Annotated in this window: 48 protein-coding genes (2 of these 48 running past the window's edge); 15 read left to right on the top strand and 33 right to left on the bottom strand. The window is 67.1% G+C overall.

Annotated features, from left to right (window positions below; genetic code table 11):
• From AC5P8C_RS13465 to yeiP, 5 genes are all read left to right on the top strand, one after another.
• Positions 1-697, top strand: partial view of an enoyl-CoA hydratase-related protein gene (locus AC5P8C_RS13465; protein WP_019661454.1) — the 3' portion only. The gene continues 92 nt to the left of window position 1, outside the view; only the last 697 of its 789 coding nucleotides appear in the window; its start codon lies beyond the left edge, outside the window; it ends in the stop codon at positions 695-697.
• A 2-nt stretch (positions 698-699) separates the two neighbouring features.
• On the top strand, positions 700-1101 hold the full coding sequence (locus AC5P8C_RS13460; RefSeq protein ID WP_019661453.1) for a VOC family protein: 402 nt from the start codon (positions 700-702) through the stop codon (positions 1099-1101).
• Entirely contained in the window at positions 1098-1994 is an 897-nt protein-coding gene (locus AC5P8C_RS13455) for a hydroxymethylglutaryl-CoA lyase (protein ID WP_495218914.1), read from the top strand. The genes AC5P8C_RS13460 and AC5P8C_RS13455 overlap by 4 nt, the downstream gene beginning before the upstream one ends.
• A gap of 101 nt (positions 1995-2095) precedes the next feature.
• On the top strand, positions 2096-2866 hold the full coding sequence (locus AC5P8C_RS13450; RefSeq protein ID WP_014646983.1) for an SDR family oxidoreductase: 771 nt from the start codon (positions 2096-2098) through the stop codon (positions 2864-2866).
• Positions 2867-2915: 49 nt separating this feature from the next.
• On the top strand, positions 2916-3482 hold the full coding sequence (gene yeiP, locus AC5P8C_RS13445) for an elongation factor P-like protein YeiP (RefSeq protein WP_005409468.1): 567 nt from the start codon (positions 2916-2918) through the stop codon (positions 3480-3482).
• An 80-nt stretch (positions 3483-3562) separates the two neighbouring features.
• Here yeiP and AC5P8C_RS13440 read toward each other — a convergent pair whose 3' ends face one another.
• The 4 genes from AC5P8C_RS13440 to AC5P8C_RS13425 all read right to left on the bottom strand — a co-directional run bounded on the left by AC5P8C_RS13440 (position 3563) and on the right by AC5P8C_RS13425 (position 9043).
• A complete protein-coding gene (locus tag AC5P8C_RS13440) occupies positions 3563-4255 on the bottom strand; it encodes a COG3650 family protein (protein WP_233652901.1) in 693 nt (230 codons plus the stop codon).
• 83 nt (positions 4256-4338) lie between these two features.
• On the bottom strand, positions 4339-4731 hold the full coding sequence (locus AC5P8C_RS13435; protein ID WP_019661450.1) for a nuclear transport factor 2 family protein: 393 nt from the start codon (positions 4729-4731) through the stop codon (positions 4339-4341).
• Positions 4712-7861, bottom strand: a complete 3150-nt coding sequence (locus AC5P8C_RS13430) for a multidrug efflux RND transporter permease subunit (RefSeq protein ID WP_019661449.1) — start codon at positions 7859-7861, stop codon at positions 4712-4714. The genes AC5P8C_RS13435 and AC5P8C_RS13430 overlap by 20 nt, the downstream gene beginning before the upstream one ends.
• 36 nt (positions 7862-7897) lie before the next feature.
• Entirely contained in the window at positions 7898-9043 is a 1146-nt protein-coding gene (locus AC5P8C_RS13425) for an efflux RND transporter periplasmic adaptor subunit (RefSeq protein WP_019661448.1), read from the bottom strand.
• A 129-nt stretch (positions 9044-9172) separates the two neighbouring features.
• Here AC5P8C_RS13425 and AC5P8C_RS13420 point away from each other — a divergent pair, with 129 nt between their 5' ends.
• On the top strand, positions 9173-9889 hold the full coding sequence (locus AC5P8C_RS13420) for a response regulator (protein ID WP_010482545.1): 717 nt from the start codon (positions 9173-9175) through the stop codon (positions 9887-9889).
• Positions 9889-10965, top strand: a complete 1077-nt coding sequence (locus AC5P8C_RS13415; protein WP_010482547.1) for an ATP-binding protein — start codon at positions 9889-9891, stop codon at positions 10963-10965. The genes AC5P8C_RS13420 and AC5P8C_RS13415 overlap by 1 nt, the downstream gene beginning before the upstream one ends.
• Here AC5P8C_RS13415 and AC5P8C_RS13410 read toward each other — a convergent pair.
• The 3 genes from AC5P8C_RS13410 to AC5P8C_RS13400 all read right to left on the bottom strand — a co-directional run bounded on the left by AC5P8C_RS13410 (position 10943) and on the right by AC5P8C_RS13400 (position 14596).
• Positions 10943-12835 carry a DUF7844 domain-containing protein gene (locus AC5P8C_RS13410; protein ID WP_495218912.1) on the bottom strand — a complete coding sequence of 631 codons (1893 nt, stop codon included), beginning with the start codon at positions 12833-12835 and terminating at the stop codon, positions 10943-10945. The genes AC5P8C_RS13415 and AC5P8C_RS13410 overlap by 23 nt on opposite strands.
• Before the next feature lie 10 nt (positions 12836-12845).
• A complete protein-coding gene (locus AC5P8C_RS13405; RefSeq protein ID WP_010482550.1) occupies positions 12846-13145 on the bottom strand; it encodes a DUF2388 domain-containing protein in 300 nt (99 codons plus the stop codon).
• A gap of 62 nt (positions 13146-13207) precedes the next feature.
• The gene (locus tag AC5P8C_RS13400) at positions 13208-14596 is read right to left on the bottom strand and encodes an FAD-binding oxidoreductase (RefSeq protein WP_019661445.1); all 1389 of its coding nucleotides are present in this window, start codon (positions 14594-14596) and stop codon (positions 13208-13210) included.
• A 169-nt stretch (positions 14597-14765) separates the two neighbouring features.
• Here AC5P8C_RS13400 and serA point away from each other — a divergent pair, with 169 nt between their 5' ends.
• Complete coding sequence (serA, locus tag AC5P8C_RS13395; RefSeq protein ID WP_019661444.1) at positions 14766-16007, top strand: phosphoglycerate dehydrogenase; 1242 nt, start codon at positions 14766-14768, stop codon at positions 16005-16007.
• A 94-nt stretch (positions 16008-16101) separates the two neighbouring features.
• Here the strand turns inward: serA and AC5P8C_RS13390 are convergent, their stop codons facing one another.
• On the bottom strand, positions 16102-16716 hold the full coding sequence (locus tag AC5P8C_RS13390) for an NUDIX hydrolase (RefSeq protein ID WP_019661443.1): 615 nt from the start codon (positions 16714-16716) through the stop codon (positions 16102-16104).
• A gap of 133 nt (positions 16717-16849) precedes the next feature.
• Here AC5P8C_RS13390 and AC5P8C_RS13385 point away from each other — a divergent pair, with 133 nt between their 5' ends.
• The 5 genes from AC5P8C_RS13385 to mtnC all read left to right on the top strand — a co-directional run bounded on the left by AC5P8C_RS13385 (position 16850) and on the right by mtnC (position 22378).
• On the top strand, positions 16850-18325 hold the full coding sequence (locus AC5P8C_RS13385; RefSeq protein WP_019661442.1) for an amino acid permease: 1476 nt from the start codon (positions 16850-16852) through the stop codon (positions 18323-18325).
• Between the two features lie 82 nt (positions 18326-18407).
• Positions 18408-19835, top strand: a complete 1428-nt coding sequence (locus tag AC5P8C_RS13380; RefSeq protein WP_019661441.1) for an amino acid permease — start codon at positions 18408-18410, stop codon at positions 19833-19835.
• Between the two features lie 553 nt (positions 19836-20388).
• On the top strand, positions 20389-21030 hold the full coding sequence (locus AC5P8C_RS13375; protein WP_495218910.1) for a methylthioribulose 1-phosphate dehydratase: 642 nt from the start codon (positions 20389-20391) through the stop codon (positions 21028-21030).
• Positions 21031-21121: 91 nt separating this feature from the next.
• Positions 21122-21679 (top strand): 1,2-dihydroxy-3-keto-5-methylthiopentene dioxygenase, encoded by a 558-nt coding sequence (locus AC5P8C_RS13370; RefSeq protein WP_005409451.1) that lies wholly within the window; start codon positions 21122-21124, stop codon positions 21677-21679.
• 3 nt (positions 21680-21682) lie between these two features.
• Positions 21683-22378, top strand: a complete 696-nt coding sequence (gene mtnC, locus AC5P8C_RS13365) for an acireductone synthase (RefSeq protein ID WP_019661439.1) — start codon at positions 21683-21685, stop codon at positions 22376-22378.
• Between the two features lie 129 nt (positions 22379-22507).
• Here the strand turns inward: mtnC and AC5P8C_RS13360 are convergent, their stop codons facing one another.
• From AC5P8C_RS13360 to AC5P8C_RS13335, 6 genes are all read right to left on the bottom strand, one after another.
• Positions 22508-25126 (bottom strand): beta-mannosidase, encoded by a 2619-nt coding sequence (locus AC5P8C_RS13360; RefSeq protein WP_019661438.1) that lies wholly within the window; start codon positions 25124-25126, stop codon positions 22508-22510.
• Positions 25127-25216: 90 nt separating this feature from the next.
• The gene (locus tag AC5P8C_RS13355; protein ID WP_019661437.1) at positions 25217-26443 is read right to left on the bottom strand and encodes an AGE family epimerase/isomerase; all 1227 of its coding nucleotides are present in this window, start codon (positions 26441-26443) and stop codon (positions 25217-25219) included.
• On the bottom strand, positions 26440-27435 hold the full coding sequence (locus tag AC5P8C_RS13350) for a carbohydrate kinase family protein (RefSeq protein ID WP_019661436.1): 996 nt from the start codon (positions 27433-27435) through the stop codon (positions 26440-26442). Before AC5P8C_RS13350 ends, AC5P8C_RS13355 begins: the two co-directional genes overlap by 4 nt.
• 7 nt (positions 27436-27442) lie before the next feature.
• Entirely contained in the window at positions 27443-28756 is a 1314-nt protein-coding gene (fucP, locus tag AC5P8C_RS13345) for an L-fucose:H+ symporter permease (RefSeq protein WP_019661435.1), read from the bottom strand.
• 60 nt (positions 28757-28816) lie between these two features.
• Positions 28817-29866 (bottom strand): LacI family DNA-binding transcriptional regulator, encoded by a 1050-nt coding sequence (locus tag AC5P8C_RS13340; protein WP_019661434.1) that lies wholly within the window; start codon positions 29864-29866, stop codon positions 28817-28819.
• Positions 29867-29962: 96 nt separating this feature from the next.
• The gene (locus AC5P8C_RS13335; RefSeq protein WP_019661433.1) at positions 29963-32428 is read right to left on the bottom strand and encodes a GH92 family glycosyl hydrolase; all 2466 of its coding nucleotides are present in this window, start codon (positions 32426-32428) and stop codon (positions 29963-29965) included.
• Positions 32429-33472: 1044 nt separating this feature from the next.
• Between AC5P8C_RS13335 and AC5P8C_RS13330 the strand changes: the two genes are divergently transcribed.
• On the top strand, positions 33473-36550 hold the full coding sequence (locus tag AC5P8C_RS13330) for a TonB-dependent receptor (RefSeq protein ID WP_019661431.1): 3078 nt from the start codon (positions 33473-33475) through the stop codon (positions 36548-36550).
• A 199-nt stretch (positions 36551-36749) separates the two neighbouring features.
• Positions 36750-36944 carry a heavy-metal-associated domain-containing protein gene (locus AC5P8C_RS13325; protein WP_019661430.1) on the top strand — a complete coding sequence of 65 codons (195 nt, stop codon included), beginning with the start codon at positions 36750-36752 and terminating at the stop codon, positions 36942-36944.
• Positions 36945-37023: 79 nt separating this feature from the next.
• Here the strand turns inward: AC5P8C_RS13325 and cueR are convergent, their stop codons facing one another.
• The 19 genes from cueR to hisS form a co-directional block, all read right to left on the bottom strand.
• Positions 37024-37479: a Cu(I)-responsive transcriptional regulator gene (gene cueR / locus AC5P8C_RS13320; protein WP_019661429.1), complete on the bottom strand. Its 456-nt coding sequence runs from the start codon at positions 37477-37479 to the stop codon at positions 37024-37026.
• Between the two features lie 11 nt (positions 37480-37490).
• Positions 37491-39992, bottom strand: a complete 2502-nt coding sequence (locus AC5P8C_RS13315; protein WP_019661428.1) for a heavy metal translocating P-type ATPase — start codon at positions 39990-39992, stop codon at positions 37491-37493.
• A gap of 160 nt (positions 39993-40152) precedes the next feature.
• Positions 40153-43110 (bottom strand): TonB-dependent receptor plug domain-containing protein, encoded by a 2958-nt coding sequence (locus tag AC5P8C_RS13310; protein ID WP_019661427.1) that lies wholly within the window; start codon positions 43108-43110, stop codon positions 40153-40155.
• Positions 43111-43405: 295 nt separating this feature from the next.
• A complete protein-coding gene (locus AC5P8C_RS13305) occupies positions 43406-44035 on the bottom strand; it encodes a hypothetical protein (RefSeq protein ID WP_195670309.1) in 630 nt (209 codons plus the stop codon).
• Positions 44036-44200: 165 nt separating this feature from the next.
• Complete coding sequence (locus AC5P8C_RS13300) at positions 44201-44938, bottom strand: copper homeostasis protein CutC (protein ID WP_019661425.1); 738 nt, start codon at positions 44936-44938, stop codon at positions 44201-44203.
• Positions 44935-45933: a glycosylasparaginase gene (locus AC5P8C_RS13295; RefSeq protein WP_019661424.1), complete on the bottom strand. Its 999-nt coding sequence runs from the start codon at positions 45931-45933 to the stop codon at positions 44935-44937. The genes AC5P8C_RS13300 and AC5P8C_RS13295 overlap by 4 nt, the downstream gene beginning before the upstream one ends.
• A gap of 51 nt (positions 45934-45984) precedes the next feature.
• Entirely contained in the window at positions 45985-47007 is a 1023-nt protein-coding gene (locus AC5P8C_RS13290) for a glucokinase (protein ID WP_019661423.1), read from the bottom strand.
• Positions 47008-47096: 89 nt separating this feature from the next.
• Positions 47097-47381, bottom strand: a complete 285-nt coding sequence (locus AC5P8C_RS13285) for a hypothetical protein (RefSeq protein WP_019661422.1) — start codon at positions 47379-47381, stop codon at positions 47097-47099.
• 35 nt (positions 47382-47416) lie between these two features.
• A complete protein-coding gene (locus AC5P8C_RS13280; RefSeq protein WP_019661421.1) occupies positions 47417-49006 on the bottom strand; it encodes a calcineurin-like phosphoesterase C-terminal domain-containing protein in 1590 nt (529 codons plus the stop codon).
• 150 nt (positions 49007-49156) lie between these two features.
• Positions 49157-49777, bottom strand: a complete 621-nt coding sequence (gene hisIE, locus AC5P8C_RS13275; RefSeq protein ID WP_019661420.1) for a bifunctional phosphoribosyl-AMP cyclohydrolase/phosphoribosyl-ATP diphosphatase HisIE — start codon at positions 49775-49777, stop codon at positions 49157-49159.
• Positions 49767-50543, bottom strand: coding sequence for an imidazole glycerol phosphate synthase subunit HisF (gene hisF, locus AC5P8C_RS13270; protein ID WP_019661419.1), 777 nt, complete (start codon positions 50541-50543; stop codon positions 49767-49769). The genes hisIE and hisF overlap by 11 nt, the downstream gene beginning before the upstream one ends.
• Positions 50537-51271 (bottom strand): 1-(5-phosphoribosyl)-5-[(5-phosphoribosylamino)methylideneamino]imidazole-4-carboxamide isomerase, encoded by a 735-nt coding sequence (gene hisA, locus AC5P8C_RS13265; protein WP_019661418.1) that lies wholly within the window; start codon positions 51269-51271, stop codon positions 50537-50539. Before hisA ends, hisF begins: the two co-directional genes overlap by 7 nt.
• Positions 51268-51870 (bottom strand): imidazole glycerol phosphate synthase subunit HisH, encoded by a 603-nt coding sequence (gene hisH / locus AC5P8C_RS13260; protein ID WP_019661417.1) that lies wholly within the window; start codon positions 51868-51870, stop codon positions 51268-51270. Before hisH ends, hisA begins: the two co-directional genes overlap by 4 nt.
• Positions 51867-52940 carry a bifunctional histidinol-phosphatase/imidazoleglycerol-phosphate dehydratase HisB gene (hisB, locus tag AC5P8C_RS13255; RefSeq protein ID WP_197576579.1) on the bottom strand — a complete coding sequence of 358 codons (1074 nt, stop codon included), beginning with the start codon at positions 52938-52940 and terminating at the stop codon, positions 51867-51869. The genes hisH and hisB overlap by 4 nt, the downstream gene beginning before the upstream one ends.
• A complete protein-coding gene (gene hisC, locus AC5P8C_RS13250; RefSeq protein ID WP_019661415.1) occupies positions 52937-54031 on the bottom strand; it encodes a histidinol-phosphate transaminase in 1095 nt (364 codons plus the stop codon). The genes hisB and hisC overlap by 4 nt, the downstream gene beginning before the upstream one ends.
• Positions 54028-55323: a histidinol dehydrogenase gene (gene hisD / locus AC5P8C_RS13245; protein ID WP_019661414.1), complete on the bottom strand. Its 1296-nt coding sequence runs from the start codon at positions 55321-55323 to the stop codon at positions 54028-54030. Before hisD ends, hisC begins: the two co-directional genes overlap by 4 nt.
• Complete coding sequence (hisG, locus tag AC5P8C_RS13240) at positions 55320-56231, bottom strand: ATP phosphoribosyltransferase (protein ID WP_019661413.1); 912 nt, start codon at positions 56229-56231, stop codon at positions 55320-55322. The genes hisD and hisG overlap by 4 nt, the downstream gene beginning before the upstream one ends.
• A 33-nt stretch (positions 56232-56264) precedes the next feature.
• Positions 56265-56573, bottom strand: a complete 309-nt coding sequence (locus tag AC5P8C_RS13235; protein WP_195670308.1) for a YerC/YecD family TrpR-related protein — start codon at positions 56571-56573, stop codon at positions 56265-56267.
• Between the two features lie 259 nt (positions 56574-56832).
• On the bottom strand, positions 56833-57671 hold the 3' portion of the coding sequence (gene hisS, locus AC5P8C_RS13230) for a histidine--tRNA ligase (protein ID WP_019661411.1). Its footprint extends 556 nt past the window's final position; 839 of the gene's 1395 nt are visible here — the last part of the coding sequence; its start codon lies off the right edge, out of view; its stop codon occupies positions 56833-56835.

The raw sequence follows: 57671 nt of genomic DNA, 5'->3' as shown, positions 1-57671 counted from the left end.
GATCGCCCGGCTGACCGCCGCGCTGGAGGCCGCCGGACGGGACGATTCGATCCGGGCCGTGGTGGTGGCCGGCCATGGCGCCTCCTTCTCGGCCGGCGCCGACATGCAGTGGATGCGCGGCATGGCTGCGGCCAGCGAAGCCGATAACCGCGAGGACTCGCTGGCCCTGGCCCGGCTGATGCGCACCCTGGACGAGCTGCCCAAGCCGACCCTGGCACGGGTCCACGGCGCGGCCTTCGGCGGCGGTGTCGGCCTGGTCGCCTGCTGCGACATCGCCATCGCCAGCACCGCGGCCCGCTTCGGCCTGACCGAAAGCCGCCTGGGCCTGCTGCCGGCGGTGATCTCCCCCTATGTGATCGAGGCCATCGGCCCACGCCAGGCCCGTCGATGGTTCGCCACCGGCGAGCACTTCGATGCCGAGACCGCACTGCGGATCGGCCTGGTCCACCAGCTGGTCGAACCCGAGCGCCTGGACGAGGCGTTGGAACGCCAGCTGGCCCTGCTCGACAAGGCAGGCCCGATCGCCTCGTCCACCGCCAAGCAGCTGGTGCGGCAGGTCCGGGACAGCCATGACCGCGACACCCTGGATCGCGATAATGCCGCCCTGATCGCGCGCCTGCGGGTGTCCGCCGAGGGCCAGGAGGGCCTGGGCGCCTTCCTCGACAAGCGCGCCCCCCATTGGGTCACGGAAGCCTGAACATGCTCGATCATCTTGGTTTGACCAGCGCCGACCTGGCGCGCAGCAAGGCCTTCTTCCTGCAGGCACTGGCGCCACTGCAGATCGGCGTGGTGATGGAAGTGAGCGCCGAACTGACCGGCGACCACGACCACGTCGGCTTCGGCAGCGACGGCAAGCCGTTCTTCTGGCTCGGCAATGGCGGCACCGCCAGCCACGGCGTGCACGTGGCCTTCGCCTGCGCCAGCCGCGCGCAGGTGGACGCCTTCCACGCCGCCGCCCTCACCGCGGGTGGCCGCGACAACGGCGCGCCGGGCCTGCGCCCGTGGTACCACCCGGATTACTACGCCGCCTTCGTGCTCGACCCGGACGGCAACAACATCGAAGCGGTCTGCCATCGCCCCGTCGGCGAGGTGGCTGCATGAGCGACTACGTCCGCATCGTCGAGGTCGGCCCGCGTGACGGCCTGCAGAACGAAAAGCAGTCGGTGTGCACCGCCGACAAGATCGAACTGATCAACCGCCTGTCCGGCACCGGCCTGCGCAGCATCGAGGCGACCAGCTTCGTCAGCCCGAAGTGGATTCCGCAGCTGGCCGACGCCGCCGAGGTCTACGCCGGCATCCAGCGCCGCCCCGGCATCCACTACCCTGTACTGGTGCCGAACGAACAGGGCTACGACCGCGCCCGCGCGGTGGGCGTGGAGGAAGTGGCGGTGTTCACTGCCGCGTCCGAGGCGTTCAACCGAACCAACACCAATGCCGGCATCGACGAGTCGCTGGCCCGCTTCGAGCCGATCCTCCGCCGCGCCGCCGCCGATGGCGTGCGCGTGCGTGGCTACGTCTCCACCGTGCTCGGTTGCCCCTACCAGGGCGAGGTGCCGCTGGCCGACGTGGTGCGCGTGGCGCGCGCGCTGCACCAGATGGGCTGTTACGAAATCTCGCTGGGCGACACCATTGGCGTCGGCACCCCCCGCAAGGCACGGGCGATGCTGCAGGCGGTGGCGGCCGAGATTCCGATGGAAGCATTGGCCGTGCACTTCCACGACACGTACGGCCAGGCCATCGCCAACATCGCCTCCTGCCTGGAAGAAGGCGTGCGCGTGGTCGACAGTGCCGTCTCCGGGGCCGGTGGCTGCCCGTATGCCAAGGGTGCCAGCGGCAACGTCGCCAGCGAAGACGTGGTCTACCTGCTGCGGGGCCTGGGCCTGGAGAGCGGCGTGGACCTGCCGGCACTGGCCGAGGCCGGCCGCTGGCTGGCCGGCCTGCTCGGCCGCGCCACCGCCAGCCGCACCGGCCAGGCGCTCGCAGCGACCGGCTGAGCACCCCGCTGCGCCGCTCCCGCTCGGGCGGCGCAGCGCACAACGGCGACGGTCGCCGCTTCCGTTAGAATCGGCGGTTCTCGAACCTGCAGGACCGTGCAATGCAGCTGTCTTCCGTACGTGCCGTGATCACTGGCGGCGTCTCCGGCCTCGGCCTGGCCGTGGCCCAGCACCTCGTCGCCCAGGGCGGCAAGGTGGCTCTGTTCGACCTCAACGACGACAAGGGTGCAGCTGCCGTTGCCGGGCTGGGTGCCGACAAGGCCCGCTATTTCAATGTCAACGTCAGCGATGAGGCGGCCGTGGCTGCAGCCATCGACCAGGCCCACGATTTCCTCGGCGGCCTGAACGTGGCGATGAACTGCGCCGGCATCCTCGGCGCCGGTCGCGTGCTCGGCAAGGAAGGCCCGATGCCGCTGGCCGGCTTCCAGGGCACGGTGATGGTCAACCTGGTCGGCAGCTTCAACGTCGCCAAGGCCGCGGCCAACCGCATGCAGCACAACGACGCCGGCGAAGACGGCGAGCGCGGCGTGATCATCAACACCGCCAGCATCGCTGCCTATGAAGGACAGATCGGCCAGGCCGCGTATGCGGCCAGCAAGGGCGGCGTGGTGTCGATGACGCTGCCGATGGCGCGCGAACTGTCGCGCTTCGGCATCCGCGTCAATACGATTGCTCCTGGCGTGTTCTGGACGCCGATGGTCGATGGCATGCCCGAAGCCGTGCAGCAGTCGCTGGCCGCCTCGATCCCGTTCCCGTCGCGCCTGGGCAAGCCGGAAGACTTCGCCAGTCTGGTCGGCTTCATTCTCGGCAACACCTACCTCAACGGCGAGACCATCCGCCTGGACGGCGCTACCCGCCTCGCTCCGAAGTGATTCCCCCCGGGCGCCGGGACGGCGCCCTCCCCCAACGACCTAGATCACCATGAAAGCCAACGACATCAAGAAGGGCAACGTCGTCGAGTACAACAACGGCGTGTACCAGATCCGCGACATCGAGCGCAGCTCGCCGCAGGGTCGCGGCGGCAACGTCCGCTTCCGCTTCATCATGTACAGCGTGCCGGGCGGCAACAAGCTCGACGCCAGCTTCGATGCCGACGACAACCTGGTCGAGGTCGAACTGCTGCGCCGCCAGTCCACCTATTCGTACAAGGACGGCGATGCCTTCGTCTTCCTCGATGACGAGGACTACACCCCGTACACCCTGGATGCGGACGTGATCGGCGACGACGCCGGTTACATCACCGACGGCCTGACCGGCATCTACGTGCAGGTGATCGACGAGCAGCCGGTGGCGATCCAGCTGCCGGCCTCCGTGGTGCTGGAGGTGATCGAGACGCCGCCGGAACTGAAGGGTGGCACCGCCACCAAGCGCCCGAAGCCGGCCAAGCTCAACACCGGCATCGAAATCATGGTGCCCGAGTACATCGTCAATGGCGAACGCGTGCTGGTGAACACCGCCACCGGCGAATTCGCCGGCCGTGCCGACTAAGCGCCTCGCGCTGATCGGCTGCCTGTTCCTGCCTGCGGCGTGTTCGCCGCAGGCAGCGGACGGATCATCGGTGGCAGCGGTTACGGCTGTTTCGCACCGAAGTTGCCGCAGCCATGGTACTGGCGGGTACCGACAGTCAGCATCGCCTTGGCCTCGAACGCCTCGCCGCTCATGTCATCCTGGCAGGTGGTGCGCTGGAAGCTGAGCTTGACGTCGGTGCCGTCGGACGCCTTTCCGCTCCATCCATCAGCGCCCTGGGTGGGTTTGGCCACGTCGAAGCGGCGCTCGCCATAATCGACCTCCACCTGCAGGCCCGGCGCATCGCCGTCGACGACTGCAAGCCAGCCGGGTTCATTGCCGGTGGCACGGAATGCCGCATTGCCGGCGCTGCCATCGCCTTCGGTAGCTTCCACCGCATGGCACTCGCGATCCGGTTCGCCCTTCAGGCTCAGCAGGCCATCATCGCTGCCCTTGGTCCAGAAGCTGTTGCCGAGACCATCGCTGTACTTGGCGCCGGATGCCGCGCGCTCGGAGGTCATGGCGAAGCTACGCTCGCCGATCACCAGCGTGGCAGCATCCTCGCCATTGAATGTCGCGCCCACACTCAGATCACCACACTGGTAGGTGGTCTCGCTGCCACCTTCCGTGTTGGCGCTCGGCTGCGGCGTGGCAGGCGGGGCGTCATTGCTGCCCGCCGCGGGTGCCTGGGCCGGCTGGCACGCGACCAGCACCAACCCCAGGGAGGCTGCCAACAGACTGGGAACTACACGCATGGCTCGACTCCTTGTCGACACTACAGGAATGCTCGACCCTACCACCTCGCGGTGAGCGGGGCCTGAAAGCGCCCTGACCGCGCTCATGCGGCCAGTACCGCCATCGACAGCAGCTGCGCGCCGCTTTCGCCGGAACTGCAGGTCCACACCCGCAGCAGGCGCAGTTTCAGCTCGCGCTCCTGGCCCTGCCCGCGCACCGACAAGCGCACGTCGCTGGACAACAATGCCAGGCGTCCGCACAGCAACGTTTCCACCGCGTACGACTGCAGGCTGCGCACCTGCAGGTTTCCGGTCAGCCAGTCGCCCAGCCACGGCAGGTCGAGCATGCGGCCGCCGTGGCCATCCATCATGAACAAGGCCGGCGATACCAGCGCGGTCAGCGCATCGTGGTCGTCATCCAGCAATGCCTGCCGCAGGCGCTGTTCCAGCGCTGCCAACTGCCGCTCATGCAGATCTTCAACGATGTTCCGTTCCATCCACGGTTCCTCCCGGCATCGGCCGGCGTCTGCGCAGGCGCTGCGCGATCCACTGCCGCGCGCCCTGCACCACTACATAGAAGACCGGCACGAAGAACACGGCCAGCACGGTCGCACTGACCATGCCGCCGAACACACCGGTTCCAATCGCCTGCTGGGTTTCCTTCGACGCGCCCTGCGCCAGCATCAGCGGCACCACGCCCAGCGCGAATGCCAGCGAGGTCATCACGATCGGCCGCAGTCGCAGCCGCGCTGCCTCCAGCGCTGCTTCAACCAGGCCGCGACCCTGCTGCTGCAGCTGGCGCGCGAACTCGACGATGAGGATCGCGTTCTTCGCCGACAGCCCGATCACGGTGATCATGCCGACCTTGAAGAACACGTCGTTGGGCATGCCCCGCAACAGCACCGCAGCAACCGCACCAAGCAGGCCCAGCGGCACCACCAGCATCACCGCCAGCGGGATCGACCAGCTCTCGTACAGTGCCGCCAGCACCAGGAACACCACCAGCATCGACAACAGCAGCAACCACGGCGCCTGCGCACCGGACTCCCGCTCCTGCAGCGACTGGCTGGTCCACTGCAGGGCAAAACCGGACGGCAGCTTCTCCGCCAACCGCTCCATCTCCGCCATGGCCTGGCCGGTCGACACGCCGGAGGCCGGTGCGCCGGACAGATTCAGCGCCGGGAAGCCGAGATAGCGCTGCAGCTGCAGCGGCGCCTCGGTCCAGTGCGGCGTCACCAGTTCCGACAACGCCACCATGCCGCCTTCGCTGTTGCGAACGTACAGCTTCAGCACATCCTCCAGCTCCATCCGGTGCGGTGCATCGGCCTGCAGGATCACCTGCTGCAGCCGGCCCTTGTTGGGGAAGTCGTTGACGTACTGCGAGCCCATCGCCGCCGACAGCGTGCTGCTGATCTGCTCGAACCCCACGCCCATCGCCTCGGCCTTGGCGCGGTCGATGTCCAGCCGCACGCTGGTACCTGCTGGCAGGCCATCGGCATGCACCTCCGACAGCAGCGGGCTGGCCTCGGCCAGCTTCAGCAGCTGCTGCAGGGCCGCACGCAGTTCGGCCTGGCTCTGCCCGGTACGCGCCTGCAGGGCCAGCGAGAAGCCGGACGAACGGCCCAGGCTGTCGATCGCCGGGGGCATCACACTCATCACCTCGCCCTCGGCAATCGTGGCCATCGCCTGCTGCGCGGCCTCCACTTCGCCGGCCGCGGTGGCCCCTGCACGCTCGCCCCAATCCTTCAGCATCGTGTAGGTCAGCGCCGCGCTCGGGCCGGAACCGGAGAAGCTGTACCCGAGGATCGACTGGTTGGAGCCGATGCCCGGGCGTGACGCCACGTGCCGTTCGTAGGCTTCGACCACGGCCAGCGTGCGTTCGGCGGTGGCTTCAGCCGGCAGCTGGATCGAGGTCATGAAGTAGCCCTGGTCCTCTTCCGGCAGGAAGGCGCCCGGCAGCCAGTGCAGGCCCAGCAGCAGCGCCGCCACCAGCGCCGCGAACACGCCCATGACCCGCCCGCTCCGCTGCAGCACGGAGGCCACGCCGCGCTGGTAGCGCCCAGTCAACGCCTCGAAGCCACGATTGAAGGCACCGAACAGCCCGCCACGGCCATGATGGCCATGGGTGTTCGGGCGCAGCAGGGTCGCGCACAGCGCCGGTGTCAGGCTCAGGGCCAGCAGCGCCGAGAACAGGATCGACACCGCCATCGCCACGGTGAACTGGCGGTAGATCGCGCCCACCGAGCCGCTGGCCAAGGCCATCGGAATGAACACTGCGGTCAGCACCAGGGTGATGCCGATCACCGCGCTGGTCAGCTCGCGCATCGCCTTGATGGTCGCCTCGCGCGGCGGCAGGCCCTCCTCGGCCATGATCCGCTCCACCCCCTCGACCACCACGATCGCGTCGTCGACGATGATGCCGATCGCCAGCACCATGCCGAACATGGTCAGCACGTTGATCGAGAAGCCCAGCGCCAGCATCACCGCGAAGGTACCGAGCAGCGCGATCGGTGCGACCAGCGCCGGAATCAGCGTGTAGCGCCAGTTCTGCAGGAACAGGTACATCACCGCGAACACCAGCAGCATCGCCTCCAGCAGCGTCTGCACCACCTTCTGGATCGAGATCTTCACGAACGGCGCGGTGTCGAACGGGATGCTCGCCTCCACGCCGCGCGGCAACAGCGGCGCCAGCTCGGCCATGCGCTCACGGACCGCCGACGCCGTGCGCACCGCATTCGCGCCCGGCCGCAGCTGCACCCCGGCAGCGGTGGCCGGATGGCCGTCCTCGCGGGTGCCCCAGGCATAGCTCTGCGCGCCCAGTTCGACGCGGGCGACATCACCCAGCACCACCCGTGAACCGTCGGCCCCGGCGCGCAGTACGATCGCCGCGAACTGTTCCGGCGTGGACAACTGGCCGTCGGCGCTGAGCGGCACGGTGATGCGCTGGCCTGGAACACCCGGCGAATCACCGATGCGCCCCGGCGAGATCTCCAGGTTCTGCTGCTCGATGGCAGCGGCCACGTCACCCATGGTCAGCCCATAGCCGGTCAGCCGGGTCGGGTCCAGCCACACGCGCATCGCCTGCTCCGCACCGAACAGCTGCACGCGGCCGACGCCATCGATGCGGCGCAGCTCCTCGATGATGTTGCGCGCCATGAAGTCGCCCAGTGCGGCCTCGCTGACGCTGGCATCGGGCGAACGCAGGCCGACCAGCATCAGGAAGCCGGAATCGGCTGCTTCCACGAACAGGCCGTTCTGGCGCACGCTGCGCGGCAGGCGCGGCTCGATCGCCTTGATCCGGTTCTGCACGTCCACCTGCGCCAGCTCCGGATTGGTACCCGGCTTGAAGGTCGCGGTGATCGAGGCTTCGCCGGAGGTGTCCACCGACGACTCGAAATACAGCAGGTGCTTGACGCTGGACAGCTCGCGCTCGATCAGGCCGACCACCGCGTCGTTCAGCGTCTGCGGGCTGGCACCCGGGTAGCTGGCATAGATGCTGACGCTGGGCGGCGCTACTGCCGGATAGCGCTCCACCGCCAGCCGCGGGATCGCCAGCACACCGGCCAGGATGATGAAGATCGCCAGCACCCAGGCGAACACCGGGCGATCGATGAAGAAACGTGCCATGTTGGATTTTCCTGGAGGGACCGGCCCGGTAGAGGCTCAGCCCTTGCTGCCGGCCTGCACCGCGCCGGCGCTGGCGACCGGCATCTGCCAGTCGCGCGCATCGACCACCACGCCTTCCTGCAGGCGTTCCTGGCCTTCGACCACCACCTTTTCGCCCGCCTTCAGGCCCGTGCGCACCAGCCATTGGCGATCGACACTACCGTCCACTTCCAGCGTGCGGATCACCGCCTTGCCATCGCCACCGATCACCCAGGCATAGGCCTGGCCACCGGCACTGCGCAGCACGGCCTGCTGCGGCACGGTCAGTGCGCTGGCCGGCGCACCCCGCGGCACCTTCGCGCGCACGTACATGCCGGGCAGCAGCTGGCGCTGCGGGTTGTCGACCAGGATGCGCAGGATCACATCACCGGTGCGCGCATCGACATTGATGCCGGAGAACAGCATCTGGCCACGTTCGGGCAGCGGCCTGCCGGCCGCACCGATGATCGTCACCGGCAGCTCGCCGCCACCGGCACTGCGTTGCAGCGACTCGAGCTGCGCCGCTGGCTGGCGCACATCGACGTAGACCTGGTCGATCTGCTGCACCACCGCCATCGGCTCGGCATCGGCCACGCCGACCAGTGCACCTTCGGTCACCAGCGCCTGGTCGATGCGGCCGGCAATCGGTGCACTGACCGTGGCATAGCGCAGGTCGAGCTGGCGGCGGGCCAGGATCGCGCGCGCCTCGTTCACCGCGGCACGGGCCTGTTCGTACTCGGCACTGGCATCGTCGCGGTGCTGCTGGCTGACCGCCTGCGCGGCCGCCAGCGCATGCAGGCGCTGCGACTGCACGCGGCTGCGGCCCAGGGCTGCCTCACTGCGCTGCAGCGCTGCCAGTGCCGAGTCGACATCGGCACGGAACGCCGCCGGATCAATCTGGAACAGGGCCTGGCCGGCGCGCACTTCGGCGCCCTGTTCGAACAGGCGGCGCTGCACGATGCCGCCGACCTGCGCACGGATCTGTGCGGTGCGAACGGCGGCGACACGGCCGGGCAGTTCATCGTCGCGCTGCACGACCTGCGGGCCGACAGTGACCACGCTGACGCGCGGTGCCACTTCGGGCGTGGCTTCGGGGGCGGAGCAGGCCGTCACGGCCAGGGCGAGGGCCGCGATCAACGCGACCGGAGTCCTGAAGGTTCTCATTGCTGTGCACAATGCCGCGCAGGCGGCTGATAGGTTCTGAAGCGTGAAGTGTGCGTGGCGATGATGGGGTTTCGATGGAGGAACTGTGGAGATACGATGGAGGCAAGCACCTTAAGGCCCCGCCCCTGCATGCATGCCGCCCCTGCCCTCGCCGCCCTCGTCCTGATCGTCGAGGATGAGGCCGAGATCGCCGATATTCTCACCGCCTATCTGGAACGCGAAGGACTGCGTACGCTGCGCGCCGCCGACGGCCACAGCGCGCTGGACCTGCACCGCAGCGCCCGCCCCGACCTGGTCCTGCTTGATGTGCAGCTGCCGCGCCTGGATGGCTGGAGCGTGCTGACCCAGCTGCGCCAGCGCGGTGAAACGCCGGTGATCATGCTGACCGCACTGGACCAGGACCTGGACAAGCTCACCGCGCTGCGCATGGGCGCCGACGACTACGTGGTCAAGCCGTTCAATCCGGCCGAAGTGGCAGCACGCGTGCGCGCCGTGCTGCGGCGTACGTTGCGCGCCTCGCGCATGGACGCACCGACCGCGCTGCGGGCGGGCCCGCTGCTGATCGACTCGGCTACCCATGCCGTGCATGTGGAGGGCGAAGGCTACAGCCACGAAGTGCTGCTCACGCTCACCGAGTTCAAGCTGCTGCACTGCATGGCGCTGGCGCCGACCCGCATCTTCAGCCGCAGCGAACTGATGCACGAATGCCTGCCGGAAAGCGAAGCGCTGGAACGCACCGTCGACAGCCATGTCAGCAAGCTGCGCCGCAAACTCGATGACGTGGGCATGGTCAACGTCCCGGCCAGCGTGCGCGGTGTCGGCTACCGGTTGATGGCCGACCGCTGATGGCGCGCCTGCGCCGTTCCGGGCTCAGCCGCCACATCATCATCTCGATGTCGCTGATGGTGATCGGCGTCATCGTGATGATGATCCTGTCGTCGTGGCTGCTGTACGCGGTGCTGGTCGAGTTCTTCCCCGGCAGCACCGAGGAGCCGGAAAGCTGGCTGCCGACCGGGCCGGAACTGGCATGGATGGTGGGCGTGATCCTGACCGGACTGGCGCTGGCCATCGCCGCTTCGTTCCGTCTTGCGCACCGGATCCTGTCGCCACTGAATTCACTGGTGGACAGTGTGCGTGCGCTTGCCGGCGGCGACCTCGGGGCGCGCGCGAGCGTCGAGGAGAATTCGCCGGGTGAAGTGGCGACCCTGGTCGAGGACTTCAATGCAATGGCCCGCCGCCTGCAGCACATGGAGAGCGAGCGCGCGATGTGGCACGCGGCCATCGCCCATGAGCTGCGCACGCCGGTGACGATCCTGCGCGGTCGCCTGCAAGGGCTCGCCGAGGGCGTGTTCCAGCCGGACGAGTCACAGTTCCGCAGCCTGCTGGCGCAGGTCGAGGGCCTCTCGCGCCTGATCGAGGATCTGCGCGTGCTGAGCCTGTCCGACAACGCGCGGCTGGACGTACGCCGCGCGCGCACCGATGTGGTGGCCGAAGTGCATTCGGTGATGACCCTGGTCGATCCGCAGTTCCGCGCCGCCGGCTTCGTGCTGGAGCTGGAAACCAGCCGCGAGGAACACAACGCGCACTGCGACCCGACCCGCCTCCGCCAGGCGCTGCTGGCGCTGCTGGAGAACGCACGCCGCTATGCCAGCCCGGGAAAGGTGCGGATTGCCGTGCATGACACACCGGGACATGTGCAAGTGGCAATCGAGGATGAGGGCCCGGGCATCGATCCGGAGCTGCACGCCGACATCTTCAGCCCGTTCATGCGTGCCGACGGCTCACGTTCACGCCAGGGCGGCGGCAGTGGCCTCGGCCTGGCGGTGGTCAAGGCCATCGCCGACGCGCACGGCGGCCGCGTCTACTGCACGGCGGGCGACGCCGGCGGCAGCCGTTTCGTCATCGAACTGCCGCGCCAGTAGCGGGCGTGGCTGCCTGTTCCCGCAGGCGCGCGCCAAGTGCGGCGAGGTTGGCATCGATCGCATCCATCTCGTTGCGCTGGCCCACCGGCAACTGCTGGCGCAGTTGCACGCGCAGCGCCTGCCAGGCCGGCACCGCCTCTGCGCTGGCAGTGGCAACCGTTTCGGCCAGCACCGCCTGCTCATCGGCCAGCGGCAACCCGTAGCCGCCCTGCAGCAGCGTCCCCGGGCGCAACCACTGCCCGCTCTGCGCCAGCAGGCTGCGCAGGCTGCGGGTTTCCGCGCTGTCCGCAGCAGCCAGTAGCTGCCGCTTGAGCACATCGCGTGCGCGCAGTTCGGCACGCCGCTGTGCCGCCTGTTCCAGCAGCAGCAGGCCGGCACTGGCGCGCAGGTTGCCCTTCAGCAGCCACGGTGCCCGTTGTTCTGCCGGCAGCTTCAACCAGCCGCGCACATCGCGCGCGGGCAAGGCCAGCTGGGTCGCCGCCACTGTGAACAACTGCTGGTAGTGGTCGCGCGCGGAAGCGAAGTAATAGCCCTGTGCCTGCGCTGCGTTGCGGTCCGTGAGTACCCGCTCGTCGAGCATGCCCAGCCGCGCCAGCCGCCGCTTGAGACCGCGCGGACTCAGCTGGGCCAGCCCGTCCTCGCCCAGCCGGGGCACTCCGGCCTGCAGCAGCCTGGCGGTCTCCACCGCACAGTTGTTGCTGACGAAGTAATAGCGCCCGTCATAGCTCCAGTGCACCTGCGCGGTGCGCTCGAGCAGGCTGGCAATCTCGTCGCGTTGCAGCTGCAAGGGCAACGACTGCAGGCCCCGCAGTTCCACCTTGGTGTACTCGTCCACCACCTGCTGTAGCGGCAGCACGAATAGCCGCGACGGGTAGCCACCGGTCAGGCCGCGCCAGTTGGAAATCTGCACATCGCCGACGAACGCGCGGAACGACAGCACGCGGTGGTACTCCAGGTCCAGGCGGCAGTCCGGACCCGGTGCACGGCCCGGCCGGCAGATCACCAGCCGCAGCATGCTGTGCCCCCAGCGGCTCATCGGCTGCGCACTGCCCTCGGCGAACAGGTAGTCCACGGCGTAGACACGCGCCGGGTCGAGCTGCAGCAGCGATGCCGCCCCCTCTTCCGATTCGGCCTGCAGCAATGGCAACGCGTTCGCGCAGTGCGACTGTGGCAGCGATGGCGGGGTTCCGAAATGGACCTGGAACCACTGCGCCAGTGCCGGGCGCCGGCAGGCGAACTCGCTGTCGAGCACGAAATGCTCGGCGTTCACTGCCAGGTACTCGGCCGGGTCCTTCAGTTCATACGCATCGGGACTGCGGTCACGGAAATCGTTGTCGCCACGGCCGAGATGCCAGGGCTTGCGCTGCCATCCAGCCAGATCACGCCAGCGCACACTGCGTGACCAGTTCGCCCCCGTACGGTCGGCGACATGGGTCAGTTCGTGTACCAGCGCGCTGCGGCGTGCGCGGCGCGCGCCGGGCACGGCATCATCCAGCAGCTCGCGACGCAGGGCGATGCGCCCGGCGAACGCGCGGCCGTGCACATCGGCCGGCAGGTCATCGCGCCAGCGCACCTGGACCTGTGCCGGCAATGCGCGGAGCAGGCCATCCGGCAGCAGTGCCTGCACGTCGGCCAGGGTCTGGCTGGCGATCTGCTGCTGCGCCGGGTCGAGACCGGACGGATCAAGCTGCAGGCGATCAGCCGCGTGCGCGGAAGGGATGAGCAGCCACGCCAATGCGGCGATCCACCCGCACCGCCCGCTGTGCCTCTGTAGAGCCGAGCCATGCTCGGCTGAATGCCCGGCGCATGCGGATCGCAACAGCAGCCGAGCATGGCTCGGCTCTACAGAAGGCGATGACGCCGAGGTCATGCAGCCTGGATCAACGTGCCAGCAGCGCGCGGGCCAGTTCCAGATCGCTCTGCTGCTGTGCGGCGGCGCTCTGCTCACGCAGGTGGACCAGTGCGGCCTGCAGGCGGGCGCCACGAATCTCGCCATCGCTGGCGACGAATGCAGCCGCATCGTCGCGCGCAGCCAGCACCACCTTGTCATCACCCGAGCTGCTGCCCGAGGAACCGGAGGACGCACCCGTGGCCGAACCGGCCGAGGTGCCGGCGAAGCTGGAAGCGAAGCCGGCCAGCGGCAGGGACAGCAGGGCGAGCAGCAGAAGCGGACGGGTCATCGGTTCGAAGCCGGTTGTGAGGATGCGTGGAGCGTAACGGGTGCGTGAAGGATTTGCCCGGCTCAAACGTCGAACAGCTTGCCGGGATTCAGCCGCGCTTGAGGATCGAACGCACGTTTGACCGCCTTCATCAGGGCGATCTCGGCCGGGCCGCGGGTGCTGTCCAGGTAGCCCTTCTTGACCAGGCCGATGCCGTGTTCAGCCGAGATGCTGCCATCGAACCGGGCCAGCACCTGCGCCAACAGCTTGGTCACGTGTTCACACTGCGCCACGAAATCGGCGTCGCTGGTGTCGTCGGGCTTGAGCACGTTGATGTGCAGGTTGCCGTCACCGATATGGCCGAACCAGACCACGTCGAAGTGTGGGTAGGCCTGCCCGATCAGTGCCTGGGTCTCGGCCAGGAACGCAGGCATCGCCGAGATCCGCACCGAGACATCATTCTTGTAAGGTTTGTAGCGCGCCAGCGATTCGGTGATGCCTTCGCGCAGGCGCCACAGCTGGGCGGCCTGGGCATCGCTGGCGCTGATCACCCCGTCGCTGACCCAGCCGTTGCCCATGCAGTCCTCGAAGGCGGCCATCGCCGCCGCTTCCTGCGCTTCGTCGTTGGCGGCGAACTCGGTGACCACGTAATACGGGTGCACCTCGTCGAACGGTGCCTGCGCACCATGCGCCAGCACGTGCTCCAGCGCCCGGTCGGTGAAGAACTCGAAGGCCTGCAGCTGCAGGCGCGCGCGGAACGCGGCGAACACCTGCATCAGCACCTCGAAGCTGGGCACGGCCAGCAGCATCACGTTGCTGGCTGGCGGCGGATCGGTGAGTTTCACTGTCGCCTCGACGATCACGCCCAGCGTGCCTTCCGAACCGATCAGCAGCTGGCGGAAGTCATAGCCGCTGGAGTTCTTGATCAGGCCCTTGTTGAGCTCCAGCAGTTCGCCGCTGGCGGTAACCACCTTCAGCCCGGCGATCCACTCGCGGGTGTTGCCGTAGCGGATCACACGGATGCCGCCAGCATTGGTGGCGATGTTGCCGCCGATCGTGCACGACCCGCGTGCAGCGAAATCCACCGGATAGATCAGGCCGTGGTCCAGCGCGGCGTTGTGCACGGCCTCCAGCGGCATGCCGGCCTGCACCACCAGGGTGCGATCGACCGCGTCGTAGGCCAGCGCCTTGTTCATCCGCTCCAGGCTGAGCACCAGCTCGCCATTGGCCGCCACCGCGCCACCGGAAAGGCCGGTACGGCCGCCGGACGGCACCACGGGCACGCCCTCACCCGCACTCCAGCGCATCACCGCCTGTACCTCCTCGACCGTGGCCGGCAGTGCGACCGCCAACGGCGCCGGCGTCCAGCGCCGGGTCCAGTCGCGCCCGTAATGCTCCAGGTCGGCCGGGTCGGTCTTCAGCTTCAGGCCGGGACAGGCCTGCTGCAGCGAGGCAATGCGGGAATCGGTCATGACGGTCCAGCGCGGGGCGTGAAGAACGGGCAAGCGTGCCAGCGGCACGCGCCAGCGTCCAGCCCTGCGAGCAGGCAGATAGCTACGGATGCAACCAATTGCGCACTGCACCATGGGGGCTTCGATCTGGCATAGTGGTCAGCCCCTGTCCCACTGGCCGTGTTGCCCCATGTCGCCGAAGAAGACCTCGTTCCCGAAGCAGGATATCCGCGTGCTGTTGCTGGAGGGGGTCAGCCAGACCGCCGTGGAGGTGTTCAGCGCGGCCGGCTACAGCCAGATCGAGGCGCACACCAAGGCACTGCCCGAGGACGAATTGAAGGCGCGCATCGCCGAGGCGCACATCGTCGGCATCCGCTCGCGCACCCAGCTCAGCGCCGAGGTGCTGGCCGAGGCCAAGCGCCTGATCGCGGTGGGCTGCTTTTGCATCGGCACCAACCAGGTCGACCTGGACGCGGCCGAACTGGCCGGCATCCCGGTGTTCAACGCGCCCTACTCCAACACCCGCAGCGTGGCCGAACTGGTGATCGCCGAGGCGATCATGCTGACCCGTGGCATTCCGCAGAAGAACGCCGAATGCCATCGCGGCGGCTGGTCGAAGTCAGCCAGCGGCAGCCATGAAGTGCGCGGCAAGACGCTGGGCATCATTGGTTACGGCCACATCGGCACCCAGGTCGGCGTGCTGGCCGAATCGCTGGGCATGCAGGTGATCTTCCACGACGTGGAAACCAAGCTGGCGCTGGGCAATGCCCGTGCAGCGGCCAGCCTGGACGACCTGCTGGCGCGCGCCGACATCGTCACCCTGCACGTGCCGGAGACCCCGTCCACGCAGTGGATGATCGGCAGCACCGAGCTGGCGAAGATGCGCAAGGGCGCGCACCTGATCAACGCCGCGCGCGGCACCGTGGTCGACATCGATGCGCTGGACGCGGCCCTGGCCAGCGGCCACGTCGGTGGCGCCGCGCTGGACGTGTTCCCGGTCGAGCCGAAGGGCAACGGCGATATCTTCGAATCGCCGCTGACCCGCCACGACAACGTCATCCTCACCCCGCACGTCGGCGGCAGCACGCTGGAAGCGCAGGACAACATCGGCGTGGAAGTGGCGGCCAAGCTGGTGCGCTACAGCGACAACGGCAGCACCCTGTCGGCGGTCAACTTCCCCGAAGTGACCCTGCCCGAACACGAAGACAGCCTGCGCCTGCTGCACATCCACCAGAACGTGCCGGGCGTGCTGTCCAAGGTCAACGAGATCTTCTCGCGCCACAACGTCAACATCGACGGCCAGTTCCTGCGCACCGACCCGAAGGTGGGTTACGTGGTGATCGACATCACCGCCAGCGAGGCGCAGGCCGCCGCCGTGCGCGACGAGCTGGCCGCGATTCCAGGCACGCTGCGGACGCGCATTCTGTATTGACGCGCATCCCGCCTTGCACGTGTAGAGCCGAGCCCATGCTCGGCTGCGGTTCCGGCCCGCATCGAGCCGAGCATCGGCTCGGCTCTACAGGTTGCTAGCGCGCCAACCACCGGCGCGCCATGCGCTGCATCGACTCATCCGATTCCGGATCGGCGGCGACCTCGGTCACCGGCCGCCAGGCCAGCTCCAGCGACTCCTCGCTGAGCACGAAGGCCTCGCCACCCAGCGCCCGGATCACGAAACGCACGTCGTAGTGCCAATGCCCCGGTACGTCCTTGCGCTCCGGAATCCAGTGCTTGTCGATGTCGAAGATGGCCGGGTTTTCCAGCACCAGACCGCTCAGGCCGGACTCCTCCTCGGCCTCCTTCAGCGCGACCTGGGCCAGGTCGCGGTCGCCGTCGGCGTGGCCGCCCAGCTGCAGCCAGCGCTGCAGCTTGCGGTGATGGGTCAGCAGCAGGCGCTGGCCATCGGCACTGACCAGCCAGCAGCTGGCGGTGAAGTGACCAGCCAGCCGTTCACGACGGAACGGATCTTCCGGATCGTCCAACAATGTGCCGAATTCGGCAGCCAGTGCGTAGTGGGCAGGCTCGCGGCGGGCATAGTCCCGCAGCAGGCCACGCAGGCGATCGTCAAGCATGGCAAGGGTTTCGGCGGTCTGGCTCATGAATGGGCGGAGTTTGGAAAAATGCTGCTCATTATCGCCGTTCATTGTTGCGATTGCGCTTGTGCGTTGGCTTCAGCTTTGGCTAAGGTACAGCGGGCCGTTCGCGCGGCCTTCACCATTCCAGGGTTGCCGGCAACGTATCGGCGGCCCACCCAATCCGATCACTAGGAAGTACTGCATGCTGAAAGCTCTGTTGAGGGTCAAGCCGGTTGAACCGGCCGGGCACGTCGATGCTGGCGAACCCATCGAAGGCAGCCTGGACGGCGAAGCCACGTTGAAACGGACCCTCACGGCTAAACACCTCATCCTGCTTGGCGTGGGTGCGGTGATCGGCGCAGGCATCTTCGTGCTGACCGGCCAGGCCGCGGCCAACCACGCCGGCCCGGCGGTCATGCTGTCGTTCGTGATCGCCGGTTTCGCCTGCGCCCTGGCGGGCCTGTGCTACGCCGAGTTCGCGGCGATGATGCCGGTCTCCGGCAGCGCCTACTCCTACTCCTACGCCACTCTCGGCGAAGGCATGGCCTGGTTCATCGGCTGGTGCCTGGTGCTGGAATACCTGTTCGCTTCGGCCTCGGTCGCGGTGGGCTGGTCGGCCTACCTGATCAGCTTCATCACCACCACGCTGCACATGCCGTTCCCGGATGCCCTGAGCGCGGCCCCGATTGCCTGGACCGGCAGCGAGTTCATCGCCTCCGGCAAGCTGTTCAACCTGCCGGCAGTGCTGATCGTGGCAGCGGTGTCCGGCCTGCTGTACGTGGGCGTGACCCAGTCGGCCTTCGTCAACGCGATCATCGTGGCGATCAAGGTCACCGTCATCTGCCTGTTCATCGGCATCGGCGCAGCCCACATCGACCCGGCCAACTGGCAGCCCTTCATCCCGGAAAACACCGGCGTGCCGGGTGAGTTCGGCTGGAGCGGCGTGTTCCGCGCGGCCACCATCGTGTTCTTCGCCTACATCGGCTTCGATGCGGTCTCCACCGCCGCCGGTGAAACCAAGGACCCGCAGCGCAACATGCCGATCGGCCTGCTCGGCTCGCTGGCCGTGTGCACCCTCGTCTACATCATCGTCTGTGCGGTGCTGACCGGCATGATGCCGTATCACCTGCTGGGCACCGACAAGCCGGTGGCGACCGCGCTGGAGCCCTACCCGACCCTGTCCTGGCTGAAGACGTTCGTGGAGATCGGCGCCATCGCCGGCCTGTCCTCCGTGGTGCTGGTGATGATGATGGGCCAGACCCGCATCGCCTACACCATCTCCCGCGACGGCCTGCTGCCGAAGTTCTTCGGCAAGGTCCACACCCGCTTCCGTACCCCGTATGTGGCCACCATCGTGGTCGGCGTGATCGCCGCCGCGCTGGCTGGCCTGGTGCCGCTGAACGTGCTGGGTGAACTGGTGTCGATGGGTACCCTGCTTGCCTTCGCCACGGTCTGCATCGGCGTGCTCGTGCTGCGCTATTCCAAGCCGGAGATCCATCGCCCGTTCCGCGTGCCGATGGTGTGGATCATCTGCCCGCTGGGCGCGGCCACCTGCCTGTTCCTGTTCTGGCAGGCGTTCGTGGTGCACTGGCACCTGTTCGTGGGCTGGACGCTGCTCGGCCTGCTGATCTACCTGGGCTACGGCATCCGCAACAGCAAGCTGGCCAAATCGCCCTGATCCGCCTACGGGCCGGCCTCGCGCCGGCCCGTCCGTTTTCCCCGCGCGCCGGTCATGGCGCGCTTCGACAAGACCACCACACATGTTCAAGCAACTGTGGGCCACCAAGCACCCGCATGCCGCCCATGAAGACGCCAACGGCCTGAGCCTGCGTCGCCACCTCGGCCCCTGGGGCCTGACCGCCCTGGGTATCGGCGCGGTGATCGGCGGCGGCATCTTCGTCATCACCGGCCAGGCGGCCGCCAACCACGCCGGCCCCGCGATCATGCTGTCGTTCGTGCTGGCCGCCATCTGCTGCGCCTTCTGCGCGCTGGCCTACGCCGAGTTCGCCTCGATGGTGCCGGTCTCCGGCAGCGCCTACACCTATACCTATGCCACCTTCGGCGAACTGTCGGCCTGGTTCATCGGCTGGATGCTGGTGCTCGAATACGGCGTCTCTGCATCGGCGGTGGCGGTCAGCTGGACCGGCTACTTCCTCAGCCTGCTCAGCCAGTTCGACATCCATCTACCGGCGGCGCTGGTCAGTGCGCCACTGGACGCACAGCTGCGGCCCACCGGCGCGATCGCCAACCTGCCCGCCGCGGCACTGGTACTGTTGCTCACCTGGCTGTGCTACGTCGGCATCAGCAAGTCCTCGGCGATGAACATGGCAATGGTCGTGCTCAAGACCGGCCTGATCGTGCTGGTCATCGTGGTCGGCTGGAAGTACGTGGACACCAGCAACTGGACCCCGTTCATTCCGGCCAATGAAGGCCCGGGCAAGTACGGCATGGAAGGCGTGCTGCGTGGCGCGGCGATGGTGTTCTTCGCCTACATCGGTTTCGAGGCGGTATCGGTGGCGGCCCAGGAATCGAAGAACCCGCAGCGTGACATGCCGATCGGCATGATGCTGTCGCTGGTGATCTGCACCGTGCTGTACATCGCGATGGCCGCAGTGATGACTGGCCTGGTGCCGTTCCAGCTGCTGGGCACCGACGAGCCGGTGGTGACTGCCGTGGCCGCACACCCGCAGCTGGGCTGGCTGCGCTGGGTGGTCGAGGTCGGCGCGCTGGTCGGCCTGTCATCGGTAGTGCTGGTGATGATCATCGGCCAGCCGCGCATCTTCATGATCATGGGCCGCGACGGTCTGCTGCCGCCGGTGTTCACCAAGATCCACCCGAAGTACCGCACCCCGCACATCAACACGGTGATCACCGGCATCGGCATCGCGCTGCTGGCGGCACTGTTCCCGCTGGACATCCTCGGCGAGCTGACCTCGATGGGTACGCTGATCGCGTTCGCCGCCGTGTGTGCCGGCGTGCTGATCCTGCGCCGCACCCAGCCGGACCTGCCGCGCCCGTTCCGCATGCCGATGGCCTGGCTGATCTGCAGCCTGGGCGTGCTGAGCTGCCTGGCGCTGCTGTCGGCGATGACGATGCACAACTGGATGCTGATGGGCGTCTGGACCTTCGTCGGTTTCGTGATCTATTTCTGCTACGGCTTCAGGCACAGCCGCCTGCGGGGGAAGTAAGGGGTTTTGCATTGCAGGGCCTGCCGCCCTGCACCCGCCTTTGAAGCCGGAGCAATGGCAAGAGCGGGACTGTGGGTTTGGCGGGGAGGCATGGGTTCGCGGGGGACGCCGCAAGTACGTCCATGTAGGCTTGGCAGCCGCATCCATGCGGCTGACACCCCCGCGAACCCATGCCTCCCTGCCCCTGACAGTCTCCCGGCGCGTCCGGTAGATCCACGCCATGCGTGGATGAATTCATCCGGGAAATGAATTTTCTCCGTTCGATGAATCCTCTGTAGAGCGGAGCCATGCTCCGCTCCAAGCAAGCGCAGCGCCGCGACCCGCTTTTCGCTCTTCCTTCTTCATTCCGTGGCTGGCGCGCACGGAAACTGTCCATGGCCGGGCGGGTGGGCTGTGCAGGGGTGTCCGCGGCATGGATGCCGCGGCCAAGCCCCCATGGACGGGTTCACGGCGTCCCCTGCACAGCCCACCCGCCCGGCCAAAGCAAGAAATCCAGCCCCGCCTCCAGCCACGAGGGGCTCAGCCGTTGGCCGAATCCAGTAAAATCGCCGACATGAACGCCCCCACCTTCCCGTACGACACCGCGCGCCTGAGCGAACTGGCCCAGCTGCTGATCGACAACATCCGCGAACTGGCCCACGCCGGCTGGACCCCGGCCACCAGCAGCAACTTCTCCCACCGCCTGGACGACCGCCACGCGGCGATCACCGTCTCGGGCAAGGACAAGGGCCGCCTGATCGAGGATGACATCATGGTGGTGGACTTCGACGGCCAGGCCGTGGGCCGTCCGTTGCGCCCGTCCGCCGAGACCCTGCTGCACACCCAGCTGTACCGCCGCTTCCCGGAGGTCGGCTGCGTGCTGCATACGCATTCGCCGGTGCAGACCATCGCCTCGCGCCTGTATGCGCCGCAGGGCCACATCCGCCTGGAGGGTTACGAGCTGCTGAAGGCCTTCGCCGGCAAAAGCACCCACGAGATGGCCATCGACGTGCCGGTGTTCGCCAATACCCAGGACATGAACGTGCTTTCGCAGCAGGTCGATGACCTGCTCGACCGGCAGAACCTGTGGGGCTACCTGATCGACGGCCATGGGCTGTACGCCTGGGGCCGCGATATGGCCGAAGCACGCCGCCACCTGGAAGCGTTCGAATTCCTGTTCCACTGCGAACTGGAACTGCGCAAGCTGCGCAGCTGAACCGGCGCGCAGGTGCAGATGCCGATCCGGAATCTGCGCCCCGCCCCCACCCTGCTACCCTGTCTTCCCCCGAGACGTTCAAGCTGCCGCCATGAGCCGACTGCGCATCTACGACGACACCCGCCCCGAATCGCCGCTGCTGGACACCCAGGACGGCGCGGTCATCGCTGCCGAACTGCAGAAGATCGGCGTCACCTTCGAGCGCTGGCAGGCCACCGCGCCAGTCGCGCCGGGCGCCAGCCAGGAGGAAGTGTTCGCCGCCTACCGTGCGGACATCGACCGCCTGGTCGCCGAGCGCGGCTTCAAGAGCGTGGACGTGGCCTCGATCGCCCCGGACAACCCGAACCGCGCCGAGCTGCGCAAGAAGTTCCTCGACGAGCACTTCCACAAGGAAGACGAGGTGCGCTTCTTCGTCGCCGGCTCCGGCCTGTTCACCCTGCACGTGGGTGACAAGGTCTATGAGATCGAGTGCGTGAAGGACGACCTGATCGCCGTGCCCGATGGCACCACCCACTGGTTCGACATGGGCGATGAACCGAGTTTCGTGGCGATCCGCTTCTTCACCGAGCCGGACGGCTGGGTGGGTCATTTCACCGGCACCGACATCGCGCAGAAGTTCCCTCGTTACGTACCCACCCAGGCGTCCTGATCCATGCAAGCCCGCGTCATCCTGACCGACATCGAAGGCACCACCAGCAGCATCTCGTTCGTCAAGAACGTGCTGTTCCCCTATGCGCGCAAGGCGTTGCCCGCGTTTGTCGCCGAGCATGGCCAGCAGCCGGACGTCCGCCGCTGGCTGGATGCGGTGGCTACCGAGATCGGCGGTGCCTGCCAGGACAGCCTGGTGGCCGAAACGCTGCAGGGCTGGATCGACCAGGACCGCAAGCACACCGCACTGAAGGCGCTGCAGGGACTGATCTGGGACGAAGGCTACCGCCGTGGCGACTACACCGCGCACTTCTACCCGGAAGTAGCGCCGGTGCTGAAGGGCTGGCACGCTTCCGGCCTGCCGCTGTACGTGTACTCCTCCGGTTCGGTGCCGGCGCAGAAGCTGTTCTTCGGTTTCAGCGATGCCGGTGACCTCAGCCCACTGGTGTCGGGCTGGTTCGATACCGAGATCGGCGGCAAGCGCGAGACCGACAGCTACCGCCGCATCGTGCAGGCCATCGGCGTACCGGCCGGCGAGATCCTGTTCCTGTCCGATGTGGTGGAAGAGCTGGATGCCGCCCGTGAAGCCGGCCTGCAGACGCGCCTGATCGACCGCCGCGACGACTACCCGATGCCGCGCACCGGCCAGGCCGCCAATGGCCACGAGCGGGTCGAGAACTTCCAGCAGATCCAACTGTAAAAAAGAAAGGTGTGCGGACCAACGGTCCGCACCTACCCTGCTCCGCTTCTGGTAGTTGCCAACCTTGGTTGGCATACGGCCGATGTGTCAACCAAGGTTGACACCTACCAGAACATGGTTCACCTGCCCTCATCGATCGTTGAGGGTTTTCACCTTCAGCGCTTCGCGCAGGGTAACCAGATCCACCGGGCCGCGTACGGCGATATCGCGGGTTTCGCCTGGCAGCAAGTCCAGCAGGTTGTCTTCGACCTGCACATCCAACGCACCGAAATCAATCCACGCCGCGCGCACGTACGCCGCGCTTTCCAGCCGTAGTCGATAGTGGTCGCCTTCGATGGACAACGTGGCCTTGAGCTTCTGCCGCGGCAACATCTGGTCCTTGGCTTCGACGAATCCGACCACCTGCCGCGCGCCCACCGCCCCGTTCTGCAGCAGCTCGAACACCGCCACCGTGCGCTTCGGGTCGGCACCGGCCAGCAGCTCGGCATCGCGGAAATCACCGATCGAGGTCACACCCGACGCCGCCAGCGTCACCGCGTCCTCGCGACGGCGCAGCACCTTCCCTTCCACGTCCATCACCCGCAGCCGCCAACGTGCATCCAGCGCCGCACCGTCATTGATCAGGCGTACCCGCGTACTGCCCTCATCGCGCAGCGCCGCTACCGTGACCGGCGCGAAAAAGCGCCGCGCGGCGAAGTGCAGCGCCTTCCAGCGACCGAAGTAGTCCACGCTGGACCATGAAGCACCCGGCCAGACATCGTTGAGCTGCCAGTACAGCGAGCCCATCGTGTACGGCCGCGAAGCGCGATGGTGCAACGCGGCGAGCGCGATGCCATCGGCCTGCATCACCTGGCTGAGGTAGACAAAGTCCTCGAAGTCCTTCGGCGTGCCGTAACCCAGTTCGATGTAGTGCAGCAGGCGGCTGTTGCCCTCGCCGGCCATGAATTTCTGGTGCGCGCGGATCACCGGGCTGTCGATGCGCTGCTCGGCGCGGGTGGCGATCTGGTCCACGGTGGCCACCGACGGCCATGCCTGCAGGCCGTACTCGGACATGAAGCGCGGCGTCTCGCGCAGGTAAGCCTGCACCGGCAGCGCCGGATTGCCCCAGACCTGCCAGTAGTGCTTGTCGCCACGGGTCGAGTCGTTCGCCTTTTCGTCCAGGTCGTTGCTGGGCGAGCTGGACCAGTACGGCACGCCCAGCCCCTCCTCCCCCACTACCTGACGCAGATCATTGCCGAACAGGTCGACATAGCCCTGCCAGACCTTCGCTGCAAACGCAGGGTCGGCTGCCTTCAGGTCGCGACCGTGGCCCCAGTCCTTCCAGGCGGTTTCTTCCTCGTTGTTGCCACACCACAGCACGATGCTGGGGTGATGGCGCAGCCGGCGCACATTGTCGCGTGCCTCGGCCACCACGCTGGCACGGAAGGCCGGATCGTAGCCCGGCTGCATGCCACCACCGAACATGAAGTCCTGCCAGACCAGCAGGCCCAGTTCGTCGGCGATGTCGAAGAACGCATCGTCCTCGTAGTAGCCGCCACCCCAGTTGCGCAGCATGTTCATGTTGGCGTCGCGTGCGGCGGTCAGCACCTGGCGCAGGCGCGCGGCGTCGACCCGTGCGGGGAAGGCATCGAACGGAATGACATTGGCGCCCTTGGCGAAGATCTCCACGCCGTTGATGACGAAAGCGAAGCCCTGCCCGCCCTTGCCGTCTTCCTCGCGGCGCAGTTCAACCGTGCGCAGGCCGATGCGCTGCTCGCGCACCAGCTCCGGCGCGCCACCTTGGTCCAGGCGGGCCCGCACCGTGTAGCGGTCCTGCACGCCGTGGCCGACTGGCCACCAGCGCCGCGGATCGGCCAGTTCAACCGGAACCTCGATGCTGTTCTGGCCGGCCTTCAGCAGCACCGTGCGCTGCACCTGGGCCACGTTGCGGCCCTGCGGATCCTGCACATCCACATTCACCACGGCCGAGCCCGCCGCCGCACCCTGCTCCACTCGCAGCAGCACGGCCAGCTTCGCCTGCTCCGCGCTCAATGCATCCGTGCGCACCGCAAGATCGGTCAGGCGGTGCGCGTCCCAAGCCTGCAGATCGATTCCGCGCCAGACGCCGGCGGTGACATAGCGCGGACCCCAGTCCCAGCCGAAGTGGTAGGCCGGCTTGCGCGCGAAGTTGCCGACCATCGCGTCCTTCGGCTCATCGCCATACGGCGACGGGTAGTTGCCAGCGATCTTGCGCGGCATTGCCTGCACGCCCGGCAGCAGGGTGCGGATCGGCGAACGGAACACGATCTGCAGTTCATTTTTGCTCGCACGGAGGCGGCCTTCGACCCGGGCACGCCACGTGCGGTGTGCGTTGTCCGCGCGCAGCAGCGGCTTTCCGTTGAGGCTGACTTCGGCGTAGGTATCCAGCCCATCGAAGCGCAGTTCGGCATTGGGCCTGGACAGCGTCGCGGCATCGACGTCGAAGCGCGCGCGGTACTCCCAGGCAGCCAGGCCGATCCACTGCAGTTCGGCCTCGGGCGCACCGACATACGGATCACGGATCAATTCGTGAGCCAGCAGGTCGGTGTGCACGCTGCCCGGCACCGTCGCCGCCCGCCATTGCTGCAGACCTGGGTGGGCGGCGCCCTGCGCGTCGCCGGGCAGCATGCGGAACTCCCACTGTGCCTGCAGCGGCGCTGCAGCTACCGGGAAGGAGGAGGCTGCAACCAGCAGCAGGAGCAGACGGACAACGAGGGAAAGACGATGCACGCAGGGCTCCTGTTTTCCGCCGGGCGTGGCCCGGCGCTACCGATGCGGGATTGCCAGGCATGGCCTGGCACTACTGAATTCGAACGCTCTTCAGCGCACCACGTTCAGCACTTCGTAACACGCACCCATGGTGTGGTAATCCACCTTGCCGGCCGGGCTCTTCTCGTCGCTGTACTTGCGATTGTCGGCATCGAGGATGCGGAACCAGGCGCCGTACCGGTGATCGACGAAGTGTTCCCACGAATACGCCCAGATACGCTGGTACCACTGCCAATAGCGGTCATCGCCGGTACGCTTGGCCATCAGTGCGGCGGTCGCCAGCGTCTCCGCCTGCACCCAGAAATACTTGTCGTCGTCGCAGACGAAACTGTCGCCACCGATCGGGGCGCCATCCATGCCCGGCTGCCGGCGCGATTCCGGCGCGAAACCGTAGTACAGGCCACCCCGCGCCTCGTCCCAGCTGCGCGCCACGGCCACGTCGAACAGGTGCTGCGCGGTCGGCACCAGCCAATCGGCCTGCACATGGCGGTCCAGGATCAACAGCAGCTTGGCCCATTCGGTCTGGTGGCCCGGCTGGAAGCCCCACGGGCGGAACAGGTGCTTGGGGTCATCCAGGTTGTAATCCCAGTCGATCTCCCAGTTGGAATCGTAGTGCTCCCACACCAGGCCACCGGCCTTGGCGGCCTGGCGGCGGGTCATGTTGTCGGCCAGCTGCAGCGCGCGCTCCACATAGCGCTGTTCGCCGCTGGCCTCGAAGGCGGCCAGCATCGCCTCGCACATGTGCATGTTGGCGTTCTGGCCACGGTAGCCGGTGAAATTCCACTGCCCATCGGCTTCGTCCTTGTAGAGGCCGTGCTGCGGCTCCCAGAAACGCGCTTCCAGCAGCTGCCAGGTCTCGTCCATCCATGCGCGGGCCTGTTCGAGACCGGCCTTCAGTGCGCAGCTGTAGGCCAACAGCACGAACGCCACGCCATAGCAGTGGTTCATGTCGTCCTCGACCTTGCCATCGCGCAGGGTCCAGGCGTAGCCACCGGTGGCCGGATTGCGATGCACCTCGCGCAGATAGCGCACGCCATGCTCGACTGCGTCGCGGTATTCGGCGTTGCCGAACTCGCGGTATGCCATCGCGTAGTTGAAGACGAAACGGGTGCTGCTCACCAGGTGGCGGTGGCTGGCATCGTAGATGCTGCCGTCATCACGGAAGTAGTGGAAGAAGCCGCCGTTCGGATCGATGCAGCGCGGGTGGTAGAACGCCATCGTGTCGGCGATGTGCGCACGCAGGAACGCGGGTGAACGGAAATCGGGCGAGGTGCTCATGCGGTAATGTCCTGGTCCTGCAGCAGCTGCTGCACTTCATCGAGCGAGGGCATCGCGGCGAACGCGCCCTTGCGGGTAACAGCCAGAGCGCCGACCGCGGCACCGAAGCGCAGCGTGGCGGTGATCGCCTCCGGGTCCTGGCAGAACGCTGCAAAGCCTGCACCGGCCCCGCCACGCTCCAGCAGCCCAACCAGCACGCCACCGACGAAGGCATCGCCAGCAGCCGTGGTGTCGACCGTGGCCACGCGGAAACTGGTGACCGTGCCGTGGTTGTCGCGGGTGTACCAGTGCAGCGTGGCCGCACCGTCGGTGACGATGACCCAGCGCGCCTGCGCGGCCAGCAGGCGCCGCAGCACCGTCGCCTCGCCGTCACTGCCCAGCGGCGCGGCCAGGTAGTCCAGCTCCTCGCGCGACAGCTTGACCAGGTCGGCACGTTCCAGCGCCTGCCACAGGCGCGGCGTCGGGTCCTCGTTGGCCGGCCACAGCGCCGGGCGCAGATTGAGGTCCAGGCTGACCACCGCACCGGCGTCACGGGCGCGCTCCATGCCGGCGAAGGTCGCCTCGGCAATGGCCGGCTCGGTCAGGCTGTTGGAGCAGACATGGAAGCACTGCGCGCTGTCGAAGCACGCGGCTTGGAAGTCGCTGTCACGGAACAGCAGGTCGGCCGCCGGTGGGCGGTAGAAACTGAAGCTGCGCTCGCCGCTGGCATCCAGCGCGACGAAGGCCAGCGCGGTCTTTGCCGCATCGGTACGCACGATGTAATCCGTGCCCACGCCGTGCTCGGCCAGGCTGTCCGCCAGGAAGTCACCGAACATGTCTCGGCCCAGCATGCCGACGAACTGGGTCTTCGCCCCCAGTCGCGCTGCCGCCACCGCAACGTTGGCCGGCGCACCGCCGGCGTACTGAAGGAATGCGCGCGGGGTTTCGGCCGAGGCCGGAGGCTGCGCTAGTAGATCGATCAAAATTTCGCCGAAGCAAACAATGGCACCCATTCCGGACTCAGCCTCCCTGCGTTGCGGAAGCCGGCGTACGTGCGCCGACCAGTCCGTAGAAAATGATGTAGCCGTAGCACAGCAGCGGCAGGATGAAGCTGGCCTGCACACCGATGTGGTCGGCCAGCACGCCCTGCAGGTACGGCACCACGGCACCGCCGACGATGGCCATGATCAGCAGGCTGGAGCCCTTGTTGGTCAGCGGCCCCAGGCGCTCGATGCTCAGTGCGAAGATGGTCGGGAACATGATCGAGTTGAACAGGCCGATCGCCACCACCGAGTACAGCGCGATGCTGCCAGAGGTCAGCATGGTCGTAACCAGCAGGGCCACGTTGACCAGCGCGAAGATCGCCAGCAGGCGGCTGGGCGAGAAGCGCGCCAGCAGCGCCGAGCCGGCGAAGCGGCCAATCATCGCCATCGTCCAGTAGGCCGACACGTAATGGGTGGCCTCCTGTTCGCTGAAGCCGCCGATGTTGGGCATCGACAGGTAATTGACCAGGAAGCTGCCGATCGACACTTCGGCACCGACGTAGAAGAAGATGCCCAGCACGCCCAGCAGCAGGTGGCGCTTGCGCAGTGCATCCAGGTAGCTGTGGTGGTGACCCTGATCAGCCTGCTCGGTGGCGTCGCTCAACGCCGGCAGGCGGAACAGGAACACGAACAGCGCCAGCAGTACCAGCGCCACCGCCAGGCCCACGTATGGACCCTGCACGGCCTGCGCCTCGGCGGCACGGTAGGCCAGCTGCTCGGCGGCCGGCAGCGCCGCGATGTCATCGGCACTCTTCACCGTGTTGGACAGGATCAACATGCCGCCAAAGATCGGGGCGATGGCCGTGCCCAGCGAGTTCAACGCCTGCGCCAGGGTCAGGCGGCTTGAGCTGGTCTGCTCCGGTCCCAGCAGTGCGACGTACGGGTTGGCGGCGACCTGCAGCACCGTGATGCCGGTCGCCAGCACGAACAGTGCACCGAGGAAGGCGCCGTAGACGCGCAGCTCGGCCGCGGGCCAGAAACCCAGTGCGCCGATACCGGCGATCAGCAGGCCGGCCACGATGCCCTTCTTGTAGCCCAGCGCCGCCACCAGGCGTCCGGCCGGCAGCGACATCAGGAAATAGGTGCCGAAGAAGGTGAACTGCACCAGCATCGCCTTGGCGTAGTTCAGCTCGAACACCGCCTTCAGGTGCGGGATCAGGATGTCATTGAGGCAGGTCAGGAAGCCCCACATGAAGAAGATCGTGGTGACCACGGCCAGCGCCTTGCCGTTGGTGACGGCGGGTGCGTTGCCCGAAGAACCCGATGGACGGGGCGTTGCGGAGATCGGCATGCGGTACGCGCCTCGATGCGCGGAAGGTCGTTGTTGCGTGGAAGGGATGTATGAAAGGAATCAGTTCGGTCGTGCGGCACTGCTTTCGCGGATGCGCAGCTGCACCGGCGCGACCGTGCGCCGCGGCGGCGCATCCGGTTCGTCCAGTCGTTGCAGAAGCAGCGCCGCAGCTTGCCGGCCACGCTCGCGCGGGTCGGCGGTCAACGTGGTCAACGGCGGCACCGCTACCGCCGCCTCGGAGATGTCGTCGAAGCCGGTGACCGCGAAGTCACCGCCCGGGCGGATGCCGCGCGAATTCAGGCCCAGCATCAAGCCCAGCGCGACGGTGTCGTTGTAGCAGACGGCCGCACTCGGGCGATGGCCATCGGCAAACAGCTCATGGGTGCGCGCCGCGGCCTCCAGGCGGTTCGGTGCCGATTCGATCATCCAGCCCGGCGGCAGCGACAGCCCGGCCTCGGCCAGCGCCTGCTGGAAACCGGCGCGGCGCTGATGACAGGAGCTGGATGCCGCGTGGCCGCCGAAGAAGGCGATCTGGCGATGGCCGCGCTCGATCAGGTGGCGCGTGGCGAGATAGGCGCCGTGCTGGTTGTCGAGGGTGAGGAAATCCCAGTCAGCCCCTTCAAGCTCGCGGTTGAACAGCAGCACGTTGGCATTGGCACCCAGCGCCTGCCGCAGCAGCGTGGTATCACTGCCCTCGGCCGGCGACAGGATCAGGCCGGCCGGGGTGTGCTCCATCAGCGTGGACAGCACCGCCTGCTGGCGCTCCGGCGATTCGCCGGTGCTGCCCAGCAGGGTCACATAACCACGCCCGCCCAGCGCCTCATCCACACCGGATGCGAATTCGGCGAAGAACGGGTTGGACAGATCGTTGATCACCAGCGCGATGCTTGATGACGTGCGCCGGCGCAGGTTGGCCGCCGCGCGGTTGTAGACATAACGCTGGCGGCGCAGTTCGGCCTCGACCTTGGCGCGGGTATCGACGTTGACCAGTGGGCTGCCGCGCAGCACCAGCGACACCGTTGCCCGTGACACGCCGATGGCACGCGCGATGTCGGTCACCGTCACCGCCTTGCCGGCGCGTTTGCTGGGACTGCTGCCGTTGTCGTTCATCGTCTTCCCGGACTCCGCTGGAGGCTCAAGCCTAATGGATCAGGGCCGTGTCGTGCCGTGCCGTTCGCTGGGTGACCGCGAACGGCACAGTCCGGCTCAGCGCAGCTGGCTGCCCGGTGCCGCGCACCAGGACACCGGTAGGTCCTTCACCGCCGTACCCCAGCCCTGCTCCGGCGCCTTCGCGTCGAGCGCGAACTGCAGGCGCGGGCCCTGCTGCAGGCGGTTCCAGTCCAGCCATACCGGTGCATGCGCCTGGCCGTCGACCTGGACGCCCTGCACATACTGCAGGCGGCGGCCATCGGCGCCCGGCGCGTCGATGCGCAGGGTGCGGCCGTTGCCCATGTCCACTTCCACCTTGCTGAAGCGCGGGGTGTGCAGCAGGAACTGGCCGCTGCCCGGCACCGCCGGGTACACGCCGATGGCACTGAACAGGTACCAGGCCGACATCGTGCCGAGGTCGTCATTGCCGGTCACGCCGTTCGGGGCGTTGGTGAACAGCTGCTGCGCAGCGCGCACCACGGCAGCGGTCTTCCACGGCTGGCCGATCAGCGTGTACAGCCACGGCGAGTGCAGGTCGGGCTCGTTGTTCGGGTTGTAGCGGAACTGGTTGTAATAGCTGTACGGCCCGACCACCCACTCTTTGCGGGCGGCATGGAGCGGGTCGGCCTGCAGCGCGTCCATGGCGAAGAAGGCGTCCAGGCGGCGGCCAGCCTGTTCGCGGCCGCCCATCGCTTCGACCAGGCCCGGCACGTCCTGCTGCGCCAGCCACTGGTACTGCCACGCCGTGCCTTCATGGAATCCATGGTGCGAGCGCGGGCTGTAGTGGCCATCGGCCGGGGTGTACCACTGGCCATCCTCGGTGCGCGGGCGCGGAAAACCGGTGAAGCCGGTCTCGGCGTCACGCACCTGCGGGTCCCACACCTTGCGCCAGTTGCGGCCGCGCTCACGCAGCGTCGCCGCGTCCTGCGCGTGGCCGAGGCCATCGGCCATCTGCGAAAGCGCACAGTCGGCCAGCGCGTATTCCAAGGTGGCCGAACCGCCATGGTGCGGATCGACGTCCATGCCCTTGGACGGGAACGCGCGGTCGTAGACCACGTAGCCCTTGTCCAGATAGGTCGGGTTGCCGGAACGGCCGGCCATGCGCGAGTTCAACGGCGGCGTGCCGAAGGCGTTGCGGCGCAGCGCATCCCAGGCCTGCGATTCACGGCCCTTGAGCGCGCCGAAGCGCCACAGGTCGACCATGAACGGGGTGACCGGGTCGCCGGTCATGATGTTGGTCTCGAAGTTGGCATAGCCCCAGCGCGGCAGCCAACCACCCTGCTCGTCGATCGCCAGCAGGGTACGGCCGATATCGCGTGCCACGTCCGGGCGGGTCAGCGCCAGCCACTGGTTCTGCGCGCGGTAGGTATCCCACAGCGAGAAGTACTCGTAGTAGGTCCAGCCGTCGGCACGGTGGATACCATCGTCATAGCCGCGGTAGCGGCCGTCGGCGTCGTTGCCGGTCATCGGCTGCAGCAGCGCGTGGTAGACCGCGCTGTAGAACACCGCGCGGTCGTCGGCATTGCCGCCCTGCACACGCACCCGGCCCAGCTGCTCACGCCACGACTGCTGGGACAACGCACGCATGCGGTCGAAACCGAGCAGCGCTCCCCCCTGCATGCCATCTGCGCGCAGATTGATGCGCGCGCCTTCGGCATCCACGTGCGAGATTGCGCTGACCGCCGTCACCGACTGGCCCTTGGCCAGGTCGAAGGTCAGCCAGGCACCGTTCGGCTTCTGCTCGCCTTCCATGCTGTGCCGCGCACCCGGCAGGCCACCGCCCTCGCCCCAGGTGCCATGCGCCTTGAACGGACGGTCGAACTCGATGCGGAACCAGGTGGTGTACTGATGACCGCCACAGAAGCTCTTGGTCACCAGCTTGCCCTCGACTACACGGTCGCCGACCACATCGACCACGCTGCCGATCACTGAATGGCGTTCGTTGGCCTGGCCTACATTGACGAGGACGTGGCCATCGCCGCTGCGCTGGCTGAAGGTGTAGCGCTCGGCCGCGGCACGGGTGCGCGCGGTCGCCTCGGCATCGATGCCGCCGTAGCTGGTCAGGCGCACCTTGTAGTAGCCAGCCTGGCCGATCTCGCCGTCATGCGTGTAGTTCGAGGCATACGTCTTGTGGTCGAACTTCTTGGGGTTTCCGGTATCGAAATCGCCGCCCGGGCCGATCGAGCCGGTCACCGGCAGCACCGACACCTGGCCGCCCTGTTCCCAGCAGCCGGCACCGGAGATGAAGGAATGGCCAAAGCCACGGATCTTCTCGTCGTCATAGCGCCAACCCGAATAGTGGCTGCCGATCGGGCTGACCTGGATCAGGCCGAACGGCGCCGACGCGCCCGGGAACGTATTGCCGTCGTCCTTGCTGCCGATGAATGTATTGACCTCCCGCTCCAGCGCTGCCGGCGCGGCCTGCAACAGCATCGGCATGGCCGAAAGTGCCAACAGGCAGGCCAGGCGCGCCAGCGGGCGCGAGGTCGATGGGACGGCGGGAGCGGACGGCACTGGGCGCATGTCGGGTTCCTGTAGTCGATGACGCGGAGGCAGACGGCCGGGGTCGTTCGGCACCGTTCCGCTGAGTCCCGCCGTGACTGGCAGAGAGCTCCCCCTGGAATGACGCCTGACCCACCAGACCGTGTATTTAGATCGATTCAAGTAGAGCATGCAGGTTCAGCCGAATGCATTCTGCGGCGCAGCATGAGGGGGTGTTCGGCAGGGCTGCGCCCTGTACCCGCTCCGAGCTGGAGCAACAGCAACAGCAACAGCAGAAGCTGGTTTCCTGTGGGGAGTCGGGCTGGGTCCGGTTGCGGGGGACGCCGTAAACCCGTCCCTGGGGGCTTGGCCGCGGCATCCATGCCGCGGACACCCCCGCAACCGGACCCACCCCGCCTTCGACAGATTTCCGCGATCTGTAGATCCACGCCATGCGTGGATGAATCTCTGTCAGATAGCGAAACAATCGGGGGTCAGATCCGTTTTCCAAAGGAAAACGGATCTGACCCCATGACCCCATGCCGCACCAGGATCAATGCAACCGTCACCGGGAAACTGTCGAAGGCGGGGCGGTGTGGGCTGGCAGGACCGTTGGCGCCATGGATGGCGCCATCGAGCCCCCAGGGACGGGTTTACGGCGTGTCCTGCCAGCCCACACCGCCCCGCCAAGCCACAGACAACCCAGAGCCGCTTTGGCTTTGGCTGTAGACGTTGCCCTGGCTTGAAGCAGGTGCAGGGCGCAGCCCTGCCGACCCACCCTTCCCCTGCGCACGAAAACGATTTCACTGATTTCAGCAAACCGTCATCCCTTCGCCACGCCAGTACCATATTGCGCAGCAGCATGCGCCCACGGGCGACCCGTGCTAAAAATCGCCCGCCCATCGCTTAGATCGATCCAAGAACGACATTGCGATGGCCGGGAGTTGGGGAGCAGCAACAGGACGTACCAGGCCACACGCGCGGTGCTCTGCCACCCACATGGCGACAGCCGCAAAGTCACTTCAAATTAGATCGATTCAAGTTGTCCGTGCCACGTCACCGGATCAATCCAGGAGAGAGGGAGAGATGGGAATGAAGCATTCAATACGTACGCATGGCCAGGACGCACTGTCGTTGGCCATCGCGCTGGCATTGGCCGCCGCCGTCATTCCGGCTGGCGCCGCCGCGCAACAGGCCACGTCTACCGGCGCGCCGGATGCCACCACTCTGGACAGCGTCCAGGTCACCGGCTACCGCTACGCCATCGAAAAGAGCCTTGAGCAGAAGCGCGACGCCAACGCCGTTGTCGAAGTGATCACCGCCGAGGACGTCGGCAAGTTCCCCGACAAGAACGTGGCCGACGCACTGCAGCGCGTGCCCGGCGTGGTAATTACCCGCAGCGGTGGTGAAGGCAAGAGTGTCAGCGTGCGCGGCCTTGCGCCGGACCTGACCCTGACCCAGTTGAATGGCAACTACGTGGCCACGTCGGAAACCAACGACGAAGCCACCCGTTCGTTCAACTACACCCTGCTGCCGTCGAACATGCTGTCCAGCGCCGAGCTGTTCAAGTCGCCGGAAGCACGCATCGACGAAGGCGGCATCGGCGGCACGGTCATCCTGCACACCCGCCGTCCGCTGGACATGGAGTCCAACTCGGGCTTCGTCACGCTCGAGGGCACCTCCTCCGATACCCACCACGATATCGACCCGCAGGCCTCGGCCCTGTATTCGTGGCACAGCAAGGATGAGCGTTTCGGCGTGCTGGTCGGCGTGACGCAGCAGAAGCGCACGACCCGCACCATGGAAGCCAGCACCGAGGACTACCAGTGGTACGGCGCCGGCAGGGCACGCGACGCCTATGGCAACGTGCAGCAGCAGGATGGCATCCACTACTGGTGGGGCAAGTCCGGCTTCAACAACCAGACCGGCGGCAACTACAGCGACTTCTTCATGCCGACCTCGGTCAACTTCGCGGTGAAGGAAGAAAAGCGCGAGCGCAAGGGCGGCCAGCTGACCTTCCAGTTCAAGCCGGTCGACAACGTCACGATGACCGCCAACTACTTCCGCTTCGAGCTGCAGGGTGACTACACCCAGAACATGCTGAAGATTCCGGAATGGAGCATGGCGCGCTACAACCAGGACGGCAACTGGGCCGGAGGCCGCCTTCTCAATGGCCTGGACTTCGATGCCAGCGGCAACACCGTCACGGGTGCCCAATTCGAAAAGCTGGCTGGAAAGACCTACTACTGCAGCGAAGACCAGGCCAAGGCCGCCGGCCTCAAGCCCGGCGGCTGGGGCCCGGACGACTGCACGATTCCGACACCGCAGCTGACCGGTGGCTACAGCAAGGAAAAGGCGCTGTCGCAGACCGCCGACCTGACCATCGACTGGGACATCAGCCCGCTGTGGAAGGCCTCGTTCACCGGTGGCCGCACCTGGTCCGAAGGTGGTCCGTCGATGAACTTCCGCATGTCGGCCAAGCCGCGCCGCAAGGTCGGCAACGACTACCTGTCCGGTAACCAGTACAGCGCATGGGACCTGACCGGCACGCCGTCTGCCACCTTCTCGCCCGACCTGCAGCAGCAGTTGATGAACGGCATCGCCGAAGTCGACACCGGCTCGACCGATTCGTCGTGGAAGCGCACCGAGGTCAAGCAGAACTACTTCCAGGCCGACGTGACCAAGCTGTTCGAGTCCGGTTGGCTGGATTCAATCCAGTTCGGTGCCAAATACCGCGACGGCAAGGTGCACCGCAACACCGGCAACACCTACTGGGTGTGCCCCGGCCGTGACCCGGCCGACTATGACAACAGCCGCTACCAGAGTGGCTGCGATCCGACTGCCGGCGATGCGCAGCCCGGCTTCTTCCTGTCCAATCCGATCAGCAACATTGCCGGTGGCTTCAATGCCAACGTGTTCCCGGGCATCAACTACCCGGCGTACATCGACTATCTGAACAAGACCTACGGTGGTTCGCACAACCGTACCGAGGAAGACTTCGTCTACAACGTCAACGAGAAGATCTACTCCGGCTACTTCCAGGCCAACTTCCGCACCGAGCGCCTGCGCGGCAATGTCGGCGTGCGTGTGGTGCGCACCAAGCAGTTCGCGCAGTCTTCCGACTCGATCGAGAAGTTCAACGACTACTTCCTGGACAACGCATCCGGTGCGCCGATGGCGTGCACCGACCCCGCCGCTGCGGCCTACCCGACCTACAGCTGCGAGAGCGGCTTCGTGCGCCTGCCGCATGACCTGGCGCAGAGCAAGACCTACAGCCTGATCGGCGTGGACCGCACCTACACCGACGTGCTGCCGAGCTTCAACATCGCATGGGACATCACCGACACGCTGGTGCTGCGTGGTGCCGCATCGAAGGTGATCGCCCGACCTGGCTACACCGACATCGCAGCACCGGGCGCACTGAGCTACTACAGCGAGGAGTACGTCAATGATCGCCGCGTTGCCGGTGGCGCATCGACCGCAGGCTGGGTCGGCCAGGGCAGCAACAAGCAGCTGGAGCCGTTCAAGGCCACCCAGTTCGACCTGGGCCTGGAGTGGTACTTCCAGCCGGGCGCGGTCGCCGGCGTCAGCCTGTTCCGCAAGAACGTGGACAACTTCACCCTGCCGGTGGTGCGCGACACGCCCATGGTCATCAACGGTGAAGCGGTGAACGTGCAGCGCTACGAGACCCAGGCCAATGGCCGCGATGGTGTGTCGCAGGGCGTCGAGCTGTATGGCCAGTACACCTTCGATTTCGGCTTCGGCGTGCAGGCCAACTACACCTACAACGACACCAACCTGGCTTCCATTGTTCTGGACGGGCAGGAAATCGGCTCCTCGCCGCTGGTCGGCAGCGCCAAGAACCAGGCCAACGTGACGGTCTTCTACGAGAACGAGAAGTTCCTCGCGCGCGCTTCGTTCAACCGTCGCGGCCAAGTGGTCGGCGGGCTCAACAATGGCCTCACCGTCTACACCGAACCGTATGACCAGCTGGATCTGAATGTTGCCTACAACCTGACCCCGGACTGGACCCTGACCGCCTCGGTGATCAACGCCACCAAGTCCGAGCAGCGCGTGCACCTGGGAAGCGACACCAAGGCACGCCTGATCTCCAATACCTATGCAGGCCGCCAGCTGTACTTCGGCGCTACCTGGAAGTTCTAAGGCAACACCGGGTTGCCCGGGCGCGCCCGGTGCAACCCACGCCCCGCCCTGGCGGGGACGTTCCTCCACGGCAGCCGCGCTGGTACAGGCGGCTGCCGTTTTTTTTGCCGCCTTGCCTGTCGTTCAGCCCGGCACTTGACCCTGCCATCGTTGGAAGGTGCACACTGACTCGACCCCAAGAGCACCCAAGGAGCTACGGATGGAATTCCATGTTGAAGGCATGACCTGCGGCGGTTGCGCGCGCAGCGTGACCAAGGCGATCGAACTGATCGATCCGCAGGCCAGCGTGCAGGCAGATCCGGCCAGCCGCCGAGTGCAGGTGCAGACCTCGGCCAGCGAAGCGCAGATCGTGGCGGCACTGACCGATGCCGGCTTCCCGCCGCGTACTGCCTGATCCCCTGTCCTGTCCCATACTGAAAAGCCCGCCGGGTACTACAGCACCCGGCGGGCTTTTTCATGCATGCGATATCGAGTCAATGCTTGTGCGTACGCCGCCGCACCGCACCAGTCTTCGCGGTATCGACCGGTACCAGCGTCCCATCGTCCTCACCCAACCGCTCCAGGATCGGGCACTCCGGGCGCTCATCGCCCGCGCAGCAGCTGATCAGCGACTTCAGCGTGTCGGCCATCTGCCGCATGTGCTCGATGCGTTGCTCCAGATCGGCGATGTGCTGCTCGGCCAGGTGCTTGACGTCGGCGCTGTGCCGCGAGGTATCGTTCCAGAGGCCGAGCAGATCGGTGATCTCGGCCACCTGGAAGCCCAGATCGCGTGCGCGGCGGATGAAACGCAGGCGGTGGATGTCCGCCTGCGAATACGCCCGGTAGCCCGACTCGGTTCTATCAGCGGCGGGAATCAGGCCGATCTGTTCGTAGTAGCGGATCATTTTCGCCGACACGCTGGAGGCTTTGGCGGCTTCACCGATGTTCATGGGTAATCCCTTCAGTGAGTGACGGCGGCGGCATCCGCCATCGGTGGCTGGAAGCGGCGCAGGCGCAGCGCATTGCCCAGCACGAACACGCTGGACAGGGCCATCGCACCGGCCGCGAACACCGGTGACAGCAGCACGCCCCAGACCGGATACAGCACGCCGGCGGCCACCGGAATCAACGCCGTGTTGTAGGCGAAGGCCCAGAACAGGTTCTGCCGGATGTTGCCCAGCGTCGCCTTCGACAACGCAATGGCATTCGGCACACCCTGCAGGTTACCCGACATCAGCACCACGTCGGCCGATTCCACCGCGATATCGGTACCGGTTCCGATCGCCAGGCCGACATCGGCCTCGGCCAGTGCCGGCGCATCGTTGATGCCGTCGCCGACGAAGGCGACATGGCCATGTGTGGTCTTCAAGCGGCGCACCGCCTCGACCTTGCCTTCCGGCAGCACCTCGGCCACCACTTCGTCGATGCCGAGCTGGCGCGCGATCGCCTGCGCGGTACCAGCGTTGTCACCGGTGATCATCGCCACCTTCAGGCCAAGCTGATGCAGTGCCGCGATCGCGGCCGGCGTGCTCGGCTTGATCGGATCGGATACCGCGATGATTGCGGCCAGGCGACCGTCAATGGCGGCATACAGCGGCGACTTGCCCTGGGTGCCCAGCTCTGCCGCCAGCGCCGCAAACAAAGTGACGTCCACGCCCAGATCGCGCATGAAGCGATCGGCACCGACCTCCACCCGCGCACCATCAACGCTGGCACGCACGCCCATGCCGGTGACCGATTCGAAATCGACCATCGACGGCAGTGCAATGCCCTGTTCAGTGGCTGCATCGACGATGGCGCGGGCGATCGGATGTTCAGAGCGCGATTCCACTGCGGCAACCGCCGCCAGCACGGTGCTGCGATCGAAGCCGTCCGTGATCTCGAAGTCGGTCAGGCGCGGGCGACCCTCGGTCAGCGTGCCGGTCTTGTCCACCGCCACCACCTGCGCATCCTTCAGCAGCTGCAGCGCTTCGCCCTTGCGGAACAGCACGCCCATTTCGGCGCCACGACCGGTCCCCACCATGATCGAGGTCGGCGTGGCCAGGCCCATCGCGCATGGGCAGGCAATGATCAGCACCGCCACCGCATTGACCAGCGCGAAGCTCAGCGCCGGCGACGGGCCGAAGATCAGCCAGACTGCGAAGGTCGCCAGCGCGGCCAGCATCACCGCCGGCACGAACCACAACGTGACCTTGTCGACCACGGCCTGGATCGGCAGCTTCGAGCCCTGCGCCTGTTCGACCATGCGGATGATCTGCGCCAGCAGGGTCTGCGCGCCCACGGCCGTGGCGCGCACCGTCAGTGCGCCCTTCTGGTTGACCGTACCGCCCACCACGCTGCTGCCCGGCTGCTTCTCAACCGGAATCGGCTCGCCGCTGATCATCGATTCGTCGATGTAGCTGCGGCCTTCAACCACCTCGCCATCGACCGGCACACGCTCGCCTGGCCGCACTTCCACCACGTCGCCGCTCTGCACTTCATTGACCGGGATATCGACGGTGCGACCGTCACGGATCACGTGGGCGACCTTGGCCTGCAGGTTGACCAGACGCTTGATCGCCTCCGAGGTGCGGCCCTTGGCGCGCGCTTCGAGGAAGCGGCCGAGCAGGATCAGTGCGACGATTACCGTCGCCGCTTCGTAGTAGACGTTCACCGTGCCCGGCGGCAGCAGCCGCGGTGCAAAGGTCGCGACCACCGAATAGCCGAACGCCGCAGCGGTGCCCACCGCCACAAGCGAATTCATGTCCGGTGCGAGGCGCAGCAGCGCCGGGAAGCCCTTCTGGTAGAAACGGCGACCGGGGATGGCCAGCACCAGGAGCGTCAGTGCGAACTGCAGGTACCAGCTGGCCTGCATGCCAATCGTGGCCATCACCCATTCGTGCATGCCGGGAATCAGGTGCGAGCCCATCTCCAGCACGAACACCGGCAATGCCAGCGCAGTGGCCACGATCAGGTCGCGCTTCAGTTCGGCACGCTCGGCATCCTTCTTTTCTACCGCCTCGTCATCGGACTGCACACCCGCCTCGATTACGCGTGCGTCATAGCCGGCCTTGTCGATGGCGGCGACCAGCGTCGCAGCATCCGCCACGCCACGCACCGTGGCGCGCTCGGTGGCCAGGTTGACGCTGGCCTGGCTCACGCCTGGCAACGCCAGCAGCGCGCGCTCCACGCGGCCCACGCAGGAGGCGCACGTCATGCCTTCCACGGCCAGTTCAACGGTGGCGGCAGGTACGTCGTAGCCCACCCGCTCCACCGCCTGGATCAGCGCGGCCCGATCGACCGGGCCGGACGGGCGGATATCCGCGCGCTCGGTGGCCAGATTGACCGAAACACTGCCCACACCTTCGACCCTGGACAGCGCCGCCTCGACCCGGCCGACACAGCTGGCGCAGGTCATGCCCTCGATGGGCAGGCTGATGGTGGCAGGACTTGCGGAGGCGGCAGCGGCGCGGGGCGTGCTCATGATCGGATTCCCGGGGTTCCTTCTGGATGCGGACAGGCTAAACCTTGCCATCGTGGGAAGGTCAAATCCAGCCTGTCCGCATGCCTGAAGGGGGGGCCGCCCCTGGCGTTCCGTTTCCGCATCCACGCATGGCGTGAATCTACCGGCGAGGTCGGTCTCTTCAGAACGTGAACACATACTCCAATGCGAACTCACGGCCGACCGCGCTCAGCAACCGGGTCGGGGCAAAGTCATAGTCCAGCTTGTACGGATCCTTGTGGTTCCAGCTGGCGGAGTTGAAGGCGTTGTTGACGTACACGTTTACCTTCGCGTGTTCGGTCACCTGGTAGCCCACGTTGAAGTTCCAGGTGATGAACGGCCCCACTCGACCGTAGTAGCGCGCCGTCTGCTGCCCGGCATTGGGGTTCGGGTTCGGCGAGCCATCCGGACGCGTTGCCGGCTCCAGGCAGTTCAGCGACGGGCTGTCGCTGGGCACGTAGCCATCGGCGAACGGCAGGCAGCCGCCGGGGTTGTCCAGGCGGTCGGTGCCCCAGTGGTAGCGCACGCCCGGCACCGAGCCCACGCGGTCGGCATAGACATTGGCATTCCAGTTGCCGCGCTGCCAGGCCAGGCTCGCGCGCAGCTTGCTGCGCAGGTCGCGGTCGCGGCGTTCCGGGTTCGGGTCGTTGGCGTAGCGCTGTTCCTTGGTGGAGATCTGGTTGGTGTAGTTCACACCCAGCTGGAAGCTGCCCCACTGCGCGGTCTCCAGACGGTAGCGCGCGGTCAGGTCGACGCCACGCACTTCGCGGCTGGCCAGGTTGAACGGGCCGCGCTCGATCGACACCAGGCGCCCGTTGCTGTCACGGTTCACGCGCGCCAGGATGCCGGCGCAGTAGTCGCCACCGGCCGGATTGGCCCATGGCGTGCCATCGATGTTCTTGCCGGTCAGGCAGCCCGCCTCGCTGGCCAGCACCTCGTCGGCGCCGACGTCGACGATCATGTCTTCCAGCTTGATCGCCCAGTAGTCGGCGCTGACCGACAGGTTGGGCATCACGTCCCAGACGAAGCCGACCGTCCACGAATCACCGGTTTCCGAGCGCAGCAGCGGCGTGCCACGGCGGTTCACGTCGAAGGTGTACCAGACATCGGTGTTGCCCACGCCACAGTTGTTGACCAGGTAGGCACCGCTCTGGATGCAGCGCAGGCGATCATAGGTCTGCACTTCGGAACTGCTCGGCTGGCCCAGCAGGTAGTGCATGTCCGGCGCGTGGAAGCTGGTGGCATACGAGCCACGCACCAGCAGCGATTCGACCGGGCGCCATTCCAGGCCGACGTTCCAGGTGGTTTCCTTCTGGCTGCCGATATCCAACGCTTCACCGCTGTCATCGGCCTTGTAGTTGCCATAGCGGTCGTAGCGCGCGGCCGCGGTGGCCGTCACGCTCTCCAGCAGCGGGATCTTGAACTCGACGCCCGCCGAATACCGGGTGCGCTCGCCACCACCGCGGTCGACGTTCTGCAGGTCGAAATCGATGCCGGCGCGTGGGTCCGGGCTGAGGTGGTAGCCCTGCTGCGCGACTTCAGCTACCGCTGCGAACGAGATCGGGCCTGCCCAGCCCTGGAACAGCTCGCCGGTGATATCCGCCGAGGCTTGGTTGACCCACGATGACGCGCGGTTCCTGGCCACCGTGCCCATCTGCCAGTATTGGTCCGGCGTGAGCGGATTCCACCAGCGCGATTCGTTCAACGCGTAGATCGCCTCGCCATCGGGAGTGGTGCCCAGGCGCGGGCCGAGGAAGTAGTCGTACGACTTCTGCTCGTCCACCACGTTCTGCCGTTCCTCCACGCGGTAGTAGGAACGGCCCACCGAGGCGCTCCAGTCGAAGCGATCGGCAAGGCGGCCACGCAGGCCTGCGCTCCAGTCCCAGGACAGCTCGCGGTTGGTGTTGCGCAGGGTATCCAGGCCACCGACTTCGTTCGGAGTGAACTGGCGCACGCCCAGGATCGGGCGGTTGCGGTTGGCATCCCAGTAATAGCCGTTGTCGTCGTCGATCAGCGAGACGCTGGGCGGATTGGTGCCCCAGATCGCTTCGGAGTGGTACACCGCCAGGTTGGTCCAGGCCTGCAGGTCGCTGCTGAAATCGAAGGTGGCGTAGAGGTTGCCGGAAACATTCTCGGCGCCGCCGGTGAGCAGCCAGTTGGCGTAGTCGGCGCTCATGCCGCACAGGCGGCCGGTGTTGGTGATGGTGTTGGTAGCGTAGTTGTAGACCAGCCGATCGGCAGTGTAGTACTCGCCGTCGAACTTCTCGCAGGTGCCTGCAGGCGGTGCCAGGCGCTGGCCGTTGGTCGGGTCGATCAATGCCAGGCCCGAGGTGGGGCGGAAGCCGACCTTGCGCTGCTCCATGTTCCAGGAGGGATACGGTGCGTCGTCGGCGTCGTCCATCTGCGGTCGGTCGCGTCCGAACAGCGGATCGCGCTTGGTGTACTGCAGCGCGTAGGTCACGCTCCAGTTGTCGCCGGTCTTGCCGCCGGCCCAGGACAGGTCCCAGGTATCTCGTCCACCTTCTGTGGAGGTACCCCCACGCACGCGCACTTCGTCGCCGTCGTAGTTGGTCTTGAGGATGACGTTGACCACGCCGGCGATCGCATCCGAACCGTAGATGGCCGAGGCGCCGCCGGTCAGCACTTCAATGCGCTCCACTGCTGCGGCCGGAATGTTGCCGTAGTTGGAGAAATTGGTTTCGCCGCCGTAGGGCAGCGGGTAGTCGGCCACACGGCGGCCGTTGACCAGCAGCAGAGAACGGTTCGGGCCCATCCCGCGCAGGTTCAGGCCACTGGCGTTGGGCGTGTGCGAGCCCCATTGCGAGGCGGCTTCAACGGTGCCGGTCGCTTCGGTGAGCGTCTTCAGCGCGTCATACACGCTGACGAAGCCCTCTTTCTGGATCTGCTGCGCGGTGATCACGTTGACCGGGGCCGGGCCTTCGACACTGGCGCGCTTGATGCGCGAGCCGGTGACGGTGACCGCGTCGAGATCCTTGGTAGACGAGCTTGAGGCTTGCTGCGCATTGGCAGCCAGGGGAAGCAGGGCCAGGATCAGGGCCTGGGACAGCAGGTGGCGACGCTTGTGGACGATCTGAGCCATGGTGGTTGCTCTTCGAAGATGTGGACGCACGGGCGGACGGTGGCGCGGCACTACGACGGATCCAGGCGCTTGGATCGGTTCACGACCGATATGGCACCTCCCCTGTGGATCGATCCAAACTAAAGCACAGCTGAACCACGCCCGGCATGCGGCGGCGCAGCAACAGCCGACGGAATGCCGCTAGCGGCCACCGACATCCATAACAATCAAATAGTTGCGACACATCGCTGAGAGAACGGCGCACGAAGTAGTGACACGATCACGACAACCGCGCGCGGAACGGTTTTGTCCGCCCTCAGCGATTCCCCTCACCCGATCGAGTCGGGACGAAGCGGTCATTTCGGAGCGCGTAGTGGCTCGACGTATCGCCTCCGGGTCCGATACCCCACCACTCGATGGAGAACCCGTCCCCCTGCCAGATGACCGAGGAAAAGTCGGATTCACTGTTGGATCGCCCTGAGTTCTGGCTCACCAGAGACAGGGTTTCAAGGCAGCTGCTGATCAACACCCTGCCGCGCTCAATGGGCTTCGGCAGGGTCAATTCGTAGACGAACAGATGGATCTCGCGCCCAGCGCCACAACGTCCCATCGGGTTGGAAGCGTTTGAATCGAACACCTGATACAGCGCGCGAAAGCGCTTCTCCCCGATCCGATGTACGCGCGTGTCGAGGAACGCGCCCCGCGCGGTTGGCTCAAGCCTCACACCAACCATTTCGGGGTCAACCTGCAGGTCCTTGTCGGCAGTCACCTCCCGCACCCACTCCGGTGCATGCCCTTCACGTGCGCCGATGGCAATGGCTGGCACCACGCAGACAAGCAGCAGGAACAGTCGAAACATGCGGGAATTCGTTGGCGAACGACGGTATGAACCACTATCGGCAATCATCGACTGCGCCGCCATGCGACGGCGCACCAGCGTATCCATTTCAACGACTTGGCCTGCCGCCCCAGCCGTTCGAACGTGCTGTAAGCGTCACTTCTTCGGCCGCAACGATGGGCAGGCCCGGGGTCGGAGCCATTCTGCGAAGGGATCCGACCCCGGGGCCCAAAGAGCAGCCGAGCGTGGGCTCGGCTCTACAGAAGAAGCGGGCTACCTTGCGCCGTCCAGCGCCTGCCGCAGCGCGGCAACAGTGGCGGTGGCGGTCTGGCTCCAGTCCGGGTCCAGCCCGCGCAGCGCCGGGTTCTGGAACTGCATCACCGACCGGCGCAGGCCCTTGGCTGAGGCGTGCAGTTCGGTGCAGCCGGTCCGTCGCGCAACGGCGGCGATATTGGCCGGGCCCAGCCCCGCGCCGGCCATCACACTGATGCGTCCCTTCGCCTTGGTCACCAGGCCCGCCAGCACTTCGGCACCGGCCTCGGCGCTGACCTGCCCGCCCGAGGTCAGCACGCGCTGGCAGCCCAGCCCGATCACCTGTTCCAGCGCTGCCGGCAGGTCGCGGGCCGCATCGAAGGCGCGATGGAAGGTCACCTGCAACGGCCCGGCGGCCTGCACCAGTTCCCGGCACAGCGCCAGGTCGATGCCGCCCTGCACGTCCAGCGCACCGATCACCACGCCATCGCAGCCCAGCGCGCGGCACTGCGCGATGTCACGCAGCATCAGTTCGGTTTCCAGCGCGTCGTAGTGGAAGTCGCCCGGGCGTGGCCGCACCAGCACGAACAGCGGAATCGACAGGCGTTCGCGGGCAATCGCGATGCTGGCGAAGGACGGCGTGGTGCCGCCCTCAGCCAGGTTGTCGAACAGCTCGATGCGGTCGGCGCCGCCGGCCTGCGCGGCCAGCGCCGAGGCCAGCGAGTTGCTGGCGATCTCCAGGGTCCGCCGCGTACTCACGCCTGGGAGCTCGTGTAGATCGACGGCGAGTCACGCAGGTCATCCTGGCGCTGCGCATCGCACACCGCATAGACGAAGCCACGATGCAGCGCGTAGGCGCCGACCTCGCCCTGCTTGTTCATGGCCAGGAAGCACACCTGCAGGGTCTTGCTCGCCTCCGGCCGCTTGCGCACCACACGGTCGATCGCTTCGCGGCAGGCCTGCGCCGGCGAGCGCCCCTGGCGCATCAGCTCGACCACCAGGAACGAGGCGGCGTTGCGGATCATCTCCTCGCCCACGCCCGAAGCAGTGGCCGCACCCACTTCGTTGTCGACATACAGGCCGGCACCGATGATCGGGCTGTCGCCGACCCGGCCGTGCAGTTTCCAGGCCATGCCGCTGGTGGTGCAGGCGCCGGCCAGGTTACCGCGGGCATCCAGCGCCAGCATGCCGATGGTGTCGTGGTTGTCGCTGTTGCCAGGAATGCCACGGCGCTCGGCATTGATCTGCGGCTGGTATTTCTCGGTCTTCAGCCACTCGCGCCAGGCCGCTTCGGCCTGCGGCGTCAGCAGGTGCCTGCGCTCGAAACCCTGCTGCACCGCGAACTGCTGCGCGCCCTCGCCCACCAGCAAAACATGCGGGCTGTTTTCCATCACTTTGCGGGCTACCGACACCGGATGCAGGATGTCCACCAGCGCGGCCACCGCGCCACAACGGCCATCGCCATCCATGATGCTCGCGTCCAGGCTGAGCACGCCGTCGCGATCGGGGTTGCCGCAATGGCCGACGGTGGGGTTGCACAGCTCGCTCTCGGCCCAGCGTGCGCCCGCTTCCACCGCATCCAGCGCGCTGCCGCCCTGCGACAGCACCTTCCATGCGGCCTGGTTGGCCGGCACGCCGAAGTCCCAGGTCGAAACCACCTTGGCCCCACCCTGCGTGCGCGCCTGCACGCCCGGCAAAGCCGCCATGCCTGCAGCCAGTGCACCGGCCTGCAGGAACTGCCTGCGATCCACCATCTTCCCCTCCCAGTCTGCAATGCACGGCCGGCACGATGCCGGTCATGCCGATCAGTCGTGCGTGGGCTGTCGTGCGGCGTGCCAGACCGCTGCACCGAGCACGCCCAGCTGGCCATGCTCCACGCGCCACACCGGTACCTGGCGCAGCACCTCGGTCAGCACGCCCTTGTTGAGGAAGCGCTCACGGAAGCGGCCATCGGCCAGGAAATCCTGCACATGCGCGGAAATGCCCCCGGCCAGGTACACCGAGCGTGCACCGACGGCGATCGCTGCGTCGCCGGCCAGGCTGCCCAACCAGGCGCAGAACACCTGCAGCGTCTCCACCGCCAGCGCGTCTGCACCGCTGCGGGCGGCACCGATCAGTGCTTCGGTACTGGTCCACACCGGGATGACGCCGCGCAGCTCGCACAGGCACGGGTACAGGTTCATCAGGCCACTGCCGGACAGCACGCGCTCGTTGTCCACGTGCGCCCAGCGCTGCAGCAGTTTGCCCAGCACCTGCAGTTCCAGCGCGTTGCCGGCGCCGAGCGCGGCATGGCCGATCTCGCTGGCCAGCACCGGGCGCTCGCCATCGGCGAAACGCAGTGCCGCGCCCAGGCCGGTACCGGCGCCCAGCACCAGCGCCGGGAACGCCTGCGCCGGGTCAGCATCGCCGTTCAGCGGCACCAGCGTATCCGGCTGCAGATAGGGGATGGCCAGCGCCACCGCTTCGAAATCATTGATCAACTGCAGCTCATGCAGCCCGGACTGCGCGCGGGTGGTCGACAGCGAGACCGTCCACGGCAGATTGGAATTGATCAGCACGTCGCCATCGAGCAGGCCGGCGATGGCGACCACCGCGGTATGCACCGGCTGGCCGAGGCCAGCGGTGAAATCAGCAAGGATCGCCGCCAGGCTGGGGTGCTCGGCGCAGGCATAGGTGCGGTGGTTGCCCAGCCGTGGTGCGTGGCCGGGTTGCGCTTCAGCCAGCGCCAAACGGGCGAAAGTGCCGCCGACATCGGCGACAACGAGACTGCGCGGAAGACCGCCGCGGGCGGAGTCGGTGGAAACCGTGGACGCTGCTGCGATGGTCACGCTGGCCTGGCCTGCTTGGATCGATTGAATCGCCTCGATTCTCAGGCATCGGGGCGGCTTTGCCTAGCGCGCCGGCGGTTCAGGTTGGCCTACATGCCTTCCTGTTCGGCCACCTGCACGCCATCCACCAGCACGCGCAGCCGCTGCGGGCGGAAGCCGGCAAACAGCAGCGGCCGGGTGCGCTCGACCAGCACTTCGTGGCCGGCGATGTGGCGCCGCCACGACTGTACCAGCGAGAAGGAGAAGTGCGTGCCCGGATGCAGCGGATGCTGCACCCAGACCTTCTCGGTGGCGCTCTGCAGCAGCATCGCGCCGGTGAACCAGTGGCGGCTCAGGGTCACCGGCGTGGTGCCGGCCATGAAGCGGATATCCATGCAGGGTCCTTTCGCTGGAGAGGCCTTGCGGCGTGTCAGGGCTGGGCCGTCTGCAGGCTGTAGCGGGTGGTGGCGGTGAACACCGCGCCATCGGGCTGGGTGGAGCGTACCTCGACCTTGTGGCTGCCCACGGCCAGGTCGGTCGGCAGCGCGCCACGCCACAGGTGCGGCGACGCGGTGGCCTCCGGCGAGCGGTCGTAGCCACGCAGGCTGTCAGCCAGATCGTCGGCCACGTTCTCCACCATCAGGCGCGGGTCGGGCTGGCTGACCTGCTTCATCGGCTGCCAAGCGCCGCCATCAACGCGGTACTCAACCACGCTGGCATCCTCACCCATGTAGACGTTGGCATAGATGCCCCACGCCGGGTAAGCCCCCTGGCGCAGCACTTTCGGCGCATGCAGGCCGATCTGCTCGCTGGCCGGCTTGCCGGCCACGCGGTACTGCAGGCGATAGCTGCCGTTGCCGGCCACGTCGAGCAATGCGTAGCCCTTCGGCGTGCCATCACTCATGGTGCTGTCCGGCACGCCTGCGGCATCCTTCACCCCCGACCAGAACGCACCGCAGTTGGCACCCACGTTGTATTCGTGCAGCGGTTTGTCGCCGTTCCAGCCGTCGGCCTTGCCGTGGTAGACGTGCTGCTGGGTGTGGCTGTGGCCGCTGAGCACGAGCACGTTGCGGAAGTCCTTGAGCAGGTCGAACAGGCGCTGGCGGTCGGCATGGCGGAAGGTCTCGCGCCCCGGCGCCGCGTCGAACAGCGGGATGTGCATGCCCAGCACCAGCAGGCGATCCTTGTGCAGGCCCTTCAGGTAGCTGGCGAGGAAGGCGAACTGGTCTTCGCGCAGGCCGCCGATGTACTTCGGCCTGGCCTTGGGGTCGTACACCACGTCGTCCAGGAACACGAAACTGGCGCCGCCCTCTTCCGCCGCGTAGGTGTCCGGACCGTAGATGTTGCGCCAGCTATCCAGCGAGTGTTCGTCGCTGGCCGCATCGAAATCGAGGTCGTGGTTGCCCGGCACATGGAACCACGGCACGCCAAGTCCGGTGGTGACCTTGTTGATCGCCGGGTAGAGAGTCAAGTCATCGTTGACGATGTCACCCAGGGTGGTGCCCATGCGCGCCTTGGTCTGGCCGACCAGCGGCGCCACGATCGACTGCTGGTAGTAGCCGATGTCCTTCAGGCTCGCGGTCTGGGAGTCGGTGAACACCAGCATCTGGAAGCCGCGCCGACTGTCATGGCGATCCGACTGCAGGGCGAAATCCCAGTTGCGGGTGACGTCGCTGGTCGCGGCGATGCCGCCGTACTTCAACGCCGGCGAACCGTTCGGGCGATAGTGCCGCCAGAACGAAGGCAGGCCGTCGGCCGCTTTCGGGAAGGAATACGCATCAGGCTTGATCACGAACACGGTCTGGCCGTCGCGCACCGGCAGGCTGTAGCTGCCGTCAGCGGCAGTCTTTACGATGATCTCGCCGTTGGAAACCTGCACCCCGGCCAGGCCCGGATCGGTCGCACCGCGGCCAGGCTTGCCGTCACGCTCCAGATACACCTTGCCGCTGACCACGGTGTCCGCAGCCCAGGCCGGCGAGGTCAGCAACAGGCAGCACAGCCAGGCGGCAGGCAGTTTCATGGGAGAGGCATCCGGCAGAATGAGACGCGGTATTGTAGAGCCGAGCCACGCTCGGCTGCATTGCCGGCGGGTCGTGCCGGCCGCTGGCCGGCAACCTCCTGATCGTCGGACATCCAAGGCTTGCCGGCCAGCGGCCGGCACTACCGCACTTCAACGATGGCGTTTTTCCAGCACCGCGCGCGCATCATCCAGCGACAGACCGCGCGCGCGCAGCAGCACCAGCAGGTGGTACAGCAGGTCCGACGCCTCGCCCAGCAATGCCTCGTCATCCTGCGCCACGGCGGCCAATGCGGTCTCCACGCCCTCCTCGCCCACCTTCTGCGCGATACGGCGGATGCCGCCCTCGAACAGGCTGGTGGTGTAGCTGCCCGGCGGCCGTTGCGCCTCACGCATCGCCACGAGCTGGCCCAGCCCGCCCAGGAAATCCTTCGGCGCCTGGTCAAAGCAGCTCTCTGCACCGGTGTGGCAGGTTGGCCCCGCCGGCCGTGCCATCACCAGCAAAGTATCGGCATCGCAGTCGACGCTGATCGACTGCACCACCAGCACGTTGCCGGACTGCTCGCCCTTGGTCCACAACCGCTGCTTGCTGCGGCTGAAGAAGGTCATGTGGCCGATGGCCAGCGTGGCCGCCAGCGATTCGGCGCTGACATAGCCCAGCATCAGCACCTGCAGGGTGTCGGCATCCTGAACCACGGCCGGCAGCAGGCCGTCGCCCTTGCTCCAGTCCAGCGCCTGCAATGCGCCCAACGACGGCCTGACTTCAATAGACATCCCGCACCTCGATCTGCTGTCCGCGCAGGTAGCGCTTCAATTCCGGAATGGCGATGGCACCGCTGTGGAACACACTGGCCGCCAGCGCGCCGTCGACGTCGGCCTGGTCGAAGGCTTCGGCAAAGTGCTCCATCGCGCCGGCACCGCCAGAGGCGATCAACGGTACCTGGCACAGTGCCCGCGCCTGTTGCAGTTGCACGACATCGTAGCCACGGCGCACGCCATCGCTGTCCATGCAGTTCAGCACGATCTCACCGGCGCCCCGCCGTTGCGCCTCGACAATCCAGTCCAGGGTGCGCAGCGGCACCGCCTGGGTCTTGTCCGGATCGCCGCTGAAACGACGCACCCGCCATTGCCCGTCGGCCTCGCGCACCGAATCGACCCCCACCACCACGCACTGCACGCCGAACTCGTCCGCCAGCTCGGTGATCAGCTCCGGCCGGCCCAGCGCCGGCGAATTGATCGACACCTTGTCGGCACCGGCGAACAACACGCGACGCGCGGTTTCCACACTGTCGATGCCACCGGCCACGCAGAACGGAATGTCGATCAGCCGCGCGATGCGCTCGATCCAGGTAACGTCGACCGAACGCGCCTCGGGGCTGGCGCCGATGTCATAGAACACCAGCTCGTCGGCGCCCTGGTCGCGATAGCGCTGCGCCAACTCGGCGATGTCGCCCATGTCGACGTGGTCGCGGAAGCGCACACCCTTGACCACCCGGCCATCGCGCACGTCAAGGCAGGGAATGATGCGGCGGCTCAACATGCGAGCGCCTCCGCCAGGTCCATGCGCTGTTCCAGCAGCGCCTTGCCGAGGATCGCACCGCCGCAACCCGCACTTCGCGCTTCGGCAACGTCGGCCACGTCACGGATGCCGCCGGACGCCTGCACCGCCACGCCCGGCAGCAGCGCCGACAGGTGCTGGTAGAGACTGATGTTGGGCCCGGCCAGCATGCCGTCGCGGGCGATGTCGGTGCACAAGAGGTGGCGCATGCCAGCGCTCGCGTAGCGCTGGGCAAGGTCATCCAGGGTCACCCCGGCGTTCTCGGTCCAGCCGTGCACAGGCAGCTGCCACTGCCCCTGTGCGTCCTGGCGCGCGTCCAGCGCAATCGTGATGCGCTCGGCGCCGAATTCCTCCAGCCAGCCGACCACTTCATCGGGGCGGCGCACCGCCAGCGAACCGACCACCACGCGGCAGGCGCCAGCATTAAGGATGCGCGCCACGTCGTCCCGACCGCGCACGCCACCGCCGGTCTGCACCTGCAGCGGCGTCTGCGCACGGATCGACGCGAGCAGCGGCGCAAGGGTGTAGCCACCGGCACGCGCAGCGTCCAGGTCGACCAGATGCATCCACTGCGCGCCCTGCGCAGCAAAGGCCTGCGCGCGCGGCAGGGCGTCGTCGCCATACGAGGTTTCCTGCGCGTAGTCGCCCTGGCGCAGCCGCACCACGCGGCCATCACGGATATCCAGCGCGGGGTAAACGATGAAACTCATGCAGCCGTGCCCTCGAGGAAGTTGCGCAGCATCAGCGAGCCGGTCTCGCCGGAGCGCTCGGGGTGGAACTGTGCGCCGTAGTAACGCCCCTGCTCCACCACGGCGGTGAACAGGCCACCGTGGTCGCAGGCAGCGACAGTGTGGGTATTGAGTGGTGCCGCATAGCTGTGCACGAAGTAGGCGCTGGCGCGCTCCGGCACACCGCGCAGCAGCAGCGATTCGCGCAGTGGCAGCAGGCGGTTCCAGCCCATGTGCGGCACCCGGATGCCGCAGGCCGGCACCAGCTTGCGCACCACGCCGGGAATCAGGCCCAGTGTCTCCACACCCGCTTCCTCGGAGCGCTCGAACAGCAGCTGCATGCCCAGGCAGATACCCATCAACGGCACCTCCAGTTGCTGCAGCGGTTCCACCAGGCCCTGAGCGTGCAGGCGCTGCATGCCGGGACCGGCGGCGCCGACACCGGGCAGGATCACCCGCTGCGCGCCGATCAGGCCGTCCGCATCGCGCACCAGCCGCACCGTCGCACCCAGACGCTCCAGTGCATAGCGCACCGAGCCCAGGTTGGCACCGCCGGCATCGATCAGCGCGACGTCGCTCACAACGCCCCCTTGGTGGAAGGCAGCGCGGTGCCCTGCCGGGCCAACGCCGGACGCAGCGCACGCGCCAGCGCCTTGAAGCAGGCCTCGACCTTGTGGTGATCGTTGTCGCCGCGCACCTGCAGGTTGAGGTTCAGGCCGCTGGCATCGCACAGCGAACGGAAGAAATGCGGCACCAGCTCGGTCGGCATATCGCCCACGCGCTCACGCTTGAACTCACCTTCGAACACGAAGTACGGGCGGCCGCTGAAATCCAGTGCGGCGCTGGCCAGCGTCTCGTCCATCGGCAGGGTGAAACCGTAGCGACCGATGCCGCGCTTGTCGCCTAGTGCTTCGCGCAGGGCCTGGCCCAGGGCCAGCCCGGTGTCCTCGATGGTGTGGTGCTCGTCGATGTGCAGGTCACCCTCGGCCTGTATGTCCAGCGCGAAGCCGCCATGCTTGCCGATCTGTTCCAGCATGTGGTCGAAGAACGGCAGGCCGGTGGAGATGCGTGCATCAGCGGCACGGTCCAGGTCCAGTTCCACGCGGATCTTCGTTTCTTTCGTATTGCGCTGGACCACGGCGGTGCGCGGTGCGTCGGCCAGCGCGTGGGCAATGCCCGGCCAGTCCCACTGACCACCGAACTGCGCGGTGCGCAACTGGAAACCGCGGATGTTGAGGTTGTCGGCAAACTGCAGGTCGGTGATGCGATCGCCGACCATGCCCGAACGCGCCCAGTCGATGCTGCGGTCCTGCAGATAAGCCGTCATCAGTCCGATGCCCGGCTTGCGGGTCGGCGCATTGTCCTGCGGCCAGCTGCAGTCGATCAGCACATCACGGAAGGTGATGCCCTGGCTCTCGAAGATCTGCAGCATCAGGTCGTTGGGGCCATCGAAGCTGGCGCGCGGGTAGCTGTCGCTGCCGAGGCCGTCCTGGTTGGTGACGATCACGAACTCGTAGCCGGCATCCCGCAGTTTCAGCAGCGCCGGGATCACCTGCGGCACGAAGCGCAGCTTCTCGTAGGCATCGATCTGGAAGTCGGCCGGCTCCTCGATGAGGGTGCCGTCGCGATCGATGAACAGGATCGGGGTCATGCTGCGGCCCTCCGCGCCGACAGGGCCGCAAGCACGCGGTCATTCTCTGCGGGACTGCCGATGCTGATGCGCAATGCATCGTCCAGCTGCGGCGCGGCGCGCTGGTCGCGCACCACCACACCGACATTCAGCAACGTGTCGAACGCCGCCTGCGCATCGGCGAAGCGGACCAGCAGGTAGTTGCCGGACGAGGCGTACACCCGGCGTACACCGGGCAGGCTGGCCAGTGCCGTTCGCAGGCGCTCGCGTTCGGCGATGACCGTGGCCACGCGTTCGGCGGTGCGTGCCAGCGCTTCGGGTTGCAGTGCCTGCACGGCCAGCTCGGCGCACGGGGTCGGCACCGGGTACGGCGCCTGGCAGCGGCGCAGCACGGCAATCAGCTCGGGGGCGGCGATCAGGCTGCCAATGCGTGCGGCGGCGAGTGCATGGGCCTTCGACAGCGTGCGCAGCACCGCCACGTTGGCGTGCGCGGCCAACAACGTGGTCGCCGACGGGCGCTGCGCGTATTCCACATACGCCTCGTCCACCACGACCAATGCCTGTCCGCGCAACGCAACCGCCACCCGTTCGACCTCGACCAGGGCGATATCACTGCCGGCGGGGTTCGACGGTGCGCACAGGAACACCAGCCTGGCATTGCGTGCCCTGGCGGTGTCGATCACCGCATCCAGGTCGGCGCGCAGGCCATCCTCGCTGTCCACCAGCGGCACTTCAATCAATGCGGCGCCCTGCAGGCGTGCGCAGACGGCGTACATGCCGAACACCGGCGGCGTGACCAGCACGCCATCGCGGCCCGGCACGCACAGCGCGCGCACCAGCAGATCAATGGCTTCGTCGCTGCCGCGACCGATCAGCAGCTGCTGTGGCGTCACGCCGTACAGCGCCGCCAGTCCCTCACGCAATGCCAACGGCTGCGGTTCGGGATAGCGACGGCTGCTGCCGGCGGCGTCTGCCGGATTGGCCCATGCCGACTCGTTGGCGTTCAACCAGACCTCGCCCTGCACCGCCGCGCTGCGCGCCGAACTGTAGCCAGCGAAGGCCTGCAGATCGGGGCGCACAAGGGCCAGCACGTCATCGATCGCCGTGCTCATGCTGCCACCTCCATGCGCACTGCGACCGCACGCTCATGCGCATCCAGGCCTTCGGCGCTGGCGATGATGCGCGCGCAGCCGCCGATCGCGGCCAGGCCGGCGGCACTGGCGCTCTGCACGCTGATCAGGTTCTGGAAGCTGGCGACGCTGACGCCACTGTAGGCACGCGCCGCACCGGCGGTCGGCAGCACGTGATTGGTGCCACTGCAGTAGTCGCCCAGTGCTTCGGGCGTGTAATCCCCCAGGAACACCGAGCCGGCCGCCTGCACCTTGTCCAGCCACGCGCGCGGATCACGCAGTGCCAGGATCAGGTGCTCCGGCGCATAGCGGTTGCTGATCGCGAAGGCTTCGTCCAGCGAATCGACCTGGATCAACCGCGAGGCCGACAAGGCCTGGCGCGCGATCTGCTGGCGCGGCAACAAGACCACCTGGCGCTCCACCTCGACTTCGACCGCGGCCAGCATCGCGGCATCGTCGGTCAGCAGCAGCACCTGTGAATCCGGGCCGTGCTCGGCCTGCGACAGCAGGTCGGCGGCGACGAACGCCGGATTGGCACCAGCATCGGCAATCACCAGCACTTCGGAGGGACCGGCCGGCATGTCGATGGCGGCGGCGCCATCCTGCGCGACCTGCTGCTTGGCTTCGGTCACGAAGCTGTTGCCGGGCCCGAACAGCTTGTCGCAGGCCGGAACGCTGGCGGTGCCATAGGCCATCGCGGCGATCGCCTGCGCGCCGCCCAGCTTGAACACGCGCCGCACGCCGGTCAGCCGAGCGGCCACCAGCACCGCCGGATCAGCCGTGCTGTCGGCGCGCGGCGGCGTGCACAGCACCACCTGCGGGCAACCAGCTAGTTGCGCCGGCACGCCCAGCATCAACGCGGTGGACGGCAACGGCGCACTGCCTGCCGGTACGTACAGCCCTACCCGTCCGATCGGACGCAGCATGCGTTCGCAGACCACCCCCGGCGCGGTCTCCACCGCGTATCCCTTGCCCATGCCGGCGGCGTGGAAGCGGGCGATGCGCTCGGCGGCGTCCACCATGGCCTGGCGCAGTTCGGCGGGCACGGCGGCTTCGGCAGCGGCGAATTCGGCTTCGCTCACCTCAAAGGACGAGAGCTCGACACCATCGAAACGCGCGGTGATCGCACGCAGCGCGTCGTCGCCCTGCGCACGCACCTGCGCGATCAACGCAGCCACCGCGTCGCGGGTCTGCTGCGCCACGGTCTGCACCGGGCGGGTCAGCGCGGCGCGGCGCGCGGTTTCATCAAGTCGGGACCAGGTCAGACGGTTCATGCCAGCGACCGCTCCACGCTCAACACCATCAGGCCCTGCGCGCCGGCGCGCTCGAGTTCTTCCATGCGCTGCCAGCTCAGCGGGCCCGGGCACATGGTCTGCAGGCGCAGTGCGCCGCCATCGGCCGGCAGCCGCACCAGCGGCTCGGCATCGGCCAGCAGCTGCGCCAGCGCGTCGACGCGATCCTCGCTGGCGCGGAACATCAGCAGCTTGCGGTCCTGGCGCTGCACCACGCCGTCGAGACGGCGCAGCAGCATCGCGCGCAGCGATGCACGCGCATCATCCGGCACGCGCACCGCACCGGCCAGCACCGCCTCGCTGTCGAGCAGGTTGTGCACCGGGGTCAACTGGTTGGCGCGCAGCGTGGCGCCGCTGGAGACCAGGTCGCAGATCAGGTCGGCGGTACCGAGGCGTGGCGCGATCTCCACCGAACCGGACAGCTCGACCACCTCTGCATCCACGTTCTGCTCGGCCAGCCACTGCTTGAGGATGGCCGGGTAGCTGGTGGCGATGCAGGTACCGGCCAGCTGCGCCGGTCCCTGCCACTGCCACTCCTCGGGTACCGCCAGCATCAGCCGGCACTGGCCAAAGCCCAGCCCGCGCAGTGCCTGGTAGGCATCCGGCAGGCCGCTCTGGCGACGTGCCGCAGCCTGCTCGTCCAGCTCGTTGCGGCCGACGATACCGAGGTCGCAGACGCCGTCGGCGATCAGGCCCGGGATGTCGTCGTCGCGCACCAGCAGCAGGTCCACCGGCAGCGATTCGCCGTAGCAGAACAGCTTGTCGCGGCTCTCGCGCCAGCTCAGGCCACAGGCACTGAGCAGGTTGCGGGCGGGCTCGGCCAGCCGGCCACTCTTCTGGATGGCGATACGCAGCCGGTCGCGTGCCGGCGCTGCCTGGGTTGCACTCATGGGGAGGTCTCGAAGTTCGGAACGGGGCGCGGATCAGCGCGAAGCAAGGCGGTCGATGGCAGCGGCATAGCCTCGATGGCCATGCTCGAGCGTGCGCGCCACCCGTCCGGTGGTGGTCACGCTGACGCCAGTGCGCTCGTGGATCTCGCGGTACGGCACGCCCTGCTGCAGCAGCGGCACCACTTTCCAGCGGTCGGCCATGGCTTCCAGCTCAGCGGGGGTGCACAGATCGCGCAGGAAGGCCTCGACCTGTTCCGGCTCGCGCAGGGCGGCGAAGGCCCGGGCCAGGGCTTCCAGGTCGGCCCCGGGGTCTTTGGCGGCAATGTCGGGACGGGCTTTCACGGGGTCGTTTCCATGCATCAATGTAATAGCGCGTTAGTACATTAGCGCATTATTGCGCGACGCGTCAAATAGGGGGGTGAGGGGGCGGCAGGGCTGCTGCCCTGCGCCCGCACAGGCCGGAGCAGCGGCAAAGCGGGGTTCGGACCGCCCCCGCCTTCGACAGTTGGCCGCGAGCTGTCGGCACGGCCGGGGCCCGGAAACGACAACGCCCACCGGTCGGTGGGCGTTTCGTTGAAGCGCTGCATGCTGCCAATGGCCGTTACATCACCTTCGACTGCTCCAGCTCCACCTGCAAAGTGCTGGCCAGCTCGTCGCGGGAGACTTCGAACTGCTGCTCGCGCACCAGGTCCTTCACCGCCACCACCCCGCGCGCCAGCTCGTCCTCACCGGCCAACACCACGAAGCGGATGCCCGCCTTGGCGGCGTACTGGAACTGCTTGCCGATCTTCTTCGGCTCCATCTGCACTTCGGTGTTGATGCCACCGGCGCGCAGGCGACGCGCGATGTCCAGCGACTGCGGCATGCCCTGCTCGTCCATCAGCGCCACCAGCGCCTGCACGCTGCTGGCCTCGATGCCATCGATCAGGCCAGCCTCGCGCAGCTGCCAGAACAGGCGCGACAGGCCGATGGAAATGCCCACGCCCGGCAGCTTCGACTTGCTGTAGTGGCTGGCCAGGTCCTCATAGCGGCCGCCCGAGCAGATCGAGCCGATCTGCGGGTGGTCGGTCAGCGTGGTCTCGTAGACGGTGCCGGTGTAGTAGTCCAGGCCGCGCGCAATGGAGAAGTTCAGGCAGTATGCGGTTTCCGGCACGCCCAGCGCCTGCACAAGCTGCAGCACCTCGCGCAGTTCGGCCACGCCAGTGCGCAGGATCTCCGAAGAACCGGCGTTGGCTTCAAGCGTGGCCAGCTGCGCCAGTGCATCGGCATGCCCCTGCGAACGCACGGCCACGAATGCCAGGATCTTCTCGACCTGCTCGCCCGGGATGTTGAAGCCCTCGCCCACCAACGTCTCGCGCACGTAATCGGCGCCGCGCTTGTCCAGCTTGTCCACTTCACGCAGCACCGCCAGCTGGCGCTCGCCTTCGGCCACGCCCAGGC

Source organism: Stenotrophomonas sp. YJH_SMC_46 (genome assembly GCF_059370315.1).
This window is presented reverse-complemented; position numbering and strand designations above follow the sequence as displayed.

What these genes read in the sequence shown, in the direction of transcription:
- hisD (WP_019661414.1), bottom strand. Translation starts at nt 55,323, where the DNA reads ATGAACCGTCTGACCTGGTCCCGACTTGATGAAACCGCGCGCCGCGCC.
- AC5P8C_RS13460 (WP_019661453.1), top strand. Translation starts at nt 700, where the DNA reads ATGCTCGATCATCTTGGTTTGACCAGCGCCGACCTGGCGCGCAGCAAG.
- AC5P8C_RS13410 (WP_495218912.1), bottom strand. Translation starts at nt 12,835, where the DNA reads ATGACCTCGGCGTCATCGCCTTCTGTAGAGCCGAGCCATGCTCGGCTG.
- mtnC (WP_019661439.1), top strand. Translation starts at nt 21,683, where the DNA reads ATGCAAGCCCGCGTCATCCTGACCGACATCGAAGGCACCACCAGCAGC.
- hisF (WP_019661419.1), bottom strand. Translation starts at nt 50,543, where the DNA reads ATGTTGAGCCGCCGCATCATTCCCTGCCTTGACGTGCGCGATGGCCGG.
- AC5P8C_RS13285 (WP_019661422.1), bottom strand. Translation starts at nt 47,381, where the DNA reads ATGGATATCCGCTTCATGGCCGGCACCACGCCGGTGACCCTGAGCCGC.
- AC5P8C_RS13355 (WP_019661437.1), bottom strand. Translation starts at nt 26,443, where the DNA reads ATGAGCACCTCGCCCGATTTCCGTTCACCCGCGTTCCTGCGTGCGCAC.
- AC5P8C_RS13325 (WP_019661430.1), top strand. Translation starts at nt 36,750, where the DNA reads ATGGAATTCCATGTTGAAGGCATGACCTGCGGCGGTTGCGCGCGCAGC.
- AC5P8C_RS13455 (WP_495218914.1), top strand. Translation starts at nt 1,098, where the DNA reads ATGAGCGACTACGTCCGCATCGTCGAGGTCGGCCCGCGTGACGGCCTG.
- AC5P8C_RS13315 (WP_019661428.1), bottom strand. Translation starts at nt 39,992, where the DNA reads ATGAGCACGCCCCGCGCCGCTGCCGCCTCCGCAAGTCCTGCCACCATC.
- AC5P8C_RS13295 (WP_019661424.1), bottom strand. Translation starts at nt 45,933, where the DNA reads ATGGTGGATCGCAGGCAGTTCCTGCAGGCCGGTGCACTGGCTGCAGGC.
- AC5P8C_RS13435 (WP_019661450.1), bottom strand. Translation starts at nt 4,731, where the DNA reads ATGGAACGGAACATCGTTGAAGATCTGCATGAGCGGCAGTTGGCAGCG.
- AC5P8C_RS13385 (WP_019661442.1), top strand. Translation starts at nt 16,850, where the DNA reads ATGCTGAAAGCTCTGTTGAGGGTCAAGCCGGTTGAACCGGCCGGGCAC.
- AC5P8C_RS13415 (WP_010482547.1), top strand. Translation starts at nt 9,889, where the DNA reads ATGGCGCGCCTGCGCCGTTCCGGGCTCAGCCGCCACATCATCATCTCG.
- hisA (WP_019661418.1), bottom strand. Translation starts at nt 51,271, where the DNA reads ATGAGTTTCATCGTTTACCCCGCGCTGGATATCCGTGATGGCCGCGTG.
- AC5P8C_RS13370 (WP_005409451.1), top strand. Translation starts at nt 21,122, where the DNA reads ATGAGCCGACTGCGCATCTACGACGACACCCGCCCCGAATCGCCGCTG.
- AC5P8C_RS13390 (WP_019661443.1), bottom strand. Translation starts at nt 16,716, where the DNA reads ATGAACGGCGATAATGAGCAGCATTTTTCCAAACTCCGCCCATTCATG.
- AC5P8C_RS13340 (WP_019661434.1), bottom strand. Translation starts at nt 29,866, where the DNA reads ATGAACGACAACGGCAGCAGTCCCAGCAAACGCGCCGGCAAGGCGGTG.
- AC5P8C_RS13310 (WP_019661427.1), bottom strand. Translation starts at nt 43,110, where the DNA reads ATGGCTCAGATCGTCCACAAGCGTCGCCACCTGCTGTCCCAGGCCCTG.
- AC5P8C_RS13430 (WP_019661449.1), bottom strand. Translation starts at nt 7,861, where the DNA reads ATGGCACGTTTCTTCATCGATCGCCCGGTGTTCGCCTGGGTGCTGGCG.
- AC5P8C_RS13330 (WP_019661431.1), top strand. Translation starts at nt 33,473, where the DNA reads ATGGGAATGAAGCATTCAATACGTACGCATGGCCAGGACGCACTGTCG.
- fucP (WP_019661435.1), bottom strand. Translation starts at nt 28,756, where the DNA reads ATGCCGATCTCCGCAACGCCCCGTCCATCGGGTTCTTCGGGCAACGCA.
- hisIE (WP_019661420.1), bottom strand. Translation starts at nt 49,777, where the DNA reads ATGTCTATTGAAGTCAGGCCGTCGTTGGGCGCATTGCAGGCGCTGGAC.
- AC5P8C_RS13350 (WP_019661436.1), bottom strand. Translation starts at nt 27,435, where the DNA reads ATGGGTGCCATTGTTTGCTTCGGCGAAATTTTGATCGATCTACTAGCG.
- AC5P8C_RS13375 (WP_495218910.1), top strand. Translation starts at nt 20,389, where the DNA reads ATGAACGCCCCCACCTTCCCGTACGACACCGCGCGCCTGAGCGAACTG.
- yeiP (WP_005409468.1), top strand. Translation starts at nt 2,916, where the DNA reads ATGAAAGCCAACGACATCAAGAAGGGCAACGTCGTCGAGTACAACAAC.
- AC5P8C_RS13440 (WP_233652901.1), bottom strand. Translation starts at nt 4,255, where the DNA reads ATGCGTGTAGTTCCCAGTCTGTTGGCAGCCTCCCTGGGGTTGGTGCTG.
- hisG (WP_019661413.1), bottom strand. Translation starts at nt 56,231, where the DNA reads ATGAGTGCAACCCAGGCAGCGCCGGCACGCGACCGGCTGCGTATCGCC.
- AC5P8C_RS13280 (WP_019661421.1), bottom strand. Translation starts at nt 49,006, where the DNA reads ATGAAACTGCCTGCCGCCTGGCTGTGCTGCCTGTTGCTGACCTCGCCG.
- cueR (WP_019661429.1), bottom strand. Translation starts at nt 37,479, where the DNA reads ATGAACATCGGTGAAGCCGCCAAAGCCTCCAGCGTGTCGGCGAAAATG.
- AC5P8C_RS13405 (WP_010482550.1), bottom strand. Translation starts at nt 13,145, where the DNA reads ATGACCCGTCCGCTTCTGCTGCTCGCCCTGCTGTCCCTGCCGCTGGCC.
- AC5P8C_RS13380 (WP_019661441.1), top strand. Translation starts at nt 18,408, where the DNA reads ATGTTCAAGCAACTGTGGGCCACCAAGCACCCGCATGCCGCCCATGAA.
- serA (WP_019661444.1), top strand. Translation starts at nt 14,766, where the DNA reads ATGTCGCCGAAGAAGACCTCGTTCCCGAAGCAGGATATCCGCGTGCTG.
- AC5P8C_RS13425 (WP_019661448.1), bottom strand. Translation starts at nt 9,043, where the DNA reads ATGAGAACCTTCAGGACTCCGGTCGCGTTGATCGCGGCCCTCGCCCTG.
- AC5P8C_RS13335 (WP_019661433.1), bottom strand. Translation starts at nt 32,428, where the DNA reads ATGCGCCCAGTGCCGTCCGCTCCCGCCGTCCCATCGACCTCGCGCCCG.
- AC5P8C_RS13450 (WP_014646983.1), top strand. Translation starts at nt 2,096, where the DNA reads ATGCAGCTGTCTTCCGTACGTGCCGTGATCACTGGCGGCGTCTCCGGC.
- hisC (WP_019661415.1), bottom strand. Translation starts at nt 54,031, where the DNA reads ATGAGCACGGCGATCGATGACGTGCTGGCCCTTGTGCGCCCCGATCTG.
- AC5P8C_RS13420 (WP_010482545.1), top strand. Translation starts at nt 9,173, where the DNA reads ATGCATGCCGCCCCTGCCCTCGCCGCCCTCGTCCTGATCGTCGAGGAT.
- AC5P8C_RS13400 (WP_019661445.1), bottom strand. Translation starts at nt 14,596, where the DNA reads ATGACCGATTCCCGCATTGCCTCGCTGCAGCAGGCCTGTCCCGGCCTG.
- AC5P8C_RS13305 (WP_195670309.1), bottom strand. Translation starts at nt 44,035, where the DNA reads ATGGATACGCTGGTGCGCCGTCGCATGGCGGCGCAGTCGATGATTGCC.
- hisB (WP_197576579.1), bottom strand. Translation starts at nt 52,940, where the DNA reads ATGACCCCGATCCTGTTCATCGATCGCGACGGCACCCTCATCGAGGAG.